The sequence below is a fragment of the Hyphomonas sp. J20-32 genome (assembly GCF_055808555.1).
This window is the reverse complement of sequence record NZ_CM147873.1, coordinates 503,297-558,239: the sequence shown is the minus strand read 5'-3', so window position 1 is coordinate 558,239 and position 54,943 is coordinate 503,297. Positions and strand designations below refer to the sequence as shown.

The following is a 54,943-nucleotide window of genomic DNA, read 5'->3' as shown; positions in this document are numbered from 1 at the left end:
AAGCACTGGAAGCTGAACGCCAGGCCGCCGTGACCCGGATGGAGGCGCTGCAGGCGGCAGGTGAGGCGACCGAAACTGACCTTCGCCAGATTGACAGCAAGCTGATTTCCGCAGCCATGGAGTCGCGCCGCCGGGAAGAACAGGCTGCCGCATCCGAAAAGGCGCTGATCGACCTCGGCACCCGTCGCGCGGTCGCGCAGGAAAGCCTGCTTGTGGACCGTCAGGCGCTGGAAGACCTGCTGGCGGCGCTCGCTGCCTCGAACCGGCGCAAGCCGCCGGCCCTGATCGTCTCTCCGGGCAAGGCGAATTTGGCGGTGCGCCGGGCGATCCTGATGAGCGAAACGACACCGCGCCTGGCGGCGCGCGCCAGTGAACTGTCAGGTGAGATCGATGAACTCAACCAGCTCGAACGCCAGATACGGGGCGAACGCGCCCAGCTGGAAGCTGCCGAGGCGACGCTTGCGCTGAAGCGGGTCGAGATCGAACAGCTCGCGGCGGTCAAGCGTGGCAGTTTCGAGGAAATTGCCGGGGATATTGACGTGCTGCGGGCGCGGGCCGATACACTCGGACGTGAAGCGAAAACATTGCGAGACCTGCTGGCAGCGCTCGAGTCGGATGCGCCGTCTGCGCCTGGCATGAAACCCACCCTTCGGCCGAAACTGGCATCTGCCTCCGTGCCGGCGTCGCGCTCGGGAGCGTCCGCTCCGGTCGTGCAGCGCACGCCGGTTTCGCGCCCGCTGGGCAAGGCCGCGCTGGGCGGTTTGATGCAGCCGACGGCCGGCAATGTCCTGTATGGTTTCGGCGACAAGATGCCGACAGGCGGCAAGACGGAATGGATCACATTTTCGACACGGCAAGCGGCCCAAGTCGTGGCGCCGATAGACGGAAAAGTCGAGTATGCGCGACCATTTCGCAGCTATGGATCAATGTTAATTTTGCGCACAAGCGACGGATACCATGTTATCCTTACGGGCATGAGCCGGATCTATGTCACCGAAGGCCAGACAGTGTCAGCGAAAGAGCCAGTTGGGCGCATGCCGGACCGCGCAGACCCGCCTCCGCAGCTCAATATGGAATTAAGGCTTGGCGACAAGGTAATGAATCCGGCACAGTGGTTGCCGAGTGGCAGGTAGAGGTCACGTATGACGGAGGATTGGAATATGCGTTCACTGCTGACAGGAGCCGCACTCGGGATCGTGCTGGGTGGCGCAGCGGTCGGGTTCTCCGCCCTCGCATGGCCCCAGGAAAAACCTGCCGATCCGCGCATGGTTACTTATCAGCAGCTGGAGCTGTTCGCCGAAATCCTCGCCCGTGCCCGTCAGGACTATGTGGTCGAGGTGGACGAGAGCGTCGCAATGGAAGCGGCCATCAATGGCATGCTGACTTCGCTGGACCCGCATTCGGGATATCTCAACCCGGACGATTTCCGCTCGATGCAGGTGCAGACTTCGGGCGAATATGGCGGGCTTGGTATTGAAGTGACGATGGAAGACGGTTTCGTCAAAGTCATCTCGCCCATGGACAATACGCCCGCCAGCCGCGCGGGTATTCAGAGCGGTGACCTGATCACCGCCATCAACGGCAAGCCGATCATCGGCCAGACACTGAACGATGCCGTCAAGGAAATGCGCGGCGACAAGGGTACTGACATCCTGATCACCATCCTGCGCGTCGGCGAAGACCCGTTCGACGTGACGCTGACTCGCGAAGTGATCGAACAGAAGTCCGTCACCTGGAAGATGCAGAAGAATGATGTCGGCTATCTGCGTATATCCAGCTTCAACGAGCGCACGACCCTGCTGCTCGAAGAGGGGATCGAAGGCATTTCCAAGGCGACCGGCGGTCGTCCGAAAGGCCTGATCGTCGACCTGCGCAACAATGGCGGCGGATTGCTGGATCAGGCCGTGTCGGTGTCCGACATGTTCCTTTCGGGCGGAGAAGTCGTTTCGACCCAAGGCCGTCGGGCGTCTGACATCGAGCGCTACAATGCCCGCACCGGCGAAGTCTTCAAAGGCGTGCCAATCGTCGTCCTGATCAATGGCGGTTCGGCATCTGCGTCCGAAATCGTCGCCGGCGCCCTGAAGGACCGGGGCCGGGCAACGATCGTGGGCACGACCAGCTTCGGCAAGGGATCGGTCCAGACCGTGATTCCGCTGGGGGCTGATCGCGGTGCCATTCGCCTGACGACGGCGCGTTATTACACGCCGTCCGGTCGCTCGATCCAGGCACTGGGAATCGATCCTGATATCGAGATCACCCAGGCGCGCCTGACCGAGGAAGAACTGGCCAAGATCAAGCGCTGGTCGGAAGCCGACCTGCCGCATGCCCTGGCCAATGAAGACGGTGAGCGGCGGCATGAAATGACGATGCCCGACGAGCAGCCGCCTGAAGACTACAAAGGCGAGGACTTCCAGCTGGAACGGGCCGTTCAGATGTTGAGTGAAGGCACTGTCACTGCCAGTGCGTTTCGCCGCGCAGGTTAAGGTTTGTTTGCAACCTGTTAACCAGATTACCGCATTTTAGGTCGTTCAGGATTCCTATTGTTGATCACATGAGGTCGCCGTATGCCGTACCGGAGAGACGTTGATCCGTCTCCCCTTCGCACCGGAATTGTCCATGCAGGCTTGAGCCTGCTGGTATTCGGCGGTGTGGCGGGAGCACTGGGCCTTGGTATCCAGTTTTCTGGCGATCCGTCAGCCGCGGGCCCGCGGCAGCAGCTTGCCCTGTTCGAAACGGTGGACGACACCAAGCCGACGCTGAAGTCGCGGCTGAAGACAGATATGTCCGACACCGCCATGATGGCAGCCCTCGACGATGACGGCTATGCCGAGGCCGACAGTAGTGACGAGCCGAGCCTCGGCGTCGACTATGCCGACGCGGCCGAAGCGACTGGCACCGGCGGTCCTTCGGATGATGCGGTTGCCGATGCTGCCGGTGTTGGCGTGCGCATCAATGGCAAACTCGTGAAGCCGGGTGAATCCTATGGCGAAGTCACGGCGATCGTCTCGCTTGGAACGGCGCCGATCTCCGGCATGACGGAAACCGTCAATGGCGTGCACTTGCCGCGAATTGCTGCAGACGGCCGGGCGCCGGCAGACGCTTACGCGCGTCCGTTCGCCAATCCAGGCCAGCAGCCGGTCGTCGCGCTTGTCGTCGGCGGCCTTGGCATCAATGCCACGCACACGAAATCAGCCATCGAGGAATTGCCGCCCGAAGTGACGCTGTCCTTCGCTCCGGATGCCCAGCGCCTGCAATACTGGATCAATCGCGCCCGCTCGTCCGGCCATGAAGTGCTGATCGAACTGCCGATGGAAAACTTTGACTATGGGCGCATGAAAATGCACCCGCAGACCCTGCTTGCCGGGAGGGGGGGCGACGTCAACGTGTCGCGCCTCAATACATTGCTTGGTCGTGCATCAGGCTATTTCGGCGTGATCAATTACCAGGGCGCGAAATTCTCGGGAGACGCAGCCGCGGTGCGACCCGTGCTCGAGGCATTGAGCCAGCGCGGCGTTGCCTTGATCGAGGACGGCAGCCTCGAGGACGCCAGTTTCGACAAGGTGGCGGATGAAACCCGCGTGCGGTACGTCAAGGCATCCTCGCCCATCGACACCAAGCTGACGGCAGATGATATCAGCCTGGAACTGCTTGAGCTGGAAACGCTCGCCAAGCAAAAAGGCGCTGCCATGGGGGCCGGCTATGCCTTCCCGATCACGATCGAGATGGCGAAGATCTGGACCAGCGAACTCGGCCAGAAGGGAATCCTGCTGGCACCCGTGTCGGCGCTCGTCGGCACAACGCCTGCAGAATTGGTCGAAGGCGACCGAGTCCACACTGGCAGCATTGCACCGGCTCCTGTAAACCCTGCCGGGTGAAAGCATCGATTATAGATCCTGAACGGTACCGGCCGAATGTCGGGCTCGCCCTCTTTTCGAAGGCGGGCCATGTCTTCATAGGCCGCAGGATCAATGGTCGCGGCGCCTTTCAGTGGCAGATGCCGCAGGGCGGAGTCGACAAGGGCGAATCCGCGCGCGACGGCGCCCTGCGCGAACTGGAAGAAGAAATCGGGGTGCCCGAGAAACTGGTCGACGTGCTCGAGGAGACCGAGGACTGGCTTTATTATGATTTCCCGCCCGACCTGAAGAAGCGCTTGCCGGGTCCCTTTATCGGGCAGCGCCAGAAATGGTTCGCCTTCCGCTTCAAGGGATCCGACAGCGATGTGCGGCTCGACCGGCATACGCCGGAATTCGATGCCTGGCGCTGGGCGCCGCTCGATGAGACCCCCGGACTGGTTGTTCCGTTCAAGCGTCTCGTCTATTCCGAGGTGGCCCAGCGGTTCCACCGCTGGACCGAACCTGCGCAGGGTGGCAAGACCGCGCAGGGCTGAGGGAGGGTTGCATGGCCAAGACGCTATTGATGATTCACGGAATCGGGTGCGGCGGCGACGCGTGGGACCGGATGCGGCCGGGTTTCGAGGAGGCGGGCTGGACCTGCAAAGCCCCCACGCTGTTTCCGGACCAGCGGACGCTCGACAACCCGCCTGCGACGCTGCCGGACCTTGGTTTTGACGACTATGTCGCCGCGATGGCCGAGGTGGCTCGGAAGATCGAGCGGGAAACCGGCGCGAAGCCGGCTGTGATCGGGCATTCTATGGGCGGCCTGATTGCGCAATGCCTGGCAGAGCGGGGCGTCGTTTCGCAGGCCGTGTTCCTGACGCCGGCCCAGCCAAAGGACTGCGCCGAAGTCGGGCTTTCGGTTGTCTATACATTCCTGAACATACTCCTGACGCGCGATCGCAAGCGCGCCTACAAGGTTTGGCGGTCGGGCTTCCGGTTCGGCGTGATGAATCGCGTTCCCAGGCGGCGGCACGAGGAAATCTATTCCCGCGCACGGTTCGATTCCGGCAAAGTATACGGCGACCTGACCGACGGCATCGAGGTCGACGAAGGCCTTGTCACCATCCCGACACTGACGATTGCCGCCTCGCATGATCGCGCCACCCTGGCGCGCGCCGTTCGCAAGGTGGGCGAAAAGTATTCCCGGTCCCCGGTGCCCGGAGATTTTCGCGAATATCCCGACAATGCGCACTGGATCGTGGATGAGCCGGGCACGGATGCCGTTGTCGCCGATATTGTAAAATGGCTGGACCAGCCGAGCGGAGCCAATGCCTGATGGAAGATGACGTGCACGGCGTGCATGATTATGTCGCCGATCCGAGAAATGCCGATGTGCTGATCTCGGTCAATGGCGAGATGAAGCATCGCAACGAAGCGGTCGTATCCGTATTCGACAGCGGCTACATCCTGGGCGACGGGGTCTGGGAGGGCATGCGTGTCTCGAATGGCGGCGTTGCCTTCCTGCCGGAGCATTTCAAGCGTCTCTACGCTGGTGCCAAGACGATCGACATGGATATCGGCCTGAGCAGGGACGAGCTTGCCGCGCGCCTGATGGACTGCCTCAAGGCCAATGGCATGACGGACGGCGTGCACATCCGCCTGATGGTTACGCGCGGGATCAAGAAGACACCCTATCAGGGGCCGCGCTTTACCATTGGCGAGCCGACCATCGTGATCATCCCGGAATACAAGACGCCCGTGCCGGAAATCGTCGCCAGGGGCGTCACCCTGTTCACGGTGCACCAGCGCCGGACGGGCCCGGCCGAACAGGACCAGAAACTGAATTCCCATTCGAAGCTGAACTGCATTCTCGCCTGCATCCAGGCCGACAAGGCAGGGGCCGATGAAGCGTTGATGTTGGATGCGGACGGCTTCGTGGCGACCTGCAATTCGACCCATTTCTTCATCGTGCGCGACGGGGAAGTCTGGACCAGCCCACCGGACTATTGCCTGGGCGGGATCACGCGCGGGAACATCATCCGGGTTTGCCGTGAGGCCGGCATCCCGGTGTTCGAGAAGCGGTTCTCCCTGTTCGATGTCTACTCGGCGGACGAGGCGTTCATCACCGGCACGTTTGCCGGGCTAACGCCGGTTCGGGAAGTGGACGGGCGGACGATCGAGCATGTCGGCGGGCCGATGAGCCAGCGCATCAGCGGCCTCTACAAGCAGCTGGCGGCCAAGAGCCTGACGCCGATTTCATGAGTACGGTCCGGCGCATCGCCATGTGGTCGGGCCCGCGCAACATGTCGACGACGATGATGCGATGCTTTGGTTCGCGGGCAGACTGTGCGGCGCTGGACGAGCCCTTTTATGCGGCGTGGCTGGTTGCGTCCGGCGAGACACATCCGATGCAGGCGGAAGTCCTGGCGAGCCAGCCGAACGATCCGCGCGATGTTTTGGACCTTATGCTGGCGCCGCTGCCTGAGGGCAAGACGGTGCAATACCAAAAGCAAATGACCCATCACATGATGCCGGACTTCCCGCTCGATTGGGCAGCGCAGTGCGAGCATGCCTTCCTGATCCGGCACCCGGGGCGCGTGATTGCGTCGTATTTGAAGAAGATGGACGATGTGAGCCTGGAGGCGATCGGGTTTCCGCAACAGTTGCGGTTGTTCGACGAAATGCGCGTGCGAACGGGGAAGGTGCCGCCGGTGGTTGATTCCGATCGCATCCTCGACGACCCGCGCGCGGTGCTGGTTCGCCTCTGCGAGGCGCTTGGCATTGCTTGGGACGAAGGCATGCTGGCATGGGCGCCGGGCCCGAAACCCGAAGACGGCGCGTGGGCGCCGCATTGGTATGATGCGGTGTGGAAGTCGGAAGGATTCGGATCGGGCGCCGGCCCCCTTCCGGAGCTGACAGGCGAGGCCGCCGTTATCGAAAAAGAGGCGCTCGCGATATACGAACGCCTCCTTCAATTCCATGTCTGATCTGGCGGCTATTCAGCAACAGCCGTAATCGTGGCGGTTCCGGTCACGCCGGCCGTATTCGTGTAACCTGTCGAAAAGCCGACTTCGGTTCCGGTTTCCTCGAATGTGGCGCACAGGTCGCCGTCGGGCGTTTGTCCGCAAACGGTGTGAGTGGCATCGTCCATCGTGTAGGGAATGGCCTCGCCGCCATCCATCGTCGCTGTGCCGTCCGTATTGAACACGACGACCGAGGTCGTGCCGTCGGACGCTGCAAATTCCACGGTTGTCGATCCCGCCAGTGCAGGCATTGCAGCGAAAGCGAGCGCTGCAGCAGCGCACAGGATTGTCTTCTTCATGTCCCAAACTCCCTTTGGTTTTTCATTGGCCATGTATCTGGCGAGGCATGGGTAGCAGTGACAGGCGCGCCTGCAAAATGAATTGCGAGTTACACGGGCGGCGCCTGTGAGGGCGCTTGGCGGGTGGGCTGAGGGTGTGGTTCGGTGGGGGTAGGGGTGTGGGTCAGGTGTCGGGGGCGGGCCTCACCCATCCGTATTCCCGGCCCAGGCCGGGATATATTGCGACACTCCCGGATACAGTTGCCTGAGGCCCCGGCGTGCGCCGGGGACACGGGAGAGCTGTTTCGGGATTGAGCGAGCGATTCAGCCCTGCCGACACTGGTGCCCGGAAACAGACCGGACGATGCCCGGAGAGATCGTCCGAAAGCTGGACGATCACGACCCGGCCATTCCACATGACGCCCCAGAGCATTTCTGAGCCCGGTTCGCCGGTGGCCCTGAACCACGCCTTCAGGCGCTGGATACGCCAGAAGATGATCGGCCAGATTGGCAGCAGGTACCAGGGCAGGCCCTGCATCGGGGTGAGGAGGGAAAAGCTGGGCATCGCGGCGCATTATACGCGCAGGCCAGCAGGGGGTGGAGAAGTCCGCATGCACCTCCCGTCGCCGGGCGACGGGAGGTGAAGGGAAAGTGGAAGAGAGGCGGTGCCTCTCGCGCGATCTGCCAGTCTTACTGGTTGGCCGCCCGCAGGAAGCGGTTGCGCAGGTCAGCGTCCGACTTGAACACGCCGGTAAACTGGGTCGTGATCGTGGTGACGTCCTTGTGGTGGACACCCCGGGTCGACATGCACTCGTGCACGGCTTCGATCAGGACGGCGGTGCCCATCGGCGCGAGGCTTTCCGTGATCGCGTCGCAAATCTGAGCGGTCATGGTCTCCTGCGTCTGGAGGCGCTTGGCAAAAATCTCGACCACGCGGGCGAGCTTGGAGATGCCGACGACGGCGTCGGACGGCTTGTAGGCGACAAAGGCCTTGCCGATGAAAGGGGCCATGTGGTGTTCGCAATGGCTCTCGACGTCGATATTGCGCAGGATGACGATGTCGTCATAGCCCTGAACGTCTTCGAAGGTGCGCGACAGGTATTTCACGGGGTCTTCGTCATAGCCCGCAAACCACTCCTTGTAGGCATTGACGACGCGCTTGGGCGTATCGAGCAGGCCTTCCCGGCGTGGATCGTCTCCTGCCCAGGCAATAAGGGTGCGAACGGCTTCTTCAGCCTCCGCGACTGTCGGGCGAACCAGCGGCTCTCCCCGAGATGAGTCGTTCTTGGGAGTGATGGCATCCATGGCCATGTTAAGTGTCCTTCGACTGAGGGACGGAGGTCGAGCCGAGGCTTGGTCTGGGAAACCGGATGGCCCCCTGCCCGGACTTAACGCCCGCCCGAGTTGATACCCTCAGGGCGATAGCTGAGAAGATAGGCGCTGGAATGCGCTGTTTCCAGAGAATTCTACGGTGACGCCGAGTAAATGGATGCCGGAAATTTCATTGCCCGGTCCCCTGCCGGGTGATAGTGGCGCGTTATGGATATGGACCGGCGCGCCCGCAGATTGCCAAAAGGCTGTTGTTGTTAAGGCAACAAGCGCCCATTAGGGCATCTCGCCCTCTCAACGGGGCAAATTCTTCTCCTTTTCCTCGTTCGAGCCCGAATTTCCATGACTCTCCGCATCTATGACACCGCAAAACGCGAAAAACGCGTGTTTGAACCGCAAGATCCTGCCCGTGTGACGCTCTATGTCTGCGGGCCGACCGTGTACAATTACGCCCATATCGGCAACGCAAGGCCGCCTATCGTGTTCGATGTGCTGCGCCGGATGCTGGCCAGACAGTATGGCGCAAATGCCATCGTCTATGCGCGCAACATCACCGATATCGAGGACAAGATCATCGCGGCTGCGCTGGAGACCGGCGAGCCGATCGACACGATCACGCACAAGTTTGCGAAAATCTACAATGAGGACATTGCGGCGCTCAACGTGATCCCGCCAACGGTCGAGCCCTGGGCGACGGGCCATGTGCCTGAAATGATCGAGATGATCGAAAAGCTGGTGCGCAAGAAATACGCCTATGTCGGCGAGCAGGGCGTCTGGTTCTCGGTCAAAGCGATGCCGGACTATGGCAAATTGTCAGGCCGCAGGCCGGAGGACAATGAAGCCGGGGCCCGGGTGGAGGTCGAGAGCGACAAGCGCGATCCGGCCGATTTTGCGCTGTGGAAATTCGCCAAGCCGGGCGAGCCGGAAGATGCGATCTGGGACAGCCCCTGGGGCCGCGGCCGGCCCGGCTGGCATATCGAATGCTCGGCCATGGCGGCCAAGCATCTCGGCAAGACCATCGACATTCATGGTGGCGGCATCGACCTGCAGTTCCCGCACCATGAAAACGAGATCGCGCAATCGGAATGCGCGCATGGCGAAGTCATGGCGAATTACTGGATGCACAATGGCTTCCTCGACATGGGCGGCGAGAAGATGTCGAAATCGCTCGGCAATGTCGTGCTGATCCATGACCTGCTTCAGGCCTGGCCGGGCGAGGTGCTGCGCTTTGCGATGCTGAGCGGGCATTACCGTGCGCCGCTCGACTGGAACGAGGACCTGTTGAAGCAGGCCAAGACCACGCTCGACCGAGTGTATGGCGCGCTGCGGCGCGTGTGGGCCGAAGAGGGGGGACATGGGGGTGACAAGGGAGTGGCACGGGCGTTGTCTGACGACCTCAACACGCCCGAAGCGCTCGCCGAATTGTCACGCCTTGCGAGCGAAGCGAACACAGCCGCTGACCACAAGGACCATGACGCGATGGCGCATGCCCGGGCGAACCTGCTGGCGGCGGGTGACCTGCTGGGCCTGCTGACCAAAACGCCCAAGGAATGGGAGCAGGGCGTCGATGCCAGCGGAAATGCGCGGATCGACACGCTGGTGCAGGCGCGGATCGATGCGCGCACGGCGCGCGACTGGGCCGAAGCGGACCGTATCCGGGACGAACTGGCCGCTGAAGGCATCGAGATCATGGATGGGCCGTCGGGTTCGACCTGGCGCCGGGTCTAGGCAAGAGTCAAATTTCCTCGAAATTCGCAAGCCGCCGCGAACGCGATGTTTCAGTCTGTCGTCTATGCAGGCTTTCCCACCTCCCGTCGGGGTCCGGTTGTCATCAACCAAGGGCCGCGCGGAAATCATTTGACCTGGGTCCCCCGATTCGTCGGGGGACCTTTTTTTGCCGGACGCTTCCTGTCCGATCGTTAAATTGACCCGGCCGGGTGGCGCATGGGACGAATAGGGCTTCGGGACTAGAACCCCCGTTTCAATGCACCCAATCCCTTTCAGGGCCGTTCTCTTCCCCCCAGTTGAGGACGGCTCCTTTTTTGCCCGCGCCTGATGCAGTTGCTTGCGATTGCGCGGTGCCGGGTCCATCTTTGCGGGCGATGAGCGACCTCTACCACAACCGTATCCTCGAACTGGCGGCGAACATTCCGCATCTTGGCACCCTTGAAGGCGCTGAAGCCTCGGTGCTTAAAGTCTCCCGGGTCTGCGGATCGACCGTCAATGTCGAGATAATCCTGGACGAGAGCGGCGACCATATTGCGGCTATTGCGGTGGACCCGAAGGCTTGCGCGCTGGGGCAGGCAGCAACGGCCATCCTGTCTGAATATGCCGTTGGCGCGTCCGTGGACGAGGTGATTGCCGCGCGCGACGCGATGAAGACGATGCTCAAGGAGAATGGCCCGCCGCCGGAGGGCCGGTTCTGGGAACTGCGCCACTTGCAGGCCGTGGCCGACTACCCGCCGCGCCATACGTCGACGCTGCTGGCCTTTGAGGCGGCTGTGGCGGCGATCGAACAGGCGCGCGTGGCGCGGGGTCTTGCACCTGCGATTGTGACCTGACGATGCCCGGAATTCGCCGCAAGACCGCCTATGGGTTGCTCCGCGTCTACAAGGCCAGTTTTTCCCTGATCTTCTATGCCGCTGGCGCGCGCTGCCAGCACACGCCCTCATGCAGCGAATATGGCGCGGAATGCGTGGCACGGCACGGCTGGTGGGCGGGGGGCTGGATGGCCATTGCGCGCTTCACGCGGTGCCGCCCCGGCGGCAGTTTTGGCGATGACCCCGCACCGGCCCAAAAGCCCGATGTGCCGGCCTGGCAGCCCTGGCGCTATGGCGACTGGAAATCCGGCGGGCGATCTGTCCCAATGCCGCCGGTGGTTGAAAATCCGCCGGAGGGATGAAATATAAGGCCGATGAGCTGTTCGTCCCGTATCCAGCCCACCGGCGGCCTGACAACGCGAACCCGCCCGGGTGCATGACACCCCGCAGGGCGCCGCGGCGCACCTGAGACTCATGTACCCCGCAAACTCCCTTCGACCCGGCCGCCCGGCCTGATGAAATCGCCCCCGCAATTGGGGTGGGATTTTCGGTGAACTCGCGTTAAGCAGACCGCCGCAGGCAGGCCTTTCCGGACAAGACTTGCCGCGCCCCGTGCGCCAGACCGCTGAAGAAGACTGAAACATGATCAAAGTATCCCTGCCCGATGGATCGGTGCGCGAATATGAAAAGGGCGCCAGCCCGTTCGATGTTGCGAGTTCGATCTCGAACTCCCTTGCCAAGAAGGCGATTGCCGCCCGTGTGGACGGCGAGCTGCGCGACCTGAAACGCCCGCTGGACGGCGATTCCCGTGTCGAGATCGTGACGCCGAACGATGCCGAAGGCCTGGAGCTGATCCGGCACGATGCCGCGCACGTGCTGGCGCAGGCCGTGCAGGCGCTCTACCCGGACACGCAGGTGACAATTGGCCCCGTGATCGATGACGGGTTCTATTACGACTTTGCCCGCGAAGCGCCATTCTCGACGGAGGATTTCGACAAGATCGAAGCGAAGATGCGCGAGATTGTCGACGCCGATTACCCGATCGAGCGCGAAGTCTGGGAGAAGGACGCGGCCATCGCCGAATTCAAGCGGATCGGCGAGGACTACAAGGCGCAGATCATCGACGACATCATCCCGCCCGGCGAGGCGATCACGCTGTACCGGCAGGGCGACTGGTTCGACCTTTGCCGCGGGCCGCACCTGCCCTCGACGGGCAAGCTGCCGAAAGCGTTCAAGCTGATGAAGCTTGCCGGTGCCTATTGGCGCGGCGATTCCAGGAACGAGATGCTGCAACGCATGTACGGCACGGCGTGGGCAAACGAGAAGGATCTCAAGGCCCATCTCGTGCGCCTCGAAGAGGCCGAGAAGCGCGATCACCGCAAGGTCGGCGCGGCGCTCGACCTGTTCCACTTCCAGCCGGAAGCGCAGGGGTCGGTCTTCTGGCACCCGAAAGGCTTCATGATCTGGCGCCAGCTGGAGGCCTATATCCGCCGCCAGCAGGACGCAGACGGCTATGTCGAAGTGAAGACGCCGCAATTGCTCAACTCCGTGTTCTGGGAACAGTCCGGCCACTGGTCGAAATTCCGCGAGAACATGTTTGTCGTCCCCGACGAAATCCCCTCGACGGAAGAAGAAGGACCGATCCTGACGGGTGACAGCGACCTGATGGCGCTGAAGCCAATGAACTGCCCGGCGCACGTTCAGATATTCAAGAACGGGCAGCGCTCGTATCGCGACCTGCCGATCCGCATGGCAGAATTCGGCTGCTGCCATCGCAACGAGGCCCATGGCGCGCTGCATGGCCTGATGCGCGTACGCCAGATGACGCAGGATGATGCGCACATCTTCTGCCGCGAGGACCAGATTGCCGACGAGACGCTGCGCTTCCTGAAACTGTTCGAACGCGTATACGGCGATTTCGGCCTGTCGGAGATTTCCTACAAGCTGGCGACGCGGCCCGAGATGCGGGCCGGCACGGACGCGACCTGGGACCGGGCCGAAAAGGCGCTGTCCGACGCGCTGACGGCAGCCGGCATGGAATTCGAGATCGCCGAGGGCGAAGGCGCGTTCTATGGCCCGAAACTGGAATTCCACCTGACGGACGCGATCGGCCGGACATGGCAGTGCGGCACGTTCCAGCTGGATTATGTGCTGCCCGAACGGCTCGATGCCGACTATACGGGGTCTGACGGCGCCAAGCACCGGCCGGTCATGCTGCACCGGGCCGTGTTCGGCACGTTCGAACGCTTCATGGGCATCCTGATCGAGAACTATGCCGGGGCGTTCCCGCTCTGGCTGTCGCCTGTGCATGTCGTCGTGGCGGCGATCACGGATGCGGCCAATGACTATGCCCATGAGGCGGCCGCCGCCCTGCGCAAGGCAGGCCTCAGGGTCGAGGTCGATACGCGCAACGAGAAGATCAATTACAAGGTTCGCGAGCATTCGGTGCAGAAAGTGCCGATCATTGCCGTCGTGGGTGGCCGTGAGGCGGAGGAGCGCACGCTGGCGCTGCGCCGGCTCGGCAGCCAGGGACAGCAGATGATCGGCCTGGACGAAGCCTGTGTGGCGCTCGCCGAGGAAGCGCTGGCGCCTGATCTCAAACGGGCAGAATGAACGCGGTCCCGTGACAAGCCGGGGCGTTGACGACAGAGTGAAGCCCATGTCCTACGCGCCCGTGCTCGCCTTTGTGTTCCTGTTCTGGCCGGTCATGGGACTGCTGGGCGGACAAGGCTATTCGCTCGTGCTGGCAGTCGCAGGCCTGCTGGCGCTCGTTTTTGCGAGGCCGAAAATGCCGCCGGCGAGCTATGCGCTGATGGCGCTCGCTTTCGTCGCGTGGGCGGCTTTCAGCGAGGCCTGGTCGCCGGCGTCGCGCGGCCTGATTTCGGGCAACCTGCTGGAAGGCGATTTCGCGATCCGCGCGTCGAGCGTGCGCATTGTCCTGACCGCGCTGTTCGGTTCGCTGGCCGTTGCCGGCGCGCTGCGCATAGCGAAAGGCACGGCCCAGCTGTCGGCGCGGGTGATGCTCGGCGCGTTTGCTGTGCAGGGCCTGCTGGTTGCCGCGAGCGGTGTGTTTGGCGATCCCGTTGTCGCGATGATTTATGGGCCTGACCCGCTGGAGCAGGCCAAGGGTTTCCAGAATATCGGGCGCAACGCCAACGCGTTCATGCTCGTCCTGCCAATCCTGGCTGCGTACCTTGCCACGCGCCCCGGGTGGCGCTGGAAAATGGTGGCAGGCGGCGTCATCCTGGCGAGCGTTATTGTCGTCGTCCGTGGAGGGTCGCAATCGGCGCTGATCGGCGTTGTCTTCATGCTTCTGGCCTGGGCGATTGTCTGGTTGATACCGCGCACGGGGTATCGCTGGCTGATCAGCCTGATGGCGGGATATGTCGCCTCTGCACCTGTCCTGATCGGCTCTGCGATCAGCCTGATGCGCCAGGCCGGAATCACACTCCCGGCTTCGTTCCAGTCGCGATCCTGGTCGTGGGAAATGGTCATCGGCAAGGCCGTGGAGAAGCCTTTCGTCGGGCACGGGATTGCCGCATCGAAGACGTGGCGTGAGACCTATGCCGACCATCCTGCCTGGCTGGCGCAATTGCCGGACTTCTGGGCGGCCTATCCGGTCGTGCCGGGGCATCCGCACAACATGGCCTTGCAGATATGGGCGGAAACGGGAGTGGTGGGGGCCGTATTGGCTGGGCTGACCCTGGTTGTGGTTGCGTTCCGGTTGCCGACACCCAAGTCCCTGCGGCCGGACGTGCGCTATGCCATTGCCGGCCTCGTGGGCGTGGTCGCCAGCCTGTTCAGCTTTTCCTATAATGTCTGGAACGATGCCTTCTGGGCGAGCGTGATCCTGGCCGCCTGCGCGATCATCCTCCTGGCGCGGCGCAAGCGGGCGTCGATATGAGCGCCATGGCGACCGTGACCGCCATTGTCGTGTCCTATCAGACAGGCCCGCGACTGCACGAATGCCTGTACGCGCTAAAATCAGATCCGGATATTTCCGAGATCATCCTGGTCGACAATGGCAATCCGCCGTCGGCGGAAGCCTGGATTGATGGCTTCATGGCCCGAACCGACAAGGCGCGCCTCATCCGGTCCGGGGACAATCCGGGGTTTGGCGCGGGCGTGAACCGTGGCGCTGCCAGCGCGCTCGGCGAGTTCCTGCTCGTGATCAATCCGGATGCCGTGATCCGCCGCGGGTCCGTCGGCCCGCTGTTTGCGGCGCTGCAAGGCCAGCCGGAACCTGTCCTGGCTGGCGGGAAGATATTCGATACGGCCGGCCATGAAGAGCGCGGGTGCCGGCGCAACACGCTGACGCTGTGGCGCGCGCTTGGCTTCGGCAAGTGGACGCTGGACGATGAACCGGCGCCGACCGGACCGGTCCCCGTGGGCGCTGTGTCGGGGGCCTTCTTCCTGATGGCGCGAAAGGCGTTTCGCACGCTCGGCGGTTTCGACGAGGATTACTTCCTGCATGTCGAGGACGTTGACCTCTGCCGCCGTGTGATCGAGGCGGGCGGCAGCGTCGTCTACCAGCCGCTCGCTGGCGCGCTGCACTATGGCTCCACGTCAAAAGTGCCGTCGGGCCTTGTGCAGGCTCACAAGGCAAAAAGCCTCGCGCGCTATTTCCGCAAGTTTGCGAAAGGCCCGTTCGAGCGGGCGCTGGTCTCGGCGGTCACGCCGCTTATTCGACTGGGCCTGCACTTGCGGGCACAGACGTAGCGATTTGCGCAGGCGCGATGTCGGCCGTATCGGGCAGGCTTTCCGGTACGGGCAAATGCGTAGCCAAGAACCCCAGAATTTCGAGATATTCGCGTTTTTCGTCGGCGTCCGACCGGTATGTGTGGCCTGACTCTTCAAGGCGCACGAACCGTACCTCTTTATTTGCCTTCTTCATGGCCTTTTCCATGAGTTCCGATTGTTCGATCGGGACCACTCCGTCGTCTTCGCCGTGAATCAGGAGGACGGGTACCTTGATGCGATCTGCCAGTTGCGCCGGAGAAACGGCGTTCAAGGCATCAGCGTCTTTCCTGGGGTCGCCTATCTGCTTGACCCAGTATTCATAGGTTTCCGAATCTCCCCCTTCTTCCTTGCGTTCCCATTTCAGCATTTTCACAAGATCTGAGGGACCGGCGCCTGCGATGACGCATTTGTAGGTATCAGGCGTCATGGTTGCTGCTGCAAGCGCTGCATATCCGCCATAGGATTCGCCAAAAATGCAGGCGTTTCCGGCATCGACAATTCCGTTCGCCACGAGATGCTCGTAGGCGTCGTCGAGGTCGGTCTGCATGGCCTTGCCCCATTGCCGACGCCCCATGTCTGCGAAGGCCTTCCCGAATCCGGATGATCCGCGGAAGTTCGGCTGAAAAACCTGATAACCATGAGATGCCAAGACCTGGGCGCGCCAATCGAACAGGTAATAGTCGCGAGACTCCGGTCCGCCGTGTGGCATCAAAACGAGCGGCGGCTTGTCGCCTGGGCGGGCATTTTGTGGGCGAGTGAGGTATCCTTTCAAGGCGATGCCGTCGCGTGCCGTGAAGTCTACCGTTTCAACATGCGCATTCAGCGTGTCGGAGAGGCTGGTCTTGCTGAACCCGATAATTCGAGCAAAGGCCTTGTCGACGTCATAGACGTGGTAGGATCCGAGATCGAGTGGCCCGGACGCAAAGACGAGCCAGCGGTTTCCGTCGTCGCTGGAATCGATGGGCAATACATTTGCCTTGTTGTCAAAGTAGGCGTTCAACCCGTCAAGGTGAGCTTGGATCGTCTCGTTTTCCATCTCGATGACAAGCCGGTCTTCGTAATAATAGATGCCTTGAAATTCGCGCGTATCCCGGTTGAAGAAAGCATCTTCGATGTCGAAGGAATCGTGCGTGCGGATCGTCTCGACCATCTCGTCCTTCTCAAAATCATAGAGGTAGATACCTGTCGTGTTGGCGCCTTCAGGACGGGCGGCAACGTAATAGGTGGTCTCCGACGGGCCGGGATACAGAATTTCGAATTCAGCGGCCGACTTGCTTTGTTCGTTGCGGTTCAATCGGATCGTTTTCGTCTTGCGCCATTTGATCTTGCCGTTATCGCGGTCTTCCCGGGCGTAGATGTAGATGACCGTCCCTCTGGCATTGGTATTGAGGCGAAAGGCCGGTTCGCCATTGCGATCCGTATACCATCTGTAAGTGTACTTGGAGCCGACGGCGATGCGTTCGAAAGACCCGTCCAGCAAATTGACCTTGAACAGGTCCAGGTCGCCGCGCAAGCGCGCCGGCATCAGGATGTGATCGGGATCCCCGGGTAGAAAATCGGTTACACGCCCCAGGGAAAAGCTGCGCATCATGGATCGGTCTTGGCCAAACATGGCTACGGCTTGCTTCGTTTGCCGGTCCAAGGAGAACAGTCGCGTGAATCTAACAGGAGTCTTGTGCTTCAGGTCGGTCTTCAATTCTTCACGGGTGATCTGGTGACCAGTGTTCCAGTCCGAATAGCCCGAGACAGACACCAGAAGACGATCATCCGTTACCCATTCCAGCCAGTTGACAAAATAGTCCCCCAGAAGCGTTGGAACGACCTGAATTGCTTCGGCATCGAGGTCGACGGTAATCACGAAGTCTTCGCCATCCACTCGCCGGATGCCGGCAAGATAGCGTCCATTGGGTGAAAGCTCGGCATTCCAGAAGTCGTAGTCGCCCAGGAAATCTTCAAGCTGTGGCGGGGTTTTTGATTCTGCCGATACCGTGGTGGAGCAAGCGGAAAGCGCCAATGCCAATATGATTGTGCGCCAGAACTGCCCCATTCTCACCTCCCCAGGCTTTTGGAAAGGCTAGTCTGCACTGCTTGTCCACGTCAATCAGTGATTGAGAGAAATGACCTTGTCAGAGTATTGCCGGGATCACGCGATCTGGCGGGCGGTGGCCGTCGGCGAAGGTCTTGATGTTGATGATGACCTTTTCGCCCATCTCGGTGCGGCCTTCGATCGTCGCCGAGCCCATGTGCGGCAGGAGGAGGACATTCGGCAGGCCGATCAGGTCTTCATTCACCGCCGGTTCGCGTTCGAACACATCAAGGCCCGCGCCAGCCAGTTTGCCTGCCTTCAACGCGCGGGCGAGCGCGGCTTCGTCGATGACTTCGCCGCGGGCTGTGTTGATGAGGTAGGATTCCGGCTTCATCAGCTCGATTCGGCGCGCGTTCATCAGGTGGAACGTGGCAGGCGTGTGCGGGCAGTTGATCGAGACGATGTCCATACGCGCGAGCATCTGGTCGAGACTGTCCCAATAGGTCGCCTCAAGGAGTTCCTCGGTGCGCGGGCTGACCGGTTTGCGATTATGGTAATGGATCTGCAGGCCGAAGGCCTTGGCGCGGCGCGCGACGGCCTGGCCAATCCGGCCCATGCCGATGATGCCGAGGCGCTTTCCGGCCAAGCGGCGACCCATCATCCAGGTCGGTGTCCAGCCGTCGAACCGGCCCTGGTCCATGACCTGTGCGCCTTCATGCAGGCGGCGCGGCACGGCGAGAATCAGTGCCATGGCGACGTCGGCCGTGTCATCGGTCAGGACGCCCGGCGTGTTGGTGACCGTGATGCCGCGCTGAACGGCGCTCTGGACGTCGATATTGTCGACGCCGGCACCGAACTGGGCGATCAGGCGCAGCTGGTCGCCGGCCCGCGCCAGGACGCGCCCGTCAATCCGGTCGGTTACCGTCGGAACGAGCACATCGGCGTTCTGGACGGCGGCGACGAGTTCTTCATGGGTAAAGGCATGATCGTCCTGGTTGAGGCTTGTATCGAACAATTCCTTCATGCGCAGCTCGACAGCGGCTGGCAGCTTCCGGGTCACGACGATCTTTAGTTTCTTGGTTGGCATGTGGCCCCTCTGCATGTCTCCCATCGGGCTTAGCAGAGCGTTGCGCGAACGCCAACGCCTGTTGTTTTACGCCCGATTCATCTGCATGTGCAAAGGTGGCCGCCTCAACGCAACGTCAGGCTATCTGCACATGAAATGGGCACTTTCTGTCATTTCGGGAATATTCCTGATGTGCGCCTCTGCCGCGGCCGAAGGGCCGCAGGTGACGCGCATCAGCCAGTTTTCCGGCAAGGAAGTGCCGCGTTTCGAGACGCTGAGATTCGCTGCCGTGAATGGTCGTGCGGGCCCGAGCCGCGAACACCCGGTCGTCTGGCGCTATGAGCGCAAGGGCCTGCCACTGTTGATCATCAAGGAAAGTCGCGACTGGCGGCGCGTGCGCGACCCGTCGGGAGACGAGGTCTGGGTCCATGCGCGGATGCTGGAACCGGGAATGGCCGCGATGGTGCAATCGGCCAGTTCGATCCATGAGACGGCGAACGAGACAAGCCGTGAAGTGGCCTCCCTGGAGGTAGGGGTCCTGGTCGAATTGGGCGACTGCCGCGTCGACTGGTGCGCGGTCAAAGTCCAGGGTTTCCACGGTTGGGTGCCCCGTCAGGCATTGTGGGGCGCCGATACGGGCGAGGCAGGTCTGTGAATCCGGATAGCTCAGGCGGTTGACAAGCCGGTCCGGTCACTGTGGTTAGGCTGCTACGTCCAATCTCAGGAGAGTTCGCCGATGTCCGGACCGCATGATTTTCATACCCCGAAATCCAGCTACACAAAGGCCGACCTGATCGAGTCGGGCAAGGGCGGCTATTTCGGACCGGGCAATGCGCAATTGCCAGCCCCGCCAATGCTGATGATGGACCGGATTACCGAGATCAGCATGGATGGTGGTGAGTTCGGCAAGGGCCACGTGATCGGCGAACTGGATATCACGCCGGACCTCTGGTTCTTCCAGTGCCACTTTCCGGGCGATCCGGTGATGCCGGGCTGTCTCGGCCTTGATGCCATGTGGCAGGCGGTCGGTTACTGGCTCGGCTGGTCGGGCAGCCCCGGCAAGGGCCGCGCACTGGGCGTTGGCGAGGTCAAGTTTACCGGACAGATCACGCCCAAACGCAAGCTCGTGCGCTATGAAATCGACATGCGGCGCGTCAAGCGCGGGCGGCTCGTCCTGGGCATCGCCAATGGCAAGGTGTTTGCCGACGACAAGCAGGTTTACATGGCGACCGACATGAAGGTCGGCCTGATGAATCCGGCCGATCTGGACTAGGTCGTCCCGCACCATACAGGCTTGGGGCCCGAGCCCCCGGCGCTTGACGGTTTGCCCGCGCCCGCCTAGCCCGTGGGGCAGAATAACTCACAATGGAGGAGGCCCGAATGGCCGAAGACTGGAACCTGCCCGCTGGCGACCTGATGAAGGGCAAGCGCGGCATCGTGATGGGCGTTGCCAACCAGAACTCGATTGCCTGGGGCATCTCCAAGCAGCTGGCCGCCCAGGGCGCCGAAATTGCTTTCACTTACCAGGGCGAAACGCTGGAGCGGCGCGTGCGCCCGCTGGTCGAATCCATCGGCATGGACACGATGATCCCGGCCGACGTGACCGATGATGCGAGCATGGATGCCGCCTTTGCGCAGATCAAGGCGAAGTGGGGCAAGATCGACTTCCTCGTCCATTCCATTGCCTTTGCCGGCAAGGATGAGCTGCAGGGCTCGATGGTCGCGAACACCACGCGCGAAGGTTTCCGCCGCGCCATGGACATTTCAGTCTATTCCTTCATCGACTGTGCCCGTCGCGGGGCTGAACTGATGCCGGATGGCGGGGCCATGTTGTGCATGACCTATCTCGGCGCGGAACGGACCGTTCCGTCCTATAACGTGATGGGCGTGGCCAAGGCGGCACTTGAAGCTTCGACGCGCTATGCAGCGCGCGACCTCGGCCCGCAGGGCATCCGCGTCAACGCGATTTCGGCAGGCGCCATGCGGACGCTGTCCCTGGCCGGCATTCGCGGCGGCAAGAGCCTGATGGGGACCGGGCGCGACTGGTCGCTGCTGAAGGAAGACACGAGCATGGAAGGCGTCGCAGGCTGCGCGCTCTATCTCCTCTCGGCGCTCGGGCGGTCGATCGCGGGTGAAGTGATCCATGTCGATGCCGGCTTCCATGCGGTCGGCGTGCCGGACATGCCGGAGGAGTAAGGGCAGGGGCCTCACGACAGCTCACGGAGGCAGGGCATGAAGACAAGCGAAGAGACACACGTTCCGCTGTCCGGTTTCCCGGCTTACCCGATCGAGGAGATGCAGGCACGGGCGGAAGCGTTTCACGCGGCCATGCTGTCTCGCCGGTCCGTTCGCGCGTTTTCAGACAGGCCGGTCGCGCGTGAGGTCATCGAACATTGTGTCCTGACGGCGGGCTCGGCCCCGTCCGGGGCCAACCACCAGCCCTGGTTTTTCGCGTGCGTCGGTTCGGCAGGGAAGAAACGCGAGATCCGCGAGGCTGCCGAGGCCGAAGAGCGCGAATTCTATGCTGGCAAGGCGGGCGCCGACTGGCTCAATGCGCTGGCGCCGATCGGTACCGACGCGGACAAGCCGTACATGGAAACCGCGCCGTGGCTGATCTGCATCTTTGCGCAGCGACGCGGCGGCGTACGCGAAGGTGAGGACCGCAAGAATTACTATATCCATGAGAGCGTCGGAATCGCGACCGGAATGCTGATCTCGGCCTGTCACATGGCGGGTCTTGCAACGCTGGTGCATACGCCGAACCCGATGAAGTTCCTGAATGGCATATGCGGGCGTCCGGAAACGGAAAAGCCCTTCTTGATCCTGGTGGCGGGCCATCCGGCAGCAGGTGCAATGGTGCCCCGGCATGCCCTGATCAAGAAACCACTGGACGAGATCGCCGGGTTTTTCTGACCGGGCCTATTGGATCGTAATCGCCGGGCCTGCGAGGCGGATCGAGTAGATCATGTCCTTGCGTTCGCCCATCTGGATGCTGAAGGCGGCAAGGTCGATGTCGCCGGACAGGCCCTCTGGCACGACCGCGCCGCGGGCGGTGTAACGGAAAGGGGCGAACTGGTCATGGCCGGTCTCGGCCTCGAAACGGCGGAAGGTCCAGTCCGTGATGCGCGGGCGCGCCATGAGGCGCTGGCCTGCCGTCATGCGCAGGGGAACATCTTCGCTCAGCGTACCTGAAAGGTTCAGGAAGACCTGCGTGGCCCAGACACCCGTCCTGGTGACGACGACACCGATGGCGACATGGGTGAGTTCCGGGTTGAGGATGTTCGCGCGGTGACTGGGACTGTTCATCAGGTTGTCGTGGAGCTGTGGCAGGCTCTTGGAAAAATTGTAACGCCCCCGGACGATTTCGAGCATGGCGAGGTTCTCGGCCGAGCGCTGGATCAGCGCCCGCCGGTCAAGCGCCGTGACCCTGTCGCCGGGGGAGCGCCCATCGAGGCTTTGGTGATCGAAGAAGCCGTTGGCGGCCATGTCGAGACTCTGGAACCGGGCCGGCGCAAGCAGTTCGCGGCGCAGGGCGAGGGGTTGCAGGCCCCGCGTCGTCCGCTCGAGATTGATGCGCTCGAGGAAGGCGGCTTCCATTTTGGTGTCGAACTTGTAGCCAGCGGGCAACTGGCGAAGGCAAGGGCGAACGGTTTCAACATAGTCGGCGGTTGTCACGCCGCGCGATGACAGGCGCAGGTCGCAGGCAAAAGCCGCGCTGCTTGCAAGGCCGGCGATGCCCAGGAGCACCAGCCATTTTGACAGGTTTCGCCTCATGGGGGAAAGCCTAGCGAGGCATGGGCCTTGCGCCCAGCTTTTTGTGCAGCGCTGGCTGAGGCTCAGGCTCAGGCCCGGGGCCGGTCGTCGAGCATGCCAACCGAGCGCAGGCGCTCCAGCACGGGCGCGACCATGCGTTCGATGGCTTCGTCGTTGGGGCGGACATTGCCATAGGCTGGCAGGCCCTCGTCGGCGATCACCAGCTTGGCCTCGAACTTTGCGGGGTGGGTCCAGCGGTAGTGCGCGGCGCGGACGGTGGACATGTATTGCTGCAGCACGCTGTCGACGCTGCGGCCGCGGTCGATCACGTCACGGCGGATGCGGCGCGCGAGGCGCAGGTCGTCGGGCGTGTCGACATAGACCGAAAGGTCGATCAGCGACTTGATCTTCGGCATGGACAGCGCGTGGATGCCTTCCAGAAGCAGGATCGGCGCCGGCTCGATGCGGCGCGTCTTGTCGCTGCGGTCATGGCGATCATAGTCATAGATCGGCTGGTCGACGCCCTGGCCGGATTTCAATGCCTTCAGGTCGCGCACCAGATGGTCGACTTCCTTCGAAGCGGGGTCGTCATAGTTGACGCTGGCGATGATGGCCTGGCGCTCTTCCTCGGTCGAGTAGTCGCCATAGTGGCGCATCGGATGGTAATAGGCGTCTTCGCCGAACATCACGGCGCGGCCCGGTCCGAGATGCGCCAGCAATGCTTCGGCGAGCGTCGACTTGCCGGAGCCGGAACCGCCGGACATGGCAATCAGGAATGCAGATTTTCGTTTGGTCATGGGGGCGGTTTAACGGCAAACCGGGCGCGCCACCAATGGAAATTGCTTGCCGGACTGATTCCTTTGCTTGGCGGTGCGCGCACGTTTCGGGTGGCATCGACGGGACCCATGGCTTAACCAGCCTTGAGGAGGATACCGCGATGACTGACCCGCTCGACCGCGCCATGCACCACGCCCGTGCGTGGCTGGACGGCCTGGACTCGGCCCCTGTGGGCGGCAAGGCAACCGCAGACGAACTTCGGCAGGCGTTGGGCGGCCCCTTGCCCGAAACAGGCAGCGATGCCGGCAAGATTGTCGACGCGCTTGCAACCGGCGCGTTGCCGGGCCTGCACGCCAATGCCGGTGGCCGGTTCTTTGCCTGGGTGATGGCCGGCTCGCTCCCGTCTGCAGTGGCCGCCGACTGGCTGGTGTCTGCGTGGGACCAGAATTCCGGCATGTTCACCGTCGCGCCGTCGACGACGATTATCGAGGAAATTGCCGGCGGTTGGCTGAAGGACCTGTTCGGCCTGCCGCCGGAATGCTCGTTCGCGTTCACGACTGGCTGCCAGCTCGCGCATGTCACCGCCCTGGCCGTCGCCCGGCATGCCGTGCTGGAGCGGGCCGGCTGGCATGTCGGACGAGACGGGCTTTACGGTGCGCCGCCCATCCGTATCCTGACGAGTGCCAACCGTCACAATACGCTGGACGCGGCCGTGCGCTATCTCGGCATGGGCGAGGCGCACATGGAGAGCGTGGCGACGGGGCCGTTCGGGGACATGCAGGCCGACGACCTTGCGGCCAAATTGTCCGGCCCGGCGCGCCCGACCATATTGTGTCTCAACGCCGCCGACCTCAATGTCGGCACATTCGATGATTTTGCGACGCTGATCCCGATGGCGCAGGCGGCTGGCGCCTGGGTGCATGTGGATGGCGCCTTCGGACTCTTCGCGCGCACCGCGCCGGCCTATCGCGGGCTGACCGAAGGAATCGACCTCGCCGACAGCTGGGCAACGGACGGGCATAAATGGCTGAACGTGCCCTATGATTGCGGCATGGCCTTCGTGCGCGATACGGGCGCGCACCGTGCGGCGATTGCCAAGGGCGCCGCCTATCTGTCGCCAAGTCCGGATGTCCGGGATCCGTCGGACTGGAATTTCGAACTGTCGCGGCGCGCGCGTGCGGTTCCGGTATATGCGGCGCTTCGCGAGCTGGGCCGTGCTGGCGTCGCGGATCTCGTGGAGCGCTGCTGCAGGCATTGCGTTGCTCTCGTGAGCGGCCTCGGCAACCTGCCAGGCGCCCGCGCGCTGAATGTACCTGTCCTGAACCAGGGGCTGGTCCGGTTTGAGCAGGCCGGTGCTTCGGACGCGGAAAATGATGCTTTTACCGACGAGATCATCCGCCGGACCAATGCTGGCGGGGAAGCGTTTTTCTCTGGAACGACATGGAACGGCGTGAGGGCCATGCGGGTCAGTGTCGTGAGCTGGCGGACGACCGAGGACGACGTGTCCCGGTCCATTGCTGCGGTTGCCCGGGCCCTGTCAGAGCTCAATGGCGAACACTAAAAACCCGGCCCCCGTGAAGGGGCCGGGCAATGAGTATCGGCGCCTTAGCGTCTATTGGCCGGTAACGATGGGCCCGCGTATGGCGAACTCGGTATTGTTGCGGGCAATGTCCAGCGTGAGATAGGCCTGCTGGCCGGGCTGTAGCGAACCGGTCATCGTCGAGCCATAGCCGCGGGCAATCGTGTCACCCGCCGGGGACGTCAGGCGCCAGGCCACGGGCTGGAGGTCCTTGTCCTCGAAGGTGGCGCGGATGTTCTCGTTGCCGGAAATGTGCACGGGCAGGGGCGCTTGCAGCTGGCCGTCGACCCGGGCGAAGAGCTGGACGATATAAGTCCGGCCATTGCCCGTGGCGATGCCGACCCCCGTGTGCGTGAAGGCACTGCGAGTCATGTTGGCTGCGTTGACGGGATCGTGGCGGAGAGCCTCGAACAGGGCATCGGCGCCATGCTCGCCCTCGACAATGGCGATGTTGGCGCCAGCAGCGCCGATCAGCACTGTGCGGTCGATCATGCGGACGCGTTCCAGATGGCCGCGGCCCTCCGGATCAGCGTGGCCGGCATAGTCGCGCGCGGCCATGTCCATGGCGTGGATGCGGGCAGCCTGCTCAAGCGAAGCCAGCGGGACGAGTGCGGCCTTGTTGTCGCCGGCGCGTACCTGGTCCGTAGCGTCAACCAGCTGGCGCTCCAGCCGAGCGTCCTGTTTCGAATCATTCTGGCCGCCGTAGCAGGCGCTGACTTCCTGATTGAAGACGACGGGATCCAGAGACAGTCCATCTGCAAGATCGCACGTGGAGACGGCTGCCGCAGGCAAGGTGAGCGCCGCAATGGCCAGCGCCGACAATGACATAAATCTGTAACGTGGTTGTAACATAAATGTCACAATACTTTTGCGACACTTCTGTGTCAATGAAATTTAGTCCGGATACAGAATTGTGTATCTTTCTTCGCTTTTGTTTCCGGGCAATTGCGCAAAGAAAAAGGGCCGCCCCGAAGGACGGCCCTGATCGGTACTTACAGGAATTTGTAAGTCTATTCTTCGCTGGCGGCGCCTTCGATTTCCTTGCCGGTTGCCTGGTCGACAACCTTCATCGACAGGCGGACCTTGCCACGATCATCGAAGCCCATGAGCTTGACCCAGACCTTGTCGCCTTCCTTGACCAGTTCCTTCGGGTGGCCGATGCGCTCGTTCGCCATTTGCGAAACGTGCACAAGGCCGTCCTTTGGACCGAAGAAGTTCACGAAGATGCCGAAGTCTTTCAGGCCCACAACTGTGCCCTGGTAGATTTCGCCGACTTCGGCTTCAGCCGTGATTTCCTTGATCATCTTCATGGCTTTTTCGATGGCCGGGCGGTCGAGCGCAGAAATCTGCACCGTGCCGTCGTCATCGATATTCACCTTGGCGCCGGACTCTTCGACAATGCCACGGATAACCTTGCCGCCGGAACCGATAACGTCACGGATCTTGTCGGTCGGCACTTTGATGATTTCCATCTGAGGTGCGTTTTCCGACAGGGCCTCGCGCGACGTGTCGAGGGCTTTCGCCATTTCGCCGAGGATGTGCATGCGCCCACCCTTGGCCTGCTCGAGCGCCGTCTTCATGATTTCCTTGGTGATACCGGCAATCTTGATGTCCATCTGCAGCGAGGTCAGGCCCTTCTCGGTACCAGCGACCTTGAAGTCCATGTCGCCGAGATGGTCTTCGTCGCCGAGAATGTCGGACAGGACAGCAACGCCGTCGGCTTCCTTGATCAGACCCATGGCGATGCCCGACACGGGACGGGTAATCGGCACGCCGGCATCCATCATCGCGAGCGAGCAGCCACACACGGTTGCCATCGAGGACGAGCCGTTGGACTCGGTGATCTCGGAGACGAGGCGGATCGTGTAAGGGAACTCGGCGTGATCAGGCAGGACAGCCTGAAGTGCGCGCCAAGCAAGCTTGCCGTGTCCGGTTTCGCGACGGTTGGTACCGCCCATGCGGCCCGTTTCGCCGACCGAATAGGGCGGGAAGTTGTAGTGCAGCATGAATTTCGATTTCGACGTGCCACCGAGACCGTCGATGAACTGTTCGTCATCGCTGGTGCCGAGTGTGGTCACACAGATCGCCTGCGTCTCACCGCGCGTGAACAGCGACGAGCCGTGCGTGCGTGGCAGGAAGCCGGCGAGGGCCTCGATCGGACGAACCTGATCGAGCGAACGGCCGTCGATGCGCTTGCCGGTTTTCAGGATGTCACCACGGACCACGCTGGCCTCGGCTTCCTTGAATGCCGACTTGAACGTTTCTGCGGACATTTCACCCGGTGCTTCTTCGGTGCCGACGAGGGCAGCCTTGGCGGTGTCGCGGGCGACGCCCACGGCCGACTGGCGTTCCAGCTTTTCGGTCAGCGAGTAGGCCTTGGACAGGTCCTTGCCGACGAGCTTCTGGATCGCCGAGAGCTCCTTGGAATGGTCTTCGGCTTCAAACTCGAACGGCTCCTTGGCAGCCTTTTCAGCCAGGTCGATGATGGCATCGATCACGGGCTGGATGGATTCATGGCCCGCCATGACAGCGCCGAGCATGATGTCTTCAGACAATTCGTAGGCTTCTGATTCCACCATCATCACGGCATCGGCCGTGCCGGCCATGACGAGGTCGAGGTCGGACTCTTCGAGTTCGTCGATGGTCGGGTTGATGATGTACTCACCATCCTTGTAGCCAACGCGGGCGGCGCCGATTGGGCCCATGAAGGGAGCGCCGGACAGGACGAGCGCGGCGGACGCGCCGATCATGCCGAGGATATCCGGATCGTTTTCGAGATCGTAGGACATGCAGGTGAGCACGACCTGGACTTCGTTCTTGAAACCCTTGACGAAAAGCGGGCGGATCGGACGGTCGATCAGGCGCGAGGTCAGCGTCTCTTTTTCGGTCGGGCGACCTTCACGCTTGAAGAAGCCGCCCGGGATGCGGCCTGCAGCGTAGTATTTTTCCATATAGTTGACGGTCAGGGGGAAGAAGTCCTGGCCGGGCTTTGCCGACTTGGCGAAGCAGGCGGTCGCGAGGACCTTGGTGTCCCCATAAGTGACCATAACGGCGCCATCAGCCTGACGTGCCACCTGGCCCGTCTCAATTGTCAGCGTGCGTCCCGCCCATTCCAGCGACACGGAGTGTTTGTTGAACATTTCGATTTCTTTCTTTTCACATACGAAAAGCCCGCCGAGGCCCTATTGCCCGGCGGGCTTGATTTTCCGGACCTAGCGGCGGATGCCGAGTTCCGTGATGAGCGTCTGATAGCGCGCTTCATCCTTGCCTTTGACATAGTCAAGCAGCTTCCGGCGCGTGGCGACCATGGTCAGCAGACCGCGGCGGGAGTGGTTGTCTTTCTTGTTGGTCTTGAAGTGGTCGGTCAGGTTGTTGATGCGTTCCGTCAGGATCGCAACCTGCACTTCCGGGGAGCCTGTATCACCTGCCTTGATGGCAAATTTCTTGATCAGTTCCTGTTTCTTTTGAGCCGTAATCGACATCGGGTCTCTTTCATGAATATCGCCAAAAGGCGAAGGGTTTCAACGTGTTGCGGCCTCATGGACGCGGGGGCTCAAGGGGAGATCGGGGCCTGGTGTCCGGGGCCGGGATGTCGTCCAGCGCGGGATTCAGGGCGATATTCGCCTCAAGGGGCGGCTTATGACGGATTTAGTCCCGTTTGGGAAGGGGCTGGGGTGATATCGGGACGGGGGTGGCACGGGTGCGCCAAGGGGGTGGCAGGCCTATGCCGTCAGGCACCCTGCACCTCGCGGATGTTGAACACGCGAACCGGTTCGAAATGGCCAGCGCGAACATCGCCGAGGGCGATGGCCGTGCCGTTGCATGTCGCCAGCGCGAGGCGGTCGTCCTCATCGTCCGGATTGCGGGCCGCACGCCAGGCGTCGACCACATGCGGCATGAGCATGATGGTGCGGCCCTGACGCAGGTTGGCTGCATCGGTGGGATTGATCGCGAGGTCCGGGACGCCGGTCAGGACCGACTGGACAGGCTTGAGGGCCGCAAGCAGGTCAGATTTCTCGGTCATGTCCTGAAGCGCCGAAATGGCGATGGCATCGGCGGCGGCGAAGGCGCCGACACGGGTGCGGCGCAGCTGGCTGATATGGCCTTCGCATTCGAGATCGAAGGCGAGGTCGCGGGCCATGGCGCGAACATAGAAGCCCTTGCCGGAGGTGACATGGATGACGGTATGGTCGGCGTCGGGCATGCCGATCACGCTGGCTGCATGGACCTCGACTTCGCGGGATTTCAGCTCGAAATCCTCGCCTTCGCGGGCAAGGTCATAGGCGCGCTGGCCATCGACCTTGATGGCGGAGAATTTCGGCGGCACCTGTTCGATGGTGCCGAGATAGTTGGCGAGCACGGCTTCGACCTGTTCGCGGGACGGACGCGCATCGGACGTGGCCGTCACTTCGCCTTCGGCGTCCTGACTGGCCGTCGAGATGCCCCACCGGATGGTGAAGACATATTCCTTTTCCGAATCCATCGCCCACTGGACCGTCTTGGTGGCTTCGCCGAAGGCGATGGGCAGGATGCCGTCGGCGAGGGGGTCCAGCGTGCCGCCATGGCCGACTTTTTCGGCATTGTAGAGCCGCTTCAGGATCGACACGGCCTGGGTCGAAGTCATTTCGACCGGTTTGAACAGGTTCAGCCATCCGCTGACCGGGTCACCCTTGCGTTTTCTCTGGCGGGCCAAATCGTGTCTCCTGCAGGCCGGGGGCGGTTCGAACGCCGGCGGGCCATCTTCATGCTGGCATATCAAAAGGAAGGCGCGGCCTTAGTCCGGCTGGATTGGCCCGTCAACCGCCGGGCCTGTCAGGACACGCTTTTCAGTCGTTCCGCCTCGGCGTCTTCTTCGTCGGCATCGAAGAGAAGTTCGGGCTCGCCGTGCGACGGCGTCATAGCGTCATGCCTCGGGGGAGGGGAGGCTTCCCGGGCAGATTTTGGCAGTTTCAGGTCGACGATATCGAGATTGAGGTCGAATTCGCCGACGGTTTCGGCGTCGCCCGTATCCATCTTGTGGCGAACAATGTCGCGAATCTTCACGAGGACGTCCCGATTGTCGTCGACAATGGGAATCTGGCGTCCGTCAGACGTACCGATCGTGAGACGGTGATAGGGCTCGAGCCGCTTGATCTTCATGGCGATCATGGCGGCCCGCATGCCGAGGAGAAGGCCAAGCAGCACGAGTACACCGCCGATGAGCAGGGCGACCGTGCCGGATTGCTGGCCGGGGGTGAGCATCCACCAGGCGAGTGCGACGAACCCGAAGAACAGGTTTGCAACGCAGAGCGTGGCATGAAGGCTTTGGGACTTGCGGTTGCGCGGCATGTCCCATGGCGCAAATTCCATCGATTCAATGGACATGGTGGCGATGCGGCGAATGGCGATCGTGTCATCGCCCATCTGTAGAGATGCGGACGAGATTTCCCCGTGCCGGGCACCTTCCATGTCGAGTGTCTGGCGGTCCATACGGCCCCTGTCCCTGTCGCTAGGCCTGAACGGTCTCAACAGATTGCCGCGAAGTCAAATGACAAAGCGGATAAGGCGCGGGCGATGGGCGGCCTAGTCCTCGAGGTCGCGCTTCACGCGGGGATCGGCCAGAAGCCGGTCTATATGCGTGGCTTCGTCATAGGATTTGTCAGCGATGAAGTGCAGTTGGGGCGTGAACCGCATGTCGATCTGGCGGCCAAGGCGCCCGCGCAGGAAGGGCGCCGCACGGGTCAGGGCGTCAGCCAGTTTCTGTCGGCCTGCATCGGTATCATCGCCGAGCGGCGTGACGAAGACGTTGGCGTGGCGCAAGTCTGGCGAGCAACGCACTTCGCCGACCGTGATGATGATGGAGGCGAGATCCGGATCGCGCAGGTCTTCGCGGGCGAGGATGTCGGCCAGGGCGTGGCGGATGATTTCGCCGGCACGCAACTGGCGCTGGGAGGGCATGCCGGCGGCAGCGGGTTTACGGGCCATCAGTGAGCAGCCTTTTCCTGTAGGCGTGAGATGAATGCGGCGCGCGCTGACTTGTCCTTGCCAAACCAGGCATCGGGAATGATCAGCGAGTCGGCGCCGTTGACGAGAACAGCGACGTGGCGCCGTCCGGGTTGGACCGATGAAATGCACGACCAGTCGATACGGGTCTCGATGCCGCCCCGGCGCACGATGACCTGGTCATCGAGGAGGGTGATGTCGGTCGAGAGGGTCATTTCCGTGCCACGTCCGTGCTTGTGTCGATACGACCAGCGAATGAAGATCAGATACCACGCGATGCCCGCAAAGGCAGCGACGAGGGCCGAGATGAACCATTGCCAATAGGGCGACAGGCCGACGAGACGGACAGCCTCACGCACCATGACAGCCATGCTGGCCGAAATGATTGGCGCAGTGACGCCGGCATAATAGACGGCCGTTGGGCCCACCGATCCGCCACGTGTGATGCGGGTCAAACGCTTCACATCCTTCTCCCGCAGGAGACCCGAGATGTGTAGCGAATCTGACATGGTGCCCGCCCTTACGCGAGCGTCCGAGCGATTTCCTCGACCTGGAAGCATTCGATCTTGTCGCCGACGCGGATGTCTTCATAGCGCTCGAAGGCCATGCCGCATTCCATGCCGCCGGACACTTCGTTCACTTCATCCTTGAAGCGCTTCAGCGTTTTCAGCTTGCCTTCGTGGATCACGACATCGTCGCGCAGGAGGCGGACACCGCAACCGCGGAGAACCTTGCCTTCGGAGATGCGGCAACCGGCGACCTTGCCGGTCTTGGTGATGTTGAAGACTTCGAGAATGTCGGCGTAACCGAGGAAGGTTTCGCGTTTCTCCGGTGCGAGCATGCCCGACAGGGTGGTTTTGACGTCGTCGATCAGGTCGTAGATCACCGAATAGTAGCGGATCTCGATGCCTTCCTTCTCGGCGAGGTCGCGCGCCTGCTTGTTGGCGCGGACGTTGAACGCGAAGATCGGGGCGCCCGACGACTTTGCCAGCATCACGTCGCTTTCGGAAATACCGCCGACCGCGCCATGGATGACGCGTGCACGCACTTCTTCAGTCGAAATGCTGTCGAGCGACATCGAGATTGCCTCGACCGAGCCCTGCACGTCGCCCTTGACGACGATAGGCAGCTCGGACGTTTCCACTGCGCCCTCTTTCAGGCGGCTGAGCAACTGGTCGAGCGAGACGCGCGCCGCAGCGCCCGCCTTGCCGGCAACCTGGCGCTTGGTGCGCAGGCGATAGTCGGTAATTTCACGGGCGCGGGCTTCCGTCTCGACGACCACGAAGGGTTCGCCGGGCTCTGGCGCGCCATCAAGGCCGAGGACTTCGACAGGCAGGGACGGACCTGCATTCTGGAGCTGTTGGCCACGTTCATCGGTGATGGCGCGGACCTTGCCCCACTGGGCACCTGCCACGACGATGTCGCCGCGCTTCAGCGTGCCGCGCTTGACCAGGATAGTGGCAACCGGGCCGCGTCCCTTGTCGAGTTGGCTCTCGATCACGACGCCGTCTGCGGCGCGGTCGGGATTGGCTTTCAATTCGAGGATTTCGGCCTGGAGCGAGATTGCGTCAGTCAGTTCGTCAAGGCCAGCTCCGGTTTTCGCCGAGACCTTGATGGCCTGGGTTTCACCGCCCATGCTTTCGACCTGGATATCGTGCTGGAGAAGGTCTGTGAGGACCTTGTCCGGAGCTGCATCGTGAAGGTCGATCTTGTTGACCGCAACAATGATCGGAACCCCGGCCGCCTTGGCGTGATTGATCAATTCAATCGTCTGCGGCATGACCGAATCGTCGGCTGCGACGACGAGGATTGCGATGTCAGTCGCGTTCGCACCGCGCGCCCGCATGGCGGTAAAGGCAGAGTGGCCCGGCGTGTCGAGGAAAGTGATCTTCTGGCCGGATTTCAGCTTCACCTGATAGGCGCCGATATGCTGCGTGATGCCGCCGGCTTCGCCGGAGACCACGTCGGTTGAGCGCAGGGCGTCCAGCAGCGAAGTCTTGCCGTGGTCGACATGGCCCATGATCGTGACGATCGGCGGACGCGGCTGCAGCGAGGCCTCGTCATCAGCTTCGCCTTCCAAACCGATTTCAACATCGGCTTCGGAGACGCGCTTGACCGTGTGGCCAAATTCTTCGGTGATCAGTTCTGCAGTGTCGGCGTCGACGATGTCGTTGCCGCGCAGCATTTCGCCCTGATTGATCATGAATTTCACGACATCCGCGACACGCTCGTTCATGCGGCCGGCGAGGTCTTGCAGCGTGATCGTTTCTGGCAGGGTCACTTCGACCGAGACCTTTTCACGCTGGTCGCCGCCACCGAAGCGGCGTTCGCGCTCGCGTTCACGGGCACGCTTGAGCGAGGCCAGGGACCGCTGGCGATCAGCATCGTCGCCGAGAGCGGACGAGATGGTGAGCTTGCCACGGCGGCGTGCGCCGCTGTCGCGAGTGGTGCGAGCGGCTGCTTCGCGAGAGCGATCACGGTCATCCTTGCCGCCCTTGCTGCGCTTGCCGCGGCTGCCGGATTCTTCTGCCGCTGGATCGGGCAGGGGCGATGCTGTCGTGTCCGGCTTGGAGCGGCCACGGGCAGGACGCTCGCCTGCCGCTGGAGCTGGCTGTGCGTTTGCAGCTGCCTCGGCTTCGGCCTTGCGGGCTTCTTCCTCAGCGCGGCGGCGGGCTTCAGCCTCTTCGCGTTCGCGGGCTTCTGCCGCCTTGCGTTCCTGTTCGGAGCGGAGGCGATCCTGAGCGGCGACGACATCCTCGTTTTCCTTGGCGCGATTGGCCTCTTCAGCCTTGCGCTCAAGCAGCACTTTCTGACGCGCTTTCAGTTCGTCGACCGTGATGCCAAGCTTGCGGGCCGTTGCGACGAGACGTGCCTGGAGCGTGTCGGTCTGCTTGGCCGGAGCCTCAGCCGACTGTCCGGCTGCGGGGCCTGCGCCGCCAGGGCCAACGGCCCGGCGCTTCTTGGTTTCCACCACAACCTGTTTCGAGCGACCATGGCTGAAGCTCTGCTTCACCGTGCCCGATGATTTGCGGGCGACGGTGAGCGGCTTGCGGCCACCCGAATTATTACCTGTATCGTTCGTTTCGCTCATACGTCCTACATATCACATTTTCAGCCGAAGCGCCCATGCGTCCCGGCGAGTTTTCAGTTCCGATCCTGATCCTTGAACCAGTTCAATTCGGGGGCTTCGCGAAACCCGGTCAGCCGGCGATAGGCCAGAGTCCACGTCTTCGCAATGGCTCCCTTGCGGATGAGCCCGTGTATCACACGCTCCCGGCCAAACGCCATGCCCAATTCCACCGAAGACAACGCTCCGGCGACGTTCACGTTGCTATATAGCGCTTTGGCGAGGAAATACACCTTGTTACGGCCATCTTCTGCACCATCCGACGCCTCCAGCAGTATTCCGTGGGTCTTCTTGCGCAGTGCATCCTTGACCTGATCGTAGCCGAGGATGACTCCGCCTGCCTTTTTCGCCATTCCGAGTACGTTCTGGCAGCGTTTCAGCAGCAGGTCCTCGACCTGATCGGCGAGCCCGTCGGGCACTTTGACCTTGTCCTTGAACCCGCGGGCGAAGGCGCCTTTCTCAGCGGCCAGCGCTACGCTGTCACGGTCGGCTTTGACCCAGACGCCACGGCCCGGCAGTTTCGCAGTGATGTCGGGCGTCACGACCATCTCAGGAGAGAGCACGAAGCGCACCATCTCCGTCTGCGCCAGACGCTCTCGCGTCACGGCGCACTGACGAACGGGGCCCTCCCCGTTCGTCGTGTCACCTGCAGTGCCGGCTAAACGCGGATCACTCTTTCGGTGCGGCTTCGTCATCGCCGCCCTCCGCTGCCAGGGCATCGAGATCGAATTCGAGCTCTTCAAGGGCTGCGTCTGCAGCATCTGCACCGCCAAGATCGCCAAGGGCGAGCAGGGCGCGTTCTTCTTCCGTCAGGTCGGCGGTCGATGTCTCGGCCGGTTGCTGGGCGGCGACGAGCTGTTCGAGGGCATCCTGTTCAATCCAGCCAGCGAGCACACGGGCTTTCATGATGAACATCTGCGCGTCGTCCTTGCGCATTTCGCCTTTCTTCAGGATGCCTTCGACCCAGACCGGCTTGCCGTCAGGACCGGGCTCGCGGAAGCCGGTAATGTCGTCAGGCACGAGGCCGGCGACGTCCTCGACGGTCTTCACGCCTTCCAGTCCGAGCTTCACGGCGAAGGCGGGTGTCATGCCCTCGAGCTCCATCACTTCGTCCTCGACGCCGAGCTCCTTGCGCTTGGCGTCGTTCTCGGCAGCCAGGCGATCCAGGAATTCGCGGGCGCGTTCCTGGAGCTCGGCGGCCACGTCCTCGTCGAAACCTTCGATCTGGATGAAGTCTGCCGGGGCCACGAAAGCGATTTCCTCGACCGTCTCGAAACCTTCCGACGCCAGCAGCTGGCCCAGCGTTTCGTCAGCATCGAGCGCTTTCATGAAGAGGTCGGTGCGTTCCTGGAATTCGCGCTGGTAGCGTTCGGAGTCTGCGCTTTCCGTGACGAGGTCGATCTGCCAGCCGGTGAGCTGGGAGGCGAGACGCACGTTCTGGCCGCGCCGGCCGATGGCCAGCGGGAACTGGTCATCAGCGACGACGACTTCGACCCGGCGCTCTTCCTCGTCGAGCACCACTTTCGACACTTCGGCCGGCTGCAGCGCGTTCACGATGAAGGTCGCGTCGTCATAGTTCCATGGAATGATGTCGATCTTCTCGCCCGAGAGCTCGCCGACAACGGCCTGCACGCGCGCACCGCGCATGCCGACACAGGCGCCGACCGGATCGATCGACGAGTCGTTAGAGATCACGCCGATCTTGGCGCGGCTGCCCGGGTCGCGGGCACAGGCGCGGATCTGGATGACGCCGTCATAGACTTCCGGCACTTCCTGGGCGAACAGCTTGACCATGAAGTCAGGCGCAGCGCGCGACAGGAAGATCTGCGGGCCCTTCACTTCGCGGCTCACCTTGTAGAGATAGGCGCGCACGCGATCATTCGGCTGGAAGTTCTCGCGCGGGATGCCGTCATTACGGCGGATGATGCCCTCGGCGCGGCCAAGGTCGACGATGACATGGCCGTATTCGACCCGCTTGACGATACCGTTGATGATCTCGCCGACGCGGTCCTTGTATTCTTCATACTGACGCTCACGCTCGGCATCGCGTACCTTCTGCATGATCACCTGCTTGGCGGTCTGCGCGGCAACACGGCCGAAATCGAAGGGTGGGAGTTCTTCCTTCAATTCGCTGCCGATTTCGAGTTCCGGATCGATGCGCTTGGCTTCGGTCAGGCGCAGTTCCTTGGATTCGTCCTCGAGGTCTGCATCGGCAACGACGGTCTGGATGCGCCACAGCGTCTGTTCGCCGGTGGTCGGGTCGATCTTCGCGCGGATGTCGTGTTCCTGGCCGTACTTGGCCTTGGCCGCCTTCTCGATGGCTTCCTGCATGGCCTCGACAACGATGCGCTGGTCGATAGATTTTTCCTCTGCAACCGCCTTGGCGATCTGGAGGATTTCCAGCCTGTTGGCTGAAACGCCGATTGTACTCATGTGACGTCTCCCGTCTTCTCGTTAGTATCTGTGTCGTCTTCGGATTCGTCGATCTCGAAATCCTCGAGACCGTCTTCGTCCATTTGCGGCGGCAGGCTGCCATCGGCGCGTGCCGCATCAATCAGGGCATCGGTGAGAACCAGCGTGGCGCGGCTCATTTCGTTGACATGCGCAACCAGTTCGGTGGCATCGTCGAGTTCGATATGGGCGCCGGCATCGTCCTCGCCGGTAATCGTGCCGGTAAACCGGCGGCGGCCGTCCAGCGGACGCGCCAGTTCGACCCTGACTTCATGGCCGACCCAGCGGGCAAAGTCGCCGGGGCGTGTCAGCGGCCGGTCGATGCCGGGCGTCGACACTTCCAGCACATAGGCCTCCTTGATCGGGTCGGCTTCCTCGAAAACCGGGCTGAGCGCACGCGAAAGACGGGCGCAATCCTCGACATTTGTGGGCGCGCCGCCGGCTTTTTCGGCCATGATCTGCAGCCCTGGGCGCCGTCCGCCCATGATGCGCAGGCGCACGATCTCCATGCCGAGGCTTTCTGCCACGGGGGCAGCAATCTCGAGAATACGGCGTTCCTGTTCAGTCAGGGCAATCATGGTATGGGGCAAATCCGGGCAAAGAAAAACGGCGGCCCCGTTGCCGGAACCGCCGCCGATATTTTTCGACTTGAGGGTTATATAGTCTCGTCAGGTGCTGATGTCGAGCGTTCAGTCCAGTATGACTGGAAACAAACGGAAAACGGCGGCCCTGTTGCCAGAGCCGCCGTTCATTTCGCCGGGTCAGGCGAAAACGGGATTAGAGAACCTTCAGGTCGACAGCCGAGGTCTTGCCCCGGCGCTCATCCTTGTAGAGCTCGTAGGAGATCGCCTGGTCTTCGGCCAGCGTGCGCAGGCCGGAGCGCTCAACGGCGGAAATATGCACGAACACATCGGTGCCGCCATCATCAGGTTTGATGAAGCCAAAGCCCTTCTGGTCGTTGAACCATTTCACTTTGCCTGTTGCCATTACTTGAATTCCTTCGCGTTTATCAAAAACGATCAGGCTCGGAGGTGAGTCTGATCCGCCTATCGAAACGGGTGGGAAGAAAGTCATAGCCGTCGGTCTGACGGGGTCTTGATATTCAGACCGACCGAATTCGATGGCGCCATGAAACACACAAGTGCGACATTTCGTCAAGTATTTGCAGGGCCGTGGCTAAGCGCGGAAGTCGAGCCAGACCGGCTCACAATCGCCGAGGCGCTTGGCTTCGTATCGGGTCGGCACGTGATCAATGGGCGGTATGCGCCAGTCATCGGCACGCTCTGCCTGCCAGGCAAAACCGCCATGAGCGAGAAAGCGCGCAAGGGCTTCGTCGGCATAGCTTGCGACATCGGTGGCGAAACGCACCCGGGCGCCCGGCGCAAGGATGCGGTGGAGTTCAGCGAGGAATTCGGGCTGGATCAGGCGTCGCTTCTGCTGTTTCTTCTTGGGCCACGGATCCGGAAACAGGATGAAGGCCTGATCGACGCCGTGGTCGGCCAGGCTGGCCATGAGGAGGCGCGCATCGTCCATCCAGAGCCTGACATTGGCGAGACCGTTCTCTTCAATACCGGTCAAAGCCTTCGCCATGCCTTCGATGAAGGGCTCGCAACCGATGAAACCGGTACCTGGTGCCCGCCGGGCCTGTTCAATGAGATGCTCGCCGCCGCCGAACCCGATCTCGAGGCAAACAGGCCCGGCATTCGCAAACAGGTCGCGCGGATCCAGCGTTCCGTCGGCCCCGACCGGGACAGTCAGGTCGGGAAGCAGGTCATCGACCAATGCCTGCTGTCGCGCCGACAGGGCACGGCCTCCCGTTCGCCCGAATGTGCGAATGGGACGTATCTGGGGGTCTGGCGTGCGGGATGTCATGGGGCCGCGTCTTGCCTCAGCCAGCGCGTGCAATCAATCCCGTTGTTTCGGTTCGAAGGCAGAGGCGGCCGCGCGGACGGCACCGAGAAGCGATTTGCGTAATGACAGGTCTTCGATTTTCTGGAACGCGGCGATCAGTTCCAGCGTTTCAGAATTCATGATCGGCGCGTGCGCCTCGCCATCTTCAGTGATCTGGGCGTTCTCGTGCTCAACGAAGCTTTCGGCACCCTCGTAAAAATACGTAATCGGAACACCGAGTACGGATGCAATCTCGAAAAGACGCCCAGCCGATACCCGATTGACGCCTTTTTCGTATTTCTGGACCTGCTGAAATGTCAGGTTCAGAAGCTCGCCAAGACGTTCCTGAGTCAGTTTAAGTTCGCGGCGGCGCCACCGTATTCTCTGACCGACGACACGGTCAATTCCGCTCGGTAGTTTGTTCTCTGACATATCCCACCCGGTGCAAGCTACGCTTGTATTCACAGGGCATGTTAACGCCGCCAGCTTGCGAAAGCTAGACCTGCGAACAAGCACAGGGTGATCCAGAACAGGACAATACCTATACGGTGCTGGTAAACTGTCTCCCCGGCGGGCACCGGCAATCGGCCGCGACCATAGGCTGCGTTCCACCCTTCGGGTGCATCTGCCGCTGGCGCGCCGCGCAAGACTTCGCGTCCGTATCCGTCCAGAATTGCAGACGCGCCACGGCTGGCAACGCGGGCCATTGGCAGGCCGGTCTCGATCGCGCGGTACCGGTTCTGGGCATAGTGCTGGGCTGGCCCCATGCCGCCGCCAAACCAGCCATCATTCGATATCACCACCAGCCAGTCTGCGCGGCCGTTGAGATTGGCGTCTCGCGGGATCGATGGGTAAAGCCCCTCATAGCAAATCATCGCGACAAAAGGCGGGACATTGTCCGCATAGATCACGGCCGGTCCGGGACCAGGCTTGAAACCGTCGGTCGCCATCTGCTGCATGGCTCCCGGCAGGATTCCGGATATGTACCGGCCGAAGGGAACGATTTCAGCGGCAGCCAGTTCGCCAAACGGCACCAGACGATGCTTGTCATATAGCGCGAGCGGTCCGGATCGCGCGGCGCTCTGGTCGAGAACCGTCAGGCTGTTGAAATACGCGCGCTGGTTGTCGTCTGTGTTCTCGTAGCGAGTCGTGCCGACTATCAGGGTGCGCGGCCCGAGATAGGCGTCGATAATGTCGATGGCGTTCGGATCCTGTAGCAGGTTGACCGGGATCGCGCCTTCCGGCCAGAGAATGATGTCGCCGGGCGCACCATCCTCGGTTGTCATCATCTTGATGTACTCTTTGAGGATCGCGTCCGGCCCGACCGTCCATTTCTCGTCTTGCGAAACGCCGGAATCCATCAATACGATCACCGTGTCGGACAGCGGCGAGGGTTCAGCAATGCGCTGCGCCCCCCAGGCCCAGCCGAGCGCGATGAGAATGCCGGATGCGAAGGTCGGCAACATCCGAACGGCCAATCCGCGGGCGTCGCGCGTGTCGACGAGTGCCGCAGGCGCGGACACGGCGAAGATGGTGAGCAACGTGAGCCAATAGACGCCACCGATCGAGGCAGCCTGGGACAGGGCGCCGCCGGGAATCCAAGTCGTTCCGGGCAGGTTCCATGGAAAGCCGCCGAACAGGTGACCGCGCACATATTCGGCGAGGGCGAAGAAGAGTGCAAAAACAAATACGCGTGATGGCGATGCCGACCAGAACGCACCGGCCATCGCGCCGGCCGCGCCCCAGATCAGTGCCATGCCTGCTGGCAGGAGGATGAGCGGCATCCAGAGGAAGATCGCGTATTTTTCCGGTTCGACCAGAAACGGCGAAGCCGTCCAGTGCATGCTGATCAGGAAGAAGCCGACGCCAAAGGCCCAGGTCCGCATGAAGATGGCCTTGCCCCATTTGCGGTGCCCCCGCGCGCCATCGAGCATCCAGACCAGACCGGTGAACGAGATCACGAGAACGGCGCTGAAGTGGAAGGGGGCAAAAGCGACCGCAGAGAAGGCGCCAAGCAGCAAGGCTGTGCCGGCTGCAGCCCAGCCTGTCAGGCGCGCGAACGCCTCGTGCAGGGGGCCAAGGGCGGTGAACCCGTGGCTGCGCACTCCGTCTGTCATGCTTTACTCCTGGGGTTGCGGCGCAGGGCCGGCCTCCGGTGTGCGCAGGCGCAGGCGACGAATGCGCCGCGCATCTGCGTCCATGATCTCGATTTCGACACCCGAGGGATGGCGCAGGACTTCGCCGCGGACGGGCACTTTGCCAGCCAGCGCGAACACGACGCCGCCAAGCGTGTCGATGTCTGTGTCCATGTCGGCAAGATCAAGATCAATTCCGGTTTCCTCCGCGAAATCGTCGATTTCGGTCCGTGCATCGGCTTCCCAGACGCGCTGGCTGCGACGCACGAACATGGGTTCCTCATCGTCGTGTTCGTCTTCGATGTCACCGACGATTTCTTCGACAAGGTCTTCCAGCGACACAAGACCGTCGGTGCCGCCATATTCGTCGACCACGAGGGCAAGATGTATGCGCGTTGTCTGCATCTTCACAAGCAGATCTGTCAGCTTCATCGAAGGCGGGACATAAAGCACCTCGCGGTGCAAACGCTCCAGGGGCTGCTTGGCGGCTTCACCACCTGTCGCCAGTTCCTTCACGACATCCTTGATGTGCACAAACCCGATCGGATCGTCGAGCGACTCGCGAAACACGGGCAGGCGCGAATGGGTCACCTCGGCGAAGAAATTCAGGAGCTCCGGAAACTCCATGCCGACTTCGACGGCCTTCACTTCAGCGCGAGCGACCATGACGTCTTCGACACGCAACTGCTCGAATTCCTCGATACGCAAGCGCATTTCGTGAGGGCTGACAGTGGGTTCGCCTGTGCCGGGTTCTGTCGGTTGTTCGGCGTTGCTGTCCTTGCGGCCGAAGCCGAGCATCTTGCGTAATCGCCCGCTCGGGGCAGGGTCTGAAGGGTCTGGGTCGCTCATGTCGTCGGTGCTTTAATCTGAATCATAGGGATTGGCTATGCCAAGAGCTGCCAGAGCGGAGATTTCCAGTGATTCCATGATCCCGGCTTCGTCAGGCTGCATATGGTCGTGGCCGAGCAGGTGAAGATAACCGTGCACCAGGAGGTGGGTGAGGTGGTCGGGAAGCGCTTTGTCCTGTTCGGCCGCGTCGCGCGCGCAAATGCCATAACCCACGGCGATATCTCCGAGCAGGGGGCGGTCCATTTCATGTGCCGGGAAGGACAGGACGTCGGTTGCCTTGTCGATGCCGCGGAAGTCCTTGTTGAGCTGCCTGAGCATTGCGTCATCGGTCAGCAGGAGTGAGACTGTTCCGTCCGCCGGCGCGACGCTGCGGCCGGCCTCGAAGGCCCGGCGGCTCAGGGCGTCGAGGTCTCCGAGGGCGGTCCAGCTGTCCGCTTCCACGATCAGGTCTACGTCGATCATGATCGTGATCAGCCCTCTCCGGCGGCGGCGTAGGCGTCGATGATGCGGCTGACGAGGCCGTGGCGGACGACGTCCGCGGCGGTCAGGTAGTGGGCGTGGACGCCATCGACACCTTCGAGGATTTTCAGCGCGTGCTTCATGCCGGACGGTTGGCTGCCTGGAAGATCGACCTGGCCGGGGTCACCGGTGACCACCATGCGGCTGTCGCGGCCAAGGCGCGTCAATACCATTTTCATTTGCGCGACGGTCGTGTTCTGCGCCTCGTCGACAATCACAAATGCGTTCTTGAGGGTGCGTCCGCGCATGAAGGCAAGCGGGGCGACCTCGATCTCGCCGCGCGCCATGCGGCGCTCCATCTGTTCCTGTCCCATCAGCTCGCGCAGGGAATCCCAGATCGGCAGCATGTAGGGATCGACCTTCTCTTCCAGCGTTCCGGGCAGGAAGCCGAGCTTCTCGCCCGCCTCGACGGCAGGCCGCGTCACGATCAGGCGCTGGCGCAGGCCGGAGGTCAGCTCAGCGACGCCGGCAGCGACCGCCAGGAAAGTCTTGCCTGTGCCCGCCGGGCCCACGCCAAAGACAAGGGCGTTGTCGGCATTGGCCAGCAGTTCGAGGTATTTCGACTGACCGCGTGTCTGCGGCTTGATCGGCTTTTTCAAGCCAGCCAGGCCACCGAAGGTCTGTGCCGGGGTCTGAGCGGCCTCGAAGGCGCCTTCGAGTTCCATCTCATTGGCTTCTGTTCCACTGCGGATGCGCCGTTCGAGTTCGGCAAGCGTGGCTTCGGCGATGGAAACGCCTTCGGGAGTGCCGACCAGAAGAATGCCGCCGCCCTGGCTTTCCGCGCGCAGGCCGAAATCGGCAAGCTTGGCTTCAAGCAACTGGAGGTGGCGATGATGCGGGCCGCACAGGTCCTGCAGCCGCTCGGCATTGCGGACTTCATAGATGCGACTGGTCGCGGGTTCGAGAGGTGCAGGTTTGCGGCGCTTGACGGTCACGCGGCTGCCCCGCGGGCCGAGACAAACTCGCCTGTGAGGGAATTGAGGCTGGACCCGATAATGCGGACGGATGCGATCTGGCCGATCAGGTCAGCGGGCCCATCAAAGTGAAGGGCCTGCTGGTAAGGTGAGCGGCCGTGCACCTGGCCGGGCAATCGACCCTTGCCGGTGACAAGGACTTCGAGAGTCTGGCCAATCTGGGAGGCGTTGAAGGCCATTTGCTGTTCGCGCAACAGGGCCTGCAGAGCCTGCAACCGGGCATCCTTCACGTCTTCCGGAACCTGGCCGAACATTTCAGCCGCAGGCGTGCCGGGACGCTGCGAATATTTGAACGAGTAGGCGATGGCAAATTCCGTCTGGCGCACCAGGTCCATCGTCGCCTCGAAATCGGCATCCGTTTCGCCGGGAAAGCCGACGATGAAATCGGATGCGAGGGCGATGCCGGGACGTGCCGCTTTCACTTTCGCGATGATGCCATGGAAGTCTGCCGCCGTGTGCCCGCGATTCATGGCCTTGAGGATACGGTCCGAGCCCGATTGGACCGGCAGGTGCAGGAAAGGCATCATTTCCGGTGTGTCGCCATGCGCTGCAATCAGGTCGTCATCCATGTCGCGCGGATGGCTGGTCGTATAGCGGATACGGTCGACACCGCCGATCTTTGCGATGTGACGGCAGAGCTGGCCGAGCGTCCAGTCCGGACCGCCCTCGATCGCTGGCGCAGCGCCGTGGAAGGCGTTGACGTTCTGGCCGAGGAGGGAAATCTCGCGCACGCCCTGGGCGGCCAGGCTGCGGGCTTCAACGACAATATCGTCGACACTGCGCGACAGCTCGGCGCCGCGCGTATAGGGCACGACGCAGAACGTGCAGAACTTGTCGCAACCTTCCTGAACCGAGAGGAAGGCCGTCGGGCCATCCGCGGCGCGCGCTTTGGGGAGCGCGTCGAATTTTTCCAGCGTATCGAACTCGGTCTCGAGCCGGTCGCCGACGGCGCGGCTGGCGCGGGCGATCATTTCCGGCAGTTTGTGATAGGCCTGCGGGCCCAGCACAAGGTCGACGGCGGGCTGGCGGCGGATCAGTTCCTCGCCTTCGGCCTGCGCGACGCAGCCGGCGACGGCGATGGTCATGCGCCCGCCGGATGCCTCTTTCATCCGCTTCAGCTGGCCAAGCTCGGAATAGACCTTTTCGGTCGCCTTTTCGCGGATGTGGCACGTATTGAGCACGACGAGATCAGCCTGCTCTGGCCCATCCACCGGCGCATAGCCGAGCGGTCGCAGCACGTCGCGCATGCGTTCGGAATCGTAGACGTTCATCTGGCAGCCATAGGTCTTGATAAACAGACCCTTGGGCGCGGTTACAGTATCGCGTGAATTCATCCGCGGGCTTATGCCTGAAAAGCGCCTGTCCTGCCAGAACCTTGTGCGGCGGCAGGTGATTGGCCCTCGGTGGCCCGGCCCGCCTGTGACAAAGCCTTCACACGCGGGCAAACCGGGCTAGTGTGCCGCCAAGTCAATTTGGAAGGAGGCCGGGGAGGCCCATGGAAAACTTTGTAAACCTTATCCAGAACATCAGCGGATTCATCTGGGGGGGCGCCTGGAACGGCGAATCCATCCTTCCGATGGGACCGTTGGCGTTCGTTCTGCTGGGAACCGGTCTGTTCTTGATGTTCCGTTTGGGCGGCCGGCCCCTGCGACGCTTTTTCCCGGCCCTGAAGGAAGTCTGGGACGGCCGGAAGGCGCAAGGCGAGGATGGTGCCATTACGCCCTGGCAGGCCTTGTCGACCGCGCTGTCAGGACAAGTGGGCACCGGTAACCTAGCCGGTGTTGCGACCGCCATCACGCTTGGCGGCGCCGGCGCGATCTTCTGGATGTGGGTGACGGCGATTTTCGGCATGGCGCTCGCGTTTTCGGAAAGCTCGCTGGCCGTCAAATACCGCGAGACCGATGAGTATGGCCGCATCAATGGCGGGCCGATGTATTACATCAAGAATGGCCTCGGCAAGAACTGGGGCTGGCTGGCCGTCATCTTCTGTATCGGCACGCTGTTCTCGGCGATGGCGACAGGCTCGATGATCCAGGCTAACTCCATCGCACAGACGGCGGTTGAGACCGCACGTTCGAATTTTGGCGTGTCGCTCCCGCCATGGTCCATCGGCCTCGTCCTGTCCGGACTGGTGTTTGCTGTCATTATTGGCGGTATCAAGTCGATCGGGTCGGTTGCCGGTAAGGTCGTCCCGGTCATGGCGGCAGCCTATGTGTTTGTCGCGCTGGTCGTGCTCATCATCAATGCCGCCGAAATTCCGCATGCTTTCGGGACAATCTTCGCATCGGCCTTCGGCCTGCAGGAAGCGGTTGGCGGCGCAGCCGGCTACACGATGGCTGCGGCGGTTCGTGCGGGGGTTGCCCGCGGCCTGTTCTCGAATGAGGCCGGTCAGGGTTCGGCCCCGATCGCTCACGCGGCGGCGCAGACCAAGAACCCGACCCAGCAGGGCGAAATCGCCATGATCGGCGTATTCATCGACACGGTTGTCATCTGCACGATGACGGCTCTGGTGATCCTGACGGTCTCGGGCGACTTCAAGCGGAGTCCGGCCCTGATTGCTGCAGAGCAATGTGTCGCCACCAATGCGGCAACGCTGCCGGATGGCACTACCATTGAAGACCTGTTCCCGTCGGCGTACCAGGATGGCCGGGATGCCATCGTAGCCGCACGCGGCGCCGAGGCGGCCGGGTTCCTTCAGGCCTGCCGCGATGGCGGCCTGAACCTCGCGATCGACCTGCCGCGTTCGGCAACCGAGGCCGATGAGGAAGCCTATTTTGCCAAGGCCCTCGCATCGGCGTCTGATCCGGCCGTGCTGAATGAGGTTCGCTATGTGTATGAAACGGACGCGGAATCGTCCGGCATAACGGCGCGGGCGTATGGCGCGGCCCTGCCTTATGGCGAATGGGTCGTCACGGTGGCGCTGTTCTTCTTTGCGTTCACCACGATTATCGGCTGGACGTATTATGGCGAACAGGCCGTCACCTATCTGATCGGCGAGTGGGCGACCCATCCGTTCCGGTACCTCTGGGTGGTCGTTGTCTTCGCGGGCACGCTCGTCACCAATACGGATGCGCTCTGGTTGCTGGGGGATATCGCCAATGCCTCGATGGCCTTCCCGAACCTGATCGCGCTGCTGGCGCTGTCCGGGATGGTGTATGCGATGCACAAGCGCAATGGCGATCCTGACGAGGGACACCCGGTGCATGACTATCGCGAAGAGTCCCGCCATCCTGAAAAGGAATAGGCGCTGACCTCTATCAGGAAGCCCCGTTCCCGCATTGCCGGGGGCGGGGCTTTTTTCGCCTGAACTCCCGCGAGAGGCGATTGGCGGGTTCCGTCAGGGACGAATTTCTGGCTTAATGGCTTGGTAACGTGTGGGGACACCGAGCATGAAACTGAAATTCGCTCTCAGCCTGATCACCAGCTTTATCTGCCTGTCCAGCGCCGCCTTCGCGCAGGCGCGGGTTGCCTTGGTGATCGGCAATTCCAATTATGGCCAGTCGGGTTGGGAATTGCCGAACCCGGTCAAGGATGCGGACCTGATCTCGGATACGCTGCAACAGATCGGATTCGACGTAGCCCTCGTCAAGGACGCGACCGAGGATGAAATGGAAGTCGCCTTCCAGGACTATGGCGCGCGCCTCACGGCGGCCGGCACGGATGCGATTGGCGTGTTCTACTATGCCGGGCACGGGGTCCAGTCGGAGGGCCTGAACTACCTGGTACCCATCGACGCAAATGCGCGGACCGAACAGGATCTCTGGCGACAGGCGCCCCGGCTGGGCGACGCGCTGCAATACATCAACAGTGCCGGCAATTCGGTAAACTTCGTGATCCTGGATGCCTGCCGAAACAATCCGTTGCCGAGCGCGACGCGCGACGTTTCAGGCGGTTTGGCGCCTGTCGGACGAGCGCGCGGATTGCTGATTTCCTATGCGACCGAGCCTGGTTTTACCGCCTTTGACGGCGAAAATGAGCACAGCCCGTTCACTGAAGCGCTGGCGGCGGTCCTGCCGGTGGACGGCCTGATCGCTGAACAGGTATTCAAGCGCGTGGCAGACCGCGTCAGCGCCGCCACGGACGGGGCCCAGACCCCATTCTACAATAGTGGCCTGACGGGGGAGGACATCTGCTTTGCCCGGTGCACGGCCGGCGGCGGTATTTCGAGCGCTGAGCAGACCGTGTTCGACCTGGCCGAGAGTCCGTGTGAATACGCTGCTTTCCTTGACCAGTATCCGGCGAGCCCCCTCGCCACGCTCGCGAGGACGCGGGCAGAAGGCTGTAATGGCGTTGCCGGCGGCGGCGGACGCGATGTGGCGGCCCTTTCGGAAGAGATAGACGGTGCGCCCGCCGAATCCGAGCCATGGATACCGACTGTGGTGGAGCCGGGCTCTGACATAAGCGCTTCGCTTTCCTGCATTGCCGACCACGCCAAGGCCGACATGTGCAAGCCGGACGACTGGAGCCAGGTCTACGAGAATTGCAAGACATACGAACACGCCTTGCTGGACGATGGCAGCCTGCTGCAGGAGGTCAGTGACGGCATGTGCACGGCGCAGGCCTGGCCGGCAGTGATGAAGCGCTACACGTGGGAAGCGCAGAACGAGGCAGCATTCCGGGAAAAATATGCGGCGCAGCCGAATGATTTCCGCTCGGCGATGACCTGCCTCGACGCTTATGCCCGCACGGACCGCTGCACCGACCGCCGCTGGAGTGAGGTTGCCGAGACCTGCCGCACCCAGGAGCACGAACGCCTGAATGATGGCGTGTTGCGGTCTGCGGTGAAGGCGGGCCAATGCTCTGCAAAGGGCTGGGGCACGCTGCAGATCCGGCTGGGCGCGGTCAGCGGGTATCTCGAGCAGAAATCTGTTGTGCCGTATGTGCAGGAGCAGATGAAGAGCAAGATGCCGGTGCAGCAGCAACAGGCTCCGGACCTTGGCGACCTGCTCAAGGACGAAAGTTACACAGAAAAACAGATCAAAAAGTATTAATTGCCCGGGACTGGAGCTGGATAGGCGGTGTCGGTGCTGCTCATGGCGCCTGGCGCCAGTGTGCGGGGCGTAACTACGCCTCGCTACGGGGCCTGATCAACAGCCATCACTACAGTTCGTATTGCCATGAGTGACGGCGCACGACCCGTCGCCTGTCAGTGATCGCGGGCGGGGGGCAACGAACGGAACGATGCGTACCGTTCTTGTGGCAGACCCATCCTTAACAATCGGGGTGTGGCGGGGGGCTTAAGGTGGATGCAGCGGTGTGGAAGAGGGGCGGCTTGGGGGGTGGCACGGGCCCGGCAGGACCAGTTTCCGGCCCCAGAAAGAGAAAAACCCCGGCCAAAAGGCCGGGGCGTTCCCACTCTACGCATCATGGAAGACCCGTCGATCTTACATGAAGCCTTTGAACTTGTCCTTGAAGCGCGACACGCGGCCACCGCGGTCGAGCAACTTGCCGTCGCCGCCAGTCCACGCCGGATGCGACTTGGAGTCAATATCCAGAACCAGCTTGTCGCCTTCGGCGCCATAGGTGGAACGGGTCTGGTACTCGGTGCCATCGGTCATCACCACAGTTATGAAGTGATAATCGGGATGCCCTTCTTTTTTCATAGCCTGGGCCTCTCTATGTAGCCTGGTGTAACGGGTTGAACTCGCACGAGGTGCGCTGGCATGTCTCAGCCATTTTTCGAAGCCCGGCGTGTAACTGAAACAGCAGCGTCCTGCAAGAGGGCGCTTGCATTGAATTGATGCGCGCGCGCAGAAAGACCTCCCATGGCCGATACAGAAACCAGCCTCGTCGAGGACCGACGCACAACGCTTCCTGAAGGCGGTGAAGGCTTGGCACGGCCGAAGGGCCGCAGCCTGAAGCCTTTGACGCTGCTATTGCCCTATTTCAGAAAGCATTGGGTGACGGTCGGCGTCGCGCTGGTTTTCCTGTTCATGGCGGCCGCCGCCAGCCTGTTCATCCCGATCCTTCTGGGACGGGCAGCCGACGCCGGCCGGTCTGCCGGGGGCAATATCGAGACCCTGCTGGCCTTGATCAATGAGGCCTTCCTGTGGGTGTTCCTGGCGGCCATCGCGTCAGGCCTGCTGGGCGCGGTGCGCTTCTATTTCGTGTCGCGATTCGGCGAGCGGGTGGCGGCCGACCTGCGCCGCGACCTCTATGCCCACCTGCTGAAGCTTTCGCCCGCCTATCACTCGAAGATGCGCTCAGGCGAGGCCGTGTCGCGCCTGACGGCGGACATTACCCTGATCGAGACATTCCTCGGCTCTTCGGCTTCGCTGGCCGCCCGCACGTTGCTGACCACGACGGGCGCACTGACGATGATGCTGGTGGTGAACTGGCAGCTTGGCCTGACGCTGCTCGCCATGTTGCCGGTGGCCGTCCTGCCGGTGATGGGGATTGGCCGGATCATCCGGAAGATGTCGAACCGGGCCCAATCGCGCCTGTCAGATGCTGGCGCAGAGGCTGCCGAAGCGCTGGATGCCATCGAACTGGTGCAGGCCTATGGCCGCGAGCAAGGGCGCCTTGCCTCGTTCACGACCGCGGTCGAGGCGACATTCGACGCCGCTATGAAGCGGATCGGTGCGCGGGCAGTGATGATTGTGATGGTCTCGGTGCTGCTGTTCGGCGGCTTTGTCGGCGTGCTGTGGCTTGGCGCGCGCGGCGTGGCGACAGGGGAAATGACATTCGGCAACCTCGCCTCAATGGTCATGTATGCGCTCTATGCAGGCTCCGGCATTGGCATGCTGGCCGAAGTCTATGGTGAGGTGATGCGGGCGGCCGGCGCGGCAGACCGGGCCGCTGAAGTGCTGAACACCGAGATCGAGATCGAAGCGCCGGTACACCCGGCGGCGCTGCCCGCCAAGGTGACGGGCGCGCTGGCGTTCGATCATGTGACTTTCCGCTATGGCCACGAGACGCTCTCGGCGCTGGAGGATTTTTCGCTGTCGGTGAAGCCGGGCGAGTTTGTTGCGCTAGTTGGCCCGAGCGGGGCCGGCAAGACGACGGTGTTCCGGCTGGCCTTGCGCCTGTTCGACCCCCAGGCAGGGAACGTGACGTTGGATGGTGTGCCGTCGGTCGCGGCAGACCCGGCCGACTGGCGCCGGCAATTTGCCTATGCACCGCAGGAATCGGCGCTGTTCACAGGCACGGCGGCGGAGAACATTGCATTCGGTACGGACAATCCGGACGAAAAGCTGCTGGAACACGCTGCGCGCATGGCCGAGGCGATGGGCTTTCTCGACGCCAAGGACGGCCTTGCAACGGACCTTGGCCAGAAGGGACGCAGCCTGTCGGGCGGCCAGCGCCAGCGCGTGGCACTGGCGCGGGCCCTGGTGCGCGACGCGCCGGTCCTGTTGCTGGACGAGGCGACGAGCGCGCTCGATTCCGAGAGCGAAGCGGCTGTGCGCCGCGCGATTGCGAATGCTGCCGAGGGCCGCACGACACTGGTGATCGCGCACCGCCTGTCGACGGTGCGGCGCGCCGACCGGATCGTGGTCATGGAACATGGCCGGATCGTCGAGGAAGGCACGCACGACCAATTGGTCGCGCAAGGCGGTCTTTATGCGCGGCTGGCGGAATTGCAGTTCGCCAGCGACCAGGCCTAGGCCTTGCGCAGTCTCTTCACCTTGCCATCGATGGTGAAGGCGAAGGCGAGCGACAGGATCAGCGGCACCCAAATGGGCAGTTCGCCAAGGCCTGGTGCGCCGAACGCTGCCGCAAGGTGATCGTCAACGCACCACCACAAAAGCCATAACCACATGATATTCCTCCGGTTCTCAACACCTCACGGTATCAAGATAGCGATGGAATGTGCTGAATTTTAGAGGCGGACCCTATTCCGCAGCCTGAAGGACGGGCTGTTTCGCAGCCGCGCGCTCTGTCTCAAACTCCAGAACACCATCGTCAATCTTGCCGTAGCGCAGGTTCATCATGTCGACGGTATAGTTCTGGTTCAGCTTCCAGGGCTTTTCCTTGTGCTGGCGTGGGAACTTGTCCATCACGCGCTGGAAGTAGCCTGACGAGAAGTCCACGAACGGGTCTGTATCGTTCGGGAAGGCGTCAAGTTTCGCCATGGCCGAAGCATAATTGTTGCGGTCCATATGGTTGATCAGGCGGCAGACATATTCCGATGTCAGGTCTGCCTTCAGCGTCCATGAGGCATTTGTATAGCCGAACGTGATGGCAAGATTCGGGACGTTGGAGACCATGACGCCCTTGTAGTTCAGGAGCGATCCGGGCGCGGCCCTGACGCCGTCTACGCTGACATCGATGCCGTTCATGTATTGCAGGTTGAGGCCCGTCGCCGTGACGATGATGTCGGCTTCCAGCGTCTCACCGGATTTGAGCTCGATGCCGTTCTCGGTGAAGCGGGCGATGTGGTCGGTCGCAACCGAGGCCTTGCCGTCCTTGAGGGCGGTGAACAGGTCGGAATCCGGCACGAGGCAAAGGCGCTGTTCCCAGGGATTGTAGGATGGCGTGAAGTGTTTCTCGACATCATAGTCGGGACCCAGCTCCTCGCGCACCATGGCGAGCAGGCGTTCACGTGCCTTTTCCGGATTGGCGCGCGTCTGGCGGAAGAAGAATTGCTGGAACAGGACATTGCGCCAGCGGATCAGGCCATAGGCCCAGCTGGACGGCAGGACCTTGCGCAGGCTGTTGGCAAACTTGTCCACGGCCGGGCGCGAAACGACATAGGTGGGCGAGCGCTGCAGCATGGTGACATGGGCGGCCTTGTCGGTCATCGCGGGCACGAGCGTCATGGCTGTGGCGCCGGAGCCGATGATGACGACCTTCTTGCCTGAATAGTCGAGGTCTTCCGGCCAGTGTTGCGGGTGGACGATCTGGCCCTTGAATGCCTTCTCGCCCGGGAATTCGGGACGATAGCCTTGCGCATAATTGTAATAGCCGCCGCACAGGAACAGGAAATGGCAGGTCAGTGTCTCGCGCGCGCCGGTCTTGTCTTCGGTCGTGACGGTCCAGCACTGGTCGTCGCCCGACCAGTTGGCGGCCACAACGGTTGTGTTGAACTGGATATTCTCGGTGATTTTGTGCTCGTCGGCGGTCTGCCGGACGTATTTGCGGATCGACGGTCCGTCGGCGATGGCTTTCGCTTCGGTCCAGGGTTTGAAGTTGTAACCCAGCGTATGCATGTCGCTGTCCGAACGGATGCCGGGATAGCGGAACAGGTCCCATGTGCCGCCAATGGCGCCGCGCTGTTCGACAATCTTGTACGTCTTGCCGGGGCAGCGCTTGGTGAGGTGAACCGCTGCGCCAATGCCTGAAAGGCCCGCGCCGATGATGAGTACGTCTGTGTCTGTCTGGGTCATGCGCGGACGTTACAACGCCAATGCGAATGCCACAATACATGACGCAAGCGTCACGTATTTTTTGTTCCGGGCCTATTCGATCGCGGCGGCCTTGCCGAAAGCACCCGCGTGGCGAATCTGTTTCTGGACGAGGGGTAGGATGTCCTCGTTACCGGCGATAATCGAACCCGTCTGAAGGAGGTCACCGCCATCGATCTCTTCAACCAGTCCGCCCGCTTCGCGGACAAGGACAACGCCTGCTGCCACGTCCCATGGCTTGAGGTCGCGTTCCCAGAAGCCATCGAAACGGCCAGCGGCGACCCAGGCAAGGTCCAGCGCGGCCGAACCATAGCGGCGGATGCCGGCGCAGACGGGGGTCATTGCGGCAATTTCGCGGGCAAAGCCGACATGCCATGCCTCGGACTTGCCGACCCAGGGCGTGCCGGTGGCGATGACGGAATCGGCCAGCTTGCGGCGCGCGGCGACGCGTAGCTTGCGCTGTTCGAGCCAGGCGCCGCGGCCTTTCTCGGCCCAGAAAATCTCATTCTTGGCGACATCGAAGACGACGCCGCAGAAGAGTTCGCCTTCGCGCTCGAGGGCGATGGAGACGCAATAGTGCGGTTGGCCGTGCAGGAAGTTCAGCGTGCCGTCGAGCGGGTCGACGATGAAGCGGTTGGACTTGTCGGTGCCTTCGACGATGCCGCGCTCTTCCATGACAAAGCCATAGCCGGGGCGGGCCTTCGAGAGCTGGGAATAGATGATTTCCTCGGCGCGGTGATCGGCATTCGAGACGAAATCGCCCGGGCCCTTCTTGGAGACCTGGAGGTTCTCGACCTCCCCGAAATCGCGCGCGAGCGCCCGGCCTGCGGCGCGGGCGGCGGTGATCATCACGGAACCGACGGGGGAGGGCTTAGACATGGGGGGTCCTGACTAGTCTGCGCGGCGCAGGTAGGTGCTGTCGGCTGTCTGGACGACAATGCGTTCGCCGACGCCGACAAAGGGCGGGACGAGGACGCGTACGTCGCCGTCGCACATGGCTGGCTTGAAGCTGTTGGCGGCCGTCTGGCCTTTGACAACCGGTTCGGTCTCGAGCACTTCGAGGATCACCTGTTCCGGCAGTTCAACACCGATCGGGCGTTCGCCGTAGAATTCGATCTGGACCATCATGCCATCCTGCAGGAAGGCGCCCTGGTCGCCGATGAAGTCCCGCTCGATCATGATCTGCTCGTAGGTTTCGGTGTCCATGAAGGTGAACGCGTTCTCGTCAGCGAAAAGGTACTGGAACTCTTTCTGCTCGAGGCGCACGCGCTCCACGGTTTCGTTGGCCCGGAAGCGCGTGTTAGATTTCGATCCGTTGAGGAGGTTGCGCAGTTCGACCTGGTTGAACGCGCCGCCCTTGCCGGGCTTAACGGCCATGGTCTTGATCGCGCGCCAGACACTGCCGTCATACTCGATGACGTTGCCGGGCTTGATTTCATTACCATTGATCTTTGGCATTGAAGACTTCCTTGTTGGGGTTTGGCGCGGGGTAAGCCTTTGCCGCGCAAGGGTCAAGCGGCGGGGTGTTAACGTGGTTGCAGCTGGTCCAGCAGCGTGTTGAAGGCCGCGACAGCGGCGGCGGCGCCCTGTGGGTGGTTCCAGACGCCGGACGAGACGGCGAGGAAGTCTGCCCCGGCGGTGACCAGGGGGGCGGCATTTTCGACCGTGATGCCGCCAATCGCGACACAGGGGAGCTCCATCGTCTCCTGCCAGAATTCGAGGAGTTCGAGCTCGGCGGGCACGGTGCCGGCCTTGGTCCCGGTCGGGTAGAAGGCCCCGAAAGCGACATAGTCGGCACCCTGCTCGCCGGCGGCCATGGCGGCGTGGCGGCTGTTCTTTGCGGTCGCGCCGAGGATGGCATCGCGTCCGATGATCTCGCGGGCCTTTTTGACCGACATGTCTTCCGGGCCGACATGCACGCCGTCGGCGCCGAGTTCGACGGCGAGTTCCGGGCTGTCATTGATGATGACGGCGACCCCGTAAGCCTGCGCCATGGCGGTGACGGTTTCGGCGACCTCGCGCGTGGCGGCCGCATCGAGCTGTCCGTCGGCGTCCTTGAGGCGGATCTGCAGGCAGGCGACGTCCCCGGCCTCGAGCGCGCCTTCGAGCACGGCGGCGAATTCGGGCACGTCGTCAATGCGTGGCGGCGTGATGAGATATAGGCGCGTGCGTTCGCGCGGGGGGATGATATCGGCCATGGGCGGGCTCTCTAGCCCAAGCGGGGCGGGGAAGGAAGCAGGCCGTGGCGGTTACTTCAGGCCGACGCGCTTGGTGCTGGCCGGATTGCCGGCGAGCGCCTTGCCCTTGCGCATGGGGCGGGGCTCGAGATCGCCGCGGCAATTAGGGCAGGTGCCGTCGAGCGGGCCGTCCGCGCAGTCGGCGCAGAAGGTGCATTCGAACGAGCAGATAAAGGCGCCCACTTCGTCCGGCGCGAGATCGGCGTCGCAGCGTTCGCAATTGGGGCGCATCTCGAGCATGGCGGGCCTATTTCTTTACTTTCTTCACGGGCGCGGCCTTGGCGGCATCGATCAGTTTCTTCTCGTAGGCTTCCGGCGTCCAGTCGCGGCCGAGGAAGTCGTGCACCAGCGCGGCAGCCGGTTTGGATGAGCCGGGCGCGAGCACCATGTCGCGATAGCGTTCGGCCGTCGCCGGGTCGCGCAGGCCGTTGGTCTCGAACGCGGTGAACATGTCCGTCGAGATCGCGAGCGACCATTGGTATGTGTAG

Annotated in this window: 55 protein-coding genes (2 of these 55 cut by a window edge); 21 read left to right on the top strand and 34 right to left on the bottom strand. The window is 62.3% G+C overall.

Translation table 11 applies throughout. The features are described from left to right. The 7 genes from AC0L7I_RS02665 to AC0L7I_RS02635 form a co-directional block, all read left to right on the top strand. Positions 1–1,133, top strand: the 3' portion of a protein-coding gene (locus AC0L7I_RS02665; RefSeq protein WP_473397991.1) for a murein hydrolase activator EnvC family protein. Its footprint begins 91 nt before the window's first position; the window shows 1,133 of its 1,224 coding nt (coding positions 92–1,224); the start codon falls outside the window, past its left edge; its stop codon occupies positions 1,131–1,133. Between the two features lie 27 nt (positions 1,134–1,160). Beyond that, positions 1,161–2,483: a S41 family peptidase gene (locus AC0L7I_RS02660; RefSeq protein ID WP_473397990.1), complete on the top strand. Its 1,323-nt coding sequence runs from the start codon at positions 1,161–1,163 to the stop codon at positions 2,481–2,483. Between the two features lie 81 nt (positions 2,484–2,564). Beyond that, positions 2,565–3,875: a divergent polysaccharide deacetylase family protein gene (locus AC0L7I_RS02655; RefSeq protein ID WP_473397989.1), complete on the top strand. Its 1,311-nt coding sequence runs from the start codon at positions 2,565–2,567 to the stop codon at positions 3,873–3,875. Further along, a complete protein-coding gene (locus AC0L7I_RS02650; RefSeq protein ID WP_473397988.1) occupies positions 3,872–4,387 on the top strand; it encodes an RNA pyrophosphohydrolase in 516 nt (171 codons plus the stop codon). Before AC0L7I_RS02655 ends, AC0L7I_RS02650 begins: the two co-directional genes overlap by 4 nt. Before the next feature lie 11 nt (positions 4,388–4,398). Next, positions 4,399–5,172, top strand: a complete 774-nt coding sequence (locus AC0L7I_RS02645) for an alpha/beta hydrolase (RefSeq protein WP_473397987.1) — start codon at positions 4,399–4,401, stop codon at positions 5,170–5,172. Next, the gene (locus AC0L7I_RS02640) at positions 5,139–6,098 is read left to right on the top strand and encodes an aminotransferase class IV (RefSeq protein ID WP_473397986.1); all 960 of its coding nucleotides are present in this window, start codon (positions 5,139–5,141) and stop codon (positions 6,096–6,098) included. Before AC0L7I_RS02645 ends, AC0L7I_RS02640 begins: the two co-directional genes overlap by 34 nt. Beyond that, positions 6,095–6,823 (top strand): sulfotransferase-like domain-containing protein, encoded by a 729-nt coding sequence (locus AC0L7I_RS02635; protein WP_473397985.1) that lies wholly within the window; start codon positions 6,095–6,097, stop codon positions 6,821–6,823. The genes AC0L7I_RS02640 and AC0L7I_RS02635 overlap by 4 nt, the downstream gene beginning before the upstream one ends. 8 nt (positions 6,824–6,831) lie before the next feature. Here the strand turns inward: AC0L7I_RS02635 and AC0L7I_RS02630 are convergent, their stop codons facing one another. The 3 genes from AC0L7I_RS02630 to folE all read right to left on the bottom strand — a co-directional run bounded on the left by AC0L7I_RS02630 (position 6,832) and on the right by folE (position 8,442). Next, positions 6,832–7,158 carry a hypothetical protein gene (locus tag AC0L7I_RS02630; protein ID WP_473397984.1) on the bottom strand — a complete coding sequence of 109 codons (327 nt, stop codon included), beginning with the start codon at positions 7,156–7,158 and terminating at the stop codon, positions 6,832–6,834. Between the two features lie 163 nt (positions 7,159–7,321). After that, the gene (locus tag AC0L7I_RS02625; RefSeq protein ID WP_473397983.1) at positions 7,322–7,702 is read right to left on the bottom strand and encodes a hypothetical protein; all 381 of its coding nucleotides are present in this window, start codon (positions 7,700–7,702) and stop codon (positions 7,322–7,324) included. Between the two features lie 125 nt (positions 7,703–7,827). Beyond that, complete coding sequence (gene folE, locus AC0L7I_RS02620) at positions 7,828–8,442, bottom strand: GTP cyclohydrolase I FolE (RefSeq protein ID WP_473399107.1); 615 nt, start codon at positions 8,440–8,442, stop codon at positions 7,828–7,830. A 366-nt stretch (positions 8,443–8,808) separates the two neighbouring features. Between folE and cysS the strand changes: the two genes are divergently transcribed. The 6 genes from cysS (at position 8,809) to AC0L7I_RS02590 (ending at position 15,725) form a co-directional block, all read left to right on the top strand. Next, positions 8,809–10,194: a cysteine--tRNA ligase gene (gene cysS / locus AC0L7I_RS02615; protein ID WP_473397982.1), complete on the top strand. Its 1,386-nt coding sequence runs from the start codon at positions 8,809–8,811 to the stop codon at positions 10,192–10,194. 374 nt (positions 10,195–10,568) lie between these two features. Beyond that, positions 10,569–11,027, top strand: coding sequence for an iron-sulfur cluster assembly scaffold protein (locus AC0L7I_RS02610; protein ID WP_473397981.1), 459 nt, complete (start codon positions 10,569–10,571; stop codon positions 11,025–11,027). 2 nt (positions 11,028–11,029) lie between these two features. Beyond that, entirely contained in the window at positions 11,030–11,368 is a 339-nt protein-coding gene (gene yidD, locus AC0L7I_RS02605) for a membrane protein insertion efficiency factor YidD (protein ID WP_473397980.1), read from the top strand. Positions 11,369–11,648: 280 nt separating this feature from the next. Continuing rightward, a complete protein-coding gene (gene thrS, locus AC0L7I_RS02600) occupies positions 11,649–13,619 on the top strand; it encodes a threonine--tRNA ligase (RefSeq protein ID WP_473397979.1) in 1,971 nt (656 codons plus the stop codon). 46 nt (positions 13,620–13,665) lie between these two features. After that, positions 13,666–14,910 (top strand): O-antigen ligase family protein, encoded by a 1,245-nt coding sequence (locus AC0L7I_RS02595; RefSeq protein ID WP_473397978.1) that lies wholly within the window; start codon positions 13,666–13,668, stop codon positions 14,908–14,910. Between the two features lie 5 nt (positions 14,911–14,915). Continuing rightward, positions 14,916–15,725: a glycosyltransferase family 2 protein gene (locus tag AC0L7I_RS02590; RefSeq protein ID WP_473397977.1), complete on the top strand. Its 810-nt coding sequence runs from the start codon at positions 14,916–14,918 to the stop codon at positions 15,723–15,725. Here the strand turns inward: AC0L7I_RS02590 and AC0L7I_RS02585 are convergent. Next, positions 15,688–17,793: an alpha/beta hydrolase family protein gene (locus AC0L7I_RS02585; RefSeq protein WP_473397976.1), complete on the bottom strand. Its 2,106-nt coding sequence runs from the start codon at positions 17,791–17,793 to the stop codon at positions 15,688–15,690. The two genes, AC0L7I_RS02590 and AC0L7I_RS02585, sit on opposite strands and share 38 nt — an antisense overlap. 79 nt (positions 17,794–17,872) lie before the next feature. Beyond that, positions 17,873–18,859, bottom strand: coding sequence for a 2-hydroxyacid dehydrogenase (locus AC0L7I_RS02580; RefSeq protein ID WP_473397975.1), 987 nt, complete (start codon positions 18,857–18,859; stop codon positions 17,873–17,875). 130 nt (positions 18,860–18,989) lie between these two features. Between AC0L7I_RS02580 and AC0L7I_RS02575 the strand changes: the two genes are divergently transcribed. The 4 genes from AC0L7I_RS02575 (at position 18,990) to AC0L7I_RS02560 (ending at position 21,751) form a co-directional block, all read left to right on the top strand. Continuing rightward, positions 18,990–19,493 carry an SH3 domain-containing protein gene (locus AC0L7I_RS02575; RefSeq protein ID WP_473397974.1) on the top strand — a complete coding sequence of 168 codons (504 nt, stop codon included), beginning with the start codon at positions 18,990–18,992 and terminating at the stop codon, positions 19,491–19,493. A gap of 81 nt (positions 19,494–19,574) precedes the next feature. After that, entirely contained in the window at positions 19,575–20,111 is a 537-nt protein-coding gene (fabA, locus tag AC0L7I_RS02570; protein WP_473397973.1) for a bifunctional 3-hydroxydecanoyl-ACP dehydratase/trans-2-decenoyl-ACP isomerase, read from the top strand. A 107-nt stretch (positions 20,112–20,218) separates the two neighbouring features. Beyond that, positions 20,219–21,034: an enoyl-ACP reductase FabI gene (locus AC0L7I_RS02565; RefSeq protein WP_473397972.1), complete on the top strand. Its 816-nt coding sequence runs from the start codon at positions 20,219–20,221 to the stop codon at positions 21,032–21,034. A gap of 36 nt (positions 21,035–21,070) precedes the next feature. Then, positions 21,071–21,751 (top strand): nitroreductase family protein, encoded by a 681-nt coding sequence (locus AC0L7I_RS02560; RefSeq protein WP_473397971.1) that lies wholly within the window; start codon positions 21,071–21,073, stop codon positions 21,749–21,751. Between the two features lie 6 nt (positions 21,752–21,757). On the opposite strand, the gene AC0L7I_RS02555 is transcribed toward AC0L7I_RS02560, so the two are convergent. Then, positions 21,758–22,612, bottom strand: a complete 855-nt coding sequence (locus AC0L7I_RS02555; RefSeq protein WP_473397970.1) for a CAP domain-containing protein — start codon at positions 22,610–22,612, stop codon at positions 21,758–21,760. A 68-nt stretch (positions 22,613–22,680) separates the two neighbouring features. Beyond that, complete coding sequence (gene udk / locus AC0L7I_RS02550) at positions 22,681–23,388, bottom strand: uridine kinase (protein ID WP_473397969.1); 708 nt, start codon at positions 23,386–23,388, stop codon at positions 22,681–22,683. Positions 23,389–23,528: 140 nt separating this feature from the next. Between udk and AC0L7I_RS02545 the strand changes: the two genes are divergently transcribed. Next, positions 23,529–24,929, top strand: a complete 1,401-nt coding sequence (locus tag AC0L7I_RS02545; protein WP_473397968.1) for a pyridoxal phosphate-dependent decarboxylase family protein — start codon at positions 23,529–23,531, stop codon at positions 24,927–24,929. Positions 24,930–24,980: 51 nt separating this feature from the next. On the opposite strand, the gene AC0L7I_RS02540 is transcribed toward AC0L7I_RS02545, so the two are convergent. From AC0L7I_RS02540 to miaB, 19 genes are all read right to left on the bottom strand, one after another. Next, complete coding sequence (locus AC0L7I_RS02540) at positions 24,981–25,775, bottom strand: CAP domain-containing protein (RefSeq protein WP_473397967.1); 795 nt, start codon at positions 25,773–25,775, stop codon at positions 24,981–24,983. Positions 25,776–25,957: 182 nt separating this feature from the next. Beyond that, a complete protein-coding gene (pnp, locus tag AC0L7I_RS02535) occupies positions 25,958–28,087 on the bottom strand; it encodes a polyribonucleotide nucleotidyltransferase (protein ID WP_473397966.1) in 2,130 nt (709 codons plus the stop codon). A 72-nt stretch (positions 28,088–28,159) separates the two neighbouring features. After that, positions 28,160–28,429 (bottom strand): 30S ribosomal protein S15, encoded by a 270-nt coding sequence (gene rpsO, locus AC0L7I_RS02530; RefSeq protein WP_473397965.1) that lies wholly within the window; start codon positions 28,427–28,429, stop codon positions 28,160–28,162. Between the two features lie 248 nt (positions 28,430–28,677). Then, positions 28,678–29,640 (bottom strand): tRNA pseudouridine(55) synthase TruB, encoded by a 963-nt coding sequence (gene truB / locus AC0L7I_RS02525; protein WP_473397964.1) that lies wholly within the window; start codon positions 29,638–29,640, stop codon positions 28,678–28,680. 119 nt (positions 29,641–29,759) lie between these two features. Continuing rightward, positions 29,760–30,416, bottom strand: coding sequence for a DUF6232 family protein (locus AC0L7I_RS02520; protein ID WP_473397963.1), 657 nt, complete (start codon positions 30,414–30,416; stop codon positions 29,760–29,762). Positions 30,417–30,509: 93 nt separating this feature from the next. Further along, positions 30,510–30,911, bottom strand: a complete 402-nt coding sequence (gene rbfA / locus AC0L7I_RS02515) for a 30S ribosome-binding factor RbfA (RefSeq protein WP_473397962.1) — start codon at positions 30,909–30,911, stop codon at positions 30,510–30,512. Then, positions 30,911–31,438 (bottom strand): YcxB family protein, encoded by a 528-nt coding sequence (locus tag AC0L7I_RS02510; protein ID WP_473397961.1) that lies wholly within the window; start codon positions 31,436–31,438, stop codon positions 30,911–30,913. The genes rbfA and AC0L7I_RS02510 overlap by 1 nt, the downstream gene beginning before the upstream one ends. Positions 31,439–31,449: 11 nt before the next feature. Next, on the bottom strand, positions 31,450–34,020 hold the full coding sequence (infB, locus tag AC0L7I_RS02505) for a translation initiation factor IF-2 (protein WP_473397960.1): 2,571 nt from the start codon (positions 34,018–34,020) through the stop codon (positions 31,450–31,452). Between the two features lie 53 nt (positions 34,021–34,073). Beyond that, a complete protein-coding gene (locus AC0L7I_RS02500; protein ID WP_473397959.1) occupies positions 34,074–34,751 on the bottom strand; it encodes an RNA-binding protein in 678 nt (225 codons plus the stop codon). After that, entirely contained in the window at positions 34,726–36,489 is a 1,764-nt protein-coding gene (gene nusA / locus AC0L7I_RS02495; protein WP_473397958.1) for a transcription termination factor NusA, read from the bottom strand. Before nusA ends, AC0L7I_RS02500 begins: the two co-directional genes overlap by 26 nt. Continuing rightward, on the bottom strand, positions 36,486–37,085 hold the full coding sequence (gene rimP, locus AC0L7I_RS02490; RefSeq protein ID WP_473397957.1) for a ribosome maturation factor RimP: 600 nt from the start codon (positions 37,083–37,085) through the stop codon (positions 36,486–36,488). Before rimP ends, nusA begins: the two co-directional genes overlap by 4 nt. Before the next feature lie 199 nt (positions 37,086–37,284). Beyond that, positions 37,285–37,494 (bottom strand): cold-shock protein, encoded by a 210-nt coding sequence (locus tag AC0L7I_RS02485; protein ID WP_473397956.1) that lies wholly within the window; start codon positions 37,492–37,494, stop codon positions 37,285–37,287. A gap of 189 nt (positions 37,495–37,683) precedes the next feature. Beyond that, complete coding sequence (trmB, locus tag AC0L7I_RS02480; RefSeq protein WP_473397955.1) at positions 37,684–38,379, bottom strand: tRNA (guanosine(46)-N7)-methyltransferase TrmB; 696 nt, start codon at positions 38,377–38,379, stop codon at positions 37,684–37,686. 33 nt (positions 38,380–38,412) lie between these two features. After that, the gene (locus AC0L7I_RS02475; protein ID WP_473397954.1) at positions 38,413–38,829 is read right to left on the bottom strand and encodes a helix-turn-helix domain-containing protein; all 417 of its coding nucleotides are present in this window, start codon (positions 38,827–38,829) and stop codon (positions 38,413–38,415) included. Positions 38,830–38,870: 41 nt separating this feature from the next. Beyond that, on the bottom strand, positions 38,871–40,514 hold the full coding sequence (gene lnt / locus AC0L7I_RS02470; RefSeq protein WP_473397953.1) for an apolipoprotein N-acyltransferase: 1,644 nt from the start codon (positions 40,512–40,514) through the stop codon (positions 38,871–38,873). Between the two features lie 3 nt (positions 40,515–40,517). Beyond that, positions 40,518–41,381: a transporter associated domain-containing protein gene (locus AC0L7I_RS02465; protein ID WP_473397952.1), complete on the bottom strand. Its 864-nt coding sequence runs from the start codon at positions 41,379–41,381 to the stop codon at positions 40,518–40,520. 12 nt (positions 41,382–41,393) lie between these two features. Further along, a complete protein-coding gene (ybeY, locus tag AC0L7I_RS02460) occupies positions 41,394–41,843 on the bottom strand; it encodes an rRNA maturation RNase YbeY (protein ID WP_473397951.1) in 450 nt (149 codons plus the stop codon). Between the two features lie 8 nt (positions 41,844–41,851). Then, entirely contained in the window at positions 41,852–42,835 is a 984-nt protein-coding gene (locus AC0L7I_RS02455; protein ID WP_473397950.1) for a PhoH family protein, read from the bottom strand. Beyond that, positions 42,832–44,208: a tRNA (N6-isopentenyl adenosine(37)-C2)-methylthiotransferase MiaB gene (gene miaB, locus AC0L7I_RS02450; protein ID WP_473397949.1), complete on the bottom strand. Its 1,377-nt coding sequence runs from the start codon at positions 44,206–44,208 to the stop codon at positions 42,832–42,834. The genes AC0L7I_RS02455 and miaB overlap by 4 nt, the downstream gene beginning before the upstream one ends. A 161-nt stretch (positions 44,209–44,369) precedes the next feature. Between miaB and AC0L7I_RS02445 the strand changes: the two genes are divergently transcribed. Together AC0L7I_RS02445 and AC0L7I_RS02440 are read left to right on the top strand one after the other, a co-directional pair. After that, on the top strand, positions 44,370–46,118 hold the full coding sequence (locus AC0L7I_RS02445) for an alanine/glycine:cation symporter family protein (protein ID WP_473397948.1): 1,749 nt from the start codon (positions 44,370–44,372) through the stop codon (positions 46,116–46,118). Positions 46,119–46,263: 145 nt separating this feature from the next. Continuing rightward, positions 46,264–47,865, top strand: a complete 1,602-nt coding sequence (locus AC0L7I_RS02440) for a caspase family protein (protein WP_473397947.1) — start codon at positions 46,264–46,266, stop codon at positions 47,863–47,865. Positions 47,866–48,258: 393 nt separating this feature from the next. On the opposite strand, the gene rpmE is transcribed toward AC0L7I_RS02440, so the two are convergent. Then, on the bottom strand, positions 48,259–48,477 hold the full coding sequence (gene rpmE, locus AC0L7I_RS02435) for a 50S ribosomal protein L31 (protein WP_473397946.1): 219 nt from the start codon (positions 48,475–48,477) through the stop codon (positions 48,259–48,261). Positions 48,478–48,639: 162 nt separating this feature from the next. On the opposite strand from rpmE, the gene AC0L7I_RS02430 reads away from it, so the two are divergent. Beyond that, positions 48,640–50,478, top strand: a complete 1,839-nt coding sequence (locus AC0L7I_RS02430; RefSeq protein WP_473397945.1) for an ABC transporter transmembrane domain-containing protein — start codon at positions 48,640–48,642, stop codon at positions 50,476–50,478. Here the strand turns inward: AC0L7I_RS02430 and AC0L7I_RS02425 are convergent. The 7 genes from AC0L7I_RS02425 to AC0L7I_RS02395 form a co-directional block, all read right to left on the bottom strand. Beyond that, positions 50,475–50,633 carry a hypothetical protein gene (locus AC0L7I_RS02425; RefSeq protein WP_473397944.1) on the bottom strand — a complete coding sequence of 53 codons (159 nt, stop codon included), beginning with the start codon at positions 50,631–50,633 and terminating at the stop codon, positions 50,475–50,477. The two genes, AC0L7I_RS02430 and AC0L7I_RS02425, sit on opposite strands and share 4 nt — an antisense overlap. A 73-nt stretch (positions 50,634–50,706) precedes the next feature. Beyond that, entirely contained in the window at positions 50,707–52,200 is a 1,494-nt protein-coding gene (locus AC0L7I_RS02420) for a flavin-containing monooxygenase (protein WP_473397943.1), read from the bottom strand. Between the two features lie 72 nt (positions 52,201–52,272). Then, a complete protein-coding gene (locus tag AC0L7I_RS02415) occupies positions 52,273–53,097 on the bottom strand; it encodes an inositol monophosphatase family protein (RefSeq protein ID WP_473397942.1) in 825 nt (274 codons plus the stop codon). Positions 53,098–53,109: 12 nt separating this feature from the next. Next, positions 53,110–53,676: an elongation factor P gene (gene efp / locus AC0L7I_RS02410; RefSeq protein ID WP_473397941.1), complete on the bottom strand. Its 567-nt coding sequence runs from the start codon at positions 53,674–53,676 to the stop codon at positions 53,110–53,112. Positions 53,677–53,744: 68 nt separating this feature from the next. Continuing rightward, entirely contained in the window at positions 53,745–54,416 is a 672-nt protein-coding gene (gene thiE / locus AC0L7I_RS02405) for a thiamine phosphate synthase (RefSeq protein ID WP_473397940.1), read from the bottom strand. Between the two features lie 51 nt (positions 54,417–54,467). Next, the gene (locus AC0L7I_RS02400; protein WP_473397939.1) at positions 54,468–54,695 is read right to left on the bottom strand and encodes a DUF1272 domain-containing protein; all 228 of its coding nucleotides are present in this window, start codon (positions 54,693–54,695) and stop codon (positions 54,468–54,470) included. Between the two features lie 7 nt (positions 54,696–54,702). Further along, positions 54,703–54,943, bottom strand: partial view of a M3 family metallopeptidase gene (locus AC0L7I_RS02395; protein WP_473397938.1) — the end only. 1,859 nt of this gene lie beyond the right edge of the window; the window shows 241 of its 2,100 coding nt (coding positions 1,860–2,100); the start codon falls outside the window, past its right edge; the stop codon is at positions 54,703–54,705.

What these genes read in the sequence shown, in the direction of transcription:
- AC0L7I_RS02520 (WP_473397963.1), bottom strand. Translation starts at nt 30,416, where the DNA reads ATGGACCGCCAGACACTCGACATGGAAGGTGCCCGGCACGGGGAAATC.
- AC0L7I_RS02640 (WP_473397986.1), top strand. Translation starts at nt 5,139, where the DNA reads ATGGCTGGACCAGCCGAGCGGAGCCAATGCCTGATGGAAGATGACGTG.
- thrS (WP_473397979.1), top strand. Translation starts at nt 11,649, where the DNA reads ATGATCAAAGTATCCCTGCCCGATGGATCGGTGCGCGAATATGAAAAG.
- AC0L7I_RS02660 (WP_473397990.1), top strand. Translation starts at nt 1,161, where the DNA reads ATGCGTTCACTGCTGACAGGAGCCGCACTCGGGATCGTGCTGGGTGGC.
- AC0L7I_RS02425 (WP_473397944.1), bottom strand. Translation starts at nt 50,633, where the DNA reads ATGTGGTTATGGCTTTTGTGGTGGTGCGTTGACGATCACCTTGCGGCA.
- rpsO (WP_473397965.1), bottom strand. Translation starts at nt 28,429, where the DNA reads ATGTCGATTACGGCTCAAAAGAAACAGGAACTGATCAAGAAATTTGCC.
- AC0L7I_RS02440 (WP_473397947.1), top strand. Translation starts at nt 46,264, where the DNA reads ATGAAACTGAAATTCGCTCTCAGCCTGATCACCAGCTTTATCTGCCTG.
- AC0L7I_RS02430 (WP_473397945.1), top strand. Translation starts at nt 48,640, where the DNA reads ATGGCCGATACAGAAACCAGCCTCGTCGAGGACCGACGCACAACGCTT.
- efp (WP_473397941.1), bottom strand. Translation starts at nt 53,676, where the DNA reads ATGCCAAAGATCAATGGTAATGAAATCAAGCCCGGCAACGTCATCGAG.
- AC0L7I_RS02555 (WP_473397970.1), bottom strand. Translation starts at nt 22,612, where the DNA reads ATGAGGCGAAACCTGTCAAAATGGCTGGTGCTCCTGGGCATCGCCGGC.
- AC0L7I_RS02625 (WP_473397983.1), bottom strand. Translation starts at nt 7,702, where the DNA reads ATGCCCAGCTTTTCCCTCCTCACCCCGATGCAGGGCCTGCCCTGGTAC.
- yidD (WP_473397980.1), top strand. Translation starts at nt 11,030, where the DNA reads ATGCCCGGAATTCGCCGCAAGACCGCCTATGGGTTGCTCCGCGTCTAC.
- AC0L7I_RS02560 (WP_473397971.1), top strand. Translation starts at nt 21,071, where the DNA reads ATGAAGACAAGCGAAGAGACACACGTTCCGCTGTCCGGTTTCCCGGCT.
- AC0L7I_RS02415 (WP_473397942.1), bottom strand. Translation starts at nt 53,097, where the DNA reads ATGTCTAAGCCCTCCCCCGTCGGTTCCGTGATGATCACCGCCGCCCGC.
- AC0L7I_RS02465 (WP_473397952.1), bottom strand. Translation starts at nt 41,381, where the DNA reads ATGAGCGACCCAGACCCTTCAGACCCTGCCCCGAGCGGGCGATTACGC.
- AC0L7I_RS02545 (WP_473397968.1), top strand. Translation starts at nt 23,529, where the DNA reads ATGACTGACCCGCTCGACCGCGCCATGCACCACGCCCGTGCGTGGCTG.
- folE (WP_473399107.1), bottom strand. Translation starts at nt 8,442, where the DNA reads ATGGATGCCATCACTCCCAAGAACGACTCATCTCGGGGAGAGCCGCTG.
- AC0L7I_RS02585 (WP_473397976.1), bottom strand. Translation starts at nt 17,793, where the DNA reads ATGGGGCAGTTCTGGCGCACAATCATATTGGCATTGGCGCTTTCCGCT.
- AC0L7I_RS02510 (WP_473397961.1), bottom strand. Translation starts at nt 31,438, where the DNA reads ATGTCAGATTCGCTACACATCTCGGGTCTCCTGCGGGAGAAGGATGTG.
- cysS (WP_473397982.1), top strand. Translation starts at nt 8,809, where the DNA reads ATGACTCTCCGCATCTATGACACCGCAAAACGCGAAAAACGCGTGTTT.
- AC0L7I_RS02575 (WP_473397974.1), top strand. Translation starts at nt 18,990, where the DNA reads ATGAAATGGGCACTTTCTGTCATTTCGGGAATATTCCTGATGTGCGCC.
- AC0L7I_RS02540 (WP_473397967.1), bottom strand. Translation starts at nt 25,775, where the DNA reads ATGTCATTGTCGGCGCTGGCCATTGCGGCGCTCACCTTGCCTGCGGCA.
- AC0L7I_RS02590 (WP_473397977.1), top strand. Translation starts at nt 14,916, where the DNA reads ATGGCGACCGTGACCGCCATTGTCGTGTCCTATCAGACAGGCCCGCGA.
- thiE (WP_473397940.1), bottom strand. Translation starts at nt 54,416, where the DNA reads ATGGCCGATATCATCCCCCCGCGCGAACGCACGCGCCTATATCTCATC.
- rimP (WP_473397957.1), bottom strand. Translation starts at nt 37,085, where the DNA reads ATGATTGCCCTGACTGAACAGGAACGCCGTATTCTCGAGATTGCTGCC.
- AC0L7I_RS02580 (WP_473397975.1), bottom strand. Translation starts at nt 18,859, where the DNA reads ATGCCAACCAAGAAACTAAAGATCGTCGTGACCCGGAAGCTGCCAGCC.
- AC0L7I_RS02420 (WP_473397943.1), bottom strand. Translation starts at nt 52,200, where the DNA reads ATGACCCAGACAGACACAGACGTACTCATCATCGGCGCGGGCCTTTCA.
- AC0L7I_RS02565 (WP_473397972.1), top strand. Translation starts at nt 20,219, where the DNA reads ATGGCCGAAGACTGGAACCTGCCCGCTGGCGACCTGATGAAGGGCAAG.
- rpmE (WP_473397946.1), bottom strand. Translation starts at nt 48,477, where the DNA reads ATGAAAAAAGAAGGGCATCCCGATTATCACTTCATAACTGTGGTGATG.
- trmB (WP_473397955.1), bottom strand. Translation starts at nt 38,379, where the DNA reads ATGACATCCCGCACGCCAGACCCCCAGATACGTCCCATTCGCACATTC.
- ybeY (WP_473397951.1), bottom strand. Translation starts at nt 41,843, where the DNA reads ATGATCGACGTAGACCTGATCGTGGAAGCGGACAGCTGGACCGCCCTC.
- AC0L7I_RS02655 (WP_473397989.1), top strand. Translation starts at nt 2,565, where the DNA reads ATGCCGTACCGGAGAGACGTTGATCCGTCTCCCCTTCGCACCGGAATT.
- fabA (WP_473397973.1), top strand. Translation starts at nt 19,575, where the DNA reads ATGTCCGGACCGCATGATTTTCATACCCCGAAATCCAGCTACACAAAG.
- AC0L7I_RS02635 (WP_473397985.1), top strand. Translation starts at nt 6,095, where the DNA reads ATGAGTACGGTCCGGCGCATCGCCATGTGGTCGGGCCCGCGCAACATG.
- AC0L7I_RS02475 (WP_473397954.1), bottom strand. Translation starts at nt 38,829, where the DNA reads ATGTCAGAGAACAAACTACCGAGCGGAATTGACCGTGTCGTCGGTCAG.
- AC0L7I_RS02485 (WP_473397956.1), bottom strand. Translation starts at nt 37,494, where the DNA reads ATGGCAACAGGCAAAGTGAAATGGTTCAACGACCAGAAGGGCTTTGGC.
- AC0L7I_RS02595 (WP_473397978.1), top strand. Translation starts at nt 13,666, where the DNA reads ATGTCCTACGCGCCCGTGCTCGCCTTTGTGTTCCTGTTCTGGCCGGTC.
- infB (WP_473397960.1), bottom strand. Translation starts at nt 34,020, where the DNA reads ATGAGCGAAACGAACGATACAGGTAATAATTCGGGTGGCCGCAAGCCG.
- rbfA (WP_473397962.1), bottom strand. Translation starts at nt 30,911, where the DNA reads ATGGCCCGTAAACCCGCTGCCGCCGGCATGCCCTCCCAGCGCCAGTTG.
- udk (WP_473397969.1), bottom strand. Translation starts at nt 23,388, where the DNA reads ATGACCAAACGAAAATCTGCATTCCTGATTGCCATGTCCGGCGGTTCC.
- miaB (WP_473397949.1), bottom strand. Translation starts at nt 44,208, where the DNA reads ATGAATTCACGCGATACTGTAACCGCGCCCAAGGGTCTGTTTATCAAG.
- AC0L7I_RS02645 (WP_473397987.1), top strand. Translation starts at nt 4,399, where the DNA reads ATGGCCAAGACGCTATTGATGATTCACGGAATCGGGTGCGGCGGCGAC.
- pnp (WP_473397966.1), bottom strand. Translation starts at nt 28,087, where the DNA reads ATGTTCAACAAACACTCCGTGTCGCTGGAATGGGCGGGACGCACGCTG.
- nusA (WP_473397958.1), bottom strand. Translation starts at nt 36,489, where the DNA reads ATGAGTACAATCGGCGTTTCAGCCAACAGGCTGGAAATCCTCCAGATC.
- AC0L7I_RS02445 (WP_473397948.1), top strand. Translation starts at nt 44,370, where the DNA reads ATGGAAAACTTTGTAAACCTTATCCAGAACATCAGCGGATTCATCTGG.
- AC0L7I_RS02400 (WP_473397939.1), bottom strand. Translation starts at nt 54,695, where the DNA reads ATGCTCGAGATGCGCCCCAATTGCGAACGCTGCGACGCCGATCTCGCG.
- AC0L7I_RS02500 (WP_473397959.1), bottom strand. Translation starts at nt 34,751, where the DNA reads ATGACGAAGCCGCACCGAAAGAGTGATCCGCGTTTAGCCGGCACTGCA.
- AC0L7I_RS02610 (WP_473397981.1), top strand. Translation starts at nt 10,569, where the DNA reads ATGAGCGACCTCTACCACAACCGTATCCTCGAACTGGCGGCGAACATT.
- AC0L7I_RS02630 (WP_473397984.1), bottom strand. Translation starts at nt 7,158, where the DNA reads ATGAAGAAGACAATCCTGTGCGCTGCTGCAGCGCTCGCTTTCGCTGCA.
- lnt (WP_473397953.1), bottom strand. Translation starts at nt 40,514, where the DNA reads ATGACAGACGGAGTGCGCAGCCACGGGTTCACCGCCCTTGGCCCCCTG.